The organism is Bradyrhizobium icense (assembly GCF_001693385.1).
Taxonomy (GTDB): domain Bacteria; phylum Pseudomonadota; class Alphaproteobacteria; order Rhizobiales; family Xanthobacteraceae; genus Bradyrhizobium; species Bradyrhizobium icense.
On record NZ_CP016428.1, the window covers coordinates 7,998,190 to 8,055,577 of the forward strand.

Annotated in this window: 48 protein-coding genes, 1 tRNA gene and 1 pseudogene (2 of these 50 running past the window's edge); 25 read left to right on the forward strand and 25 right to left on the reverse strand. The window is 63.0% G+C overall.

Annotation, left to right across the window (positions count from 1 at the left end; all coding sequences use genetic code 11):
- Positions 1–1,852, forward strand: the 3' portion of a protein-coding gene (locus LMTR13_RS37035; RefSeq protein WP_065732047.1) for an efflux RND transporter permease subunit. Its footprint begins 1,313 nt before the window's first position; 1,852 of the gene's 3,165 nt are visible here — the last part of the coding sequence; its start codon lies off the left edge, out of view; the stop codon is at positions 1,850–1,852.
- A gap of 310 nt (positions 1,853–2,162) precedes the next feature.
- Here LMTR13_RS37035 and LMTR13_RS37040 read toward each other — a convergent pair whose 3' ends face one another.
- Genes LMTR13_RS37040 through LMTR13_RS37050 form a run of 3 tightly spaced genes read right to left on the reverse strand, consistent with a single transcriptional unit; the run spans position 2,163 to position 7,012 of the window.
- Entirely contained in the window at positions 2,163–2,777 is a 615-nt protein-coding gene (locus LMTR13_RS37040) for a TetR/AcrR family transcriptional regulator (RefSeq protein ID WP_065732048.1), read from the reverse strand.
- A gap of 15 nt (positions 2,778–2,792) precedes the next feature.
- Entirely contained in the window at positions 2,793–5,903 is a 3,111-nt protein-coding gene (locus LMTR13_RS37045) for an efflux RND transporter permease subunit (protein ID WP_065732049.1), read from the reverse strand.
- Entirely contained in the window at positions 5,903–7,012 is a 1,110-nt protein-coding gene (locus tag LMTR13_RS37050; protein WP_065733289.1) for an efflux RND transporter periplasmic adaptor subunit, read from the reverse strand. The genes LMTR13_RS37045 and LMTR13_RS37050 overlap by 1 nt, the downstream gene beginning before the upstream one ends.
- 216 nt (positions 7,013–7,228) lie before the next feature.
- On the opposite strand from LMTR13_RS37050, the gene LMTR13_RS37055 reads away from it, so the two are divergent.
- From LMTR13_RS37055 to LMTR13_RS37075, 5 genes and pseudogenes are all read left to right on the forward strand, one after another.
- Positions 7,229–7,807 carry a TetR/AcrR family transcriptional regulator gene (locus LMTR13_RS37055; RefSeq protein WP_065732050.1) on the forward strand — a complete coding sequence of 193 codons (579 nt, stop codon included), beginning with the start codon at positions 7,229–7,231 and terminating at the stop codon, positions 7,805–7,807.
- Between the two features lie 33 nt (positions 7,808–7,840).
- A pseudogene (locus tag LMTR13_RS37060) lies at positions 7,841–8,700 on the forward strand (alpha/beta fold hydrolase).
- A 217-nt stretch (positions 8,701–8,917) separates the two neighbouring features.
- The gene (locus LMTR13_RS37065; RefSeq protein ID WP_065732051.1) at positions 8,918–9,595 is read left to right on the forward strand and encodes a nitroreductase; all 678 of its coding nucleotides are present in this window, start codon (positions 8,918–8,920) and stop codon (positions 9,593–9,595) included.
- A 189-nt stretch (positions 9,596–9,784) separates the two neighbouring features.
- Positions 9,785–10,867, forward strand: a complete 1,083-nt coding sequence (locus LMTR13_RS37070; RefSeq protein ID WP_236843244.1) for a L,D-transpeptidase family protein — start codon at positions 9,785–9,787, stop codon at positions 10,865–10,867.
- 555 nt (positions 10,868–11,422) lie between these two features.
- On the forward strand, positions 11,423–12,673 hold the full coding sequence (locus LMTR13_RS37075) for an ABC transporter substrate-binding protein (RefSeq protein WP_236843245.1): 1,251 nt from the start codon (positions 11,423–11,425) through the stop codon (positions 12,671–12,673).
- Positions 12,674–12,714: 41 nt separating this feature from the next.
- Here the strand turns inward: LMTR13_RS37075 and LMTR13_RS37080 are convergent, their stop codons facing one another.
- From LMTR13_RS37080 to LMTR13_RS37100, 5 genes are all read right to left on the reverse strand, one after another.
- Positions 12,715–13,692, reverse strand: coding sequence for a branched-chain amino acid ABC transporter permease (locus LMTR13_RS37080; protein ID WP_197520976.1), 978 nt, complete (start codon positions 13,690–13,692; stop codon positions 12,715–12,717).
- Positions 13,689–14,564: a branched-chain amino acid ABC transporter permease gene (locus tag LMTR13_RS37085; protein WP_065732054.1), complete on the reverse strand. Its 876-nt coding sequence runs from the start codon at positions 14,562–14,564 to the stop codon at positions 13,689–13,691. Before LMTR13_RS37085 ends, LMTR13_RS37080 begins: the two co-directional genes overlap by 4 nt.
- 9 nt (positions 14,565–14,573) lie before the next feature.
- On the reverse strand, positions 14,574–15,278 hold the full coding sequence (locus LMTR13_RS37090) for an ABC transporter ATP-binding protein (protein ID WP_065732055.1): 705 nt from the start codon (positions 15,276–15,278) through the stop codon (positions 14,574–14,576).
- Positions 15,275–16,051 (reverse strand): ABC transporter ATP-binding protein, encoded by a 777-nt coding sequence (locus tag LMTR13_RS37095; protein WP_065733291.1) that lies wholly within the window; start codon positions 16,049–16,051, stop codon positions 15,275–15,277. Before LMTR13_RS37095 ends, LMTR13_RS37090 begins: the two co-directional genes overlap by 4 nt.
- 443 nt (positions 16,052–16,494) lie before the next feature.
- Positions 16,495–16,584 (reverse strand) — tRNA-Ser (locus tag LMTR13_RS37100).
- Between the two features lie 196 nt (positions 16,585–16,780).
- On the opposite strand from LMTR13_RS37100, the gene LMTR13_RS37105 reads away from it, so the two are divergent.
- Entirely contained in the window at positions 16,781–17,131 is a 351-nt protein-coding gene (locus LMTR13_RS37105) for a hypothetical protein (protein ID WP_065733292.1), read from the forward strand.
- A 77-nt stretch (positions 17,132–17,208) separates the two neighbouring features.
- Here LMTR13_RS37105 and LMTR13_RS37110 read toward each other — a convergent pair whose 3' ends face one another.
- From LMTR13_RS37110 to LMTR13_RS37120, 3 genes are all read right to left on the reverse strand, one after another.
- Positions 17,209–18,666: a trehalose-6-phosphate synthase gene (locus tag LMTR13_RS37110; RefSeq protein WP_065732056.1), complete on the reverse strand. Its 1,458-nt coding sequence runs from the start codon at positions 18,664–18,666 to the stop codon at positions 17,209–17,211.
- Between the two features lie 197 nt (positions 18,667–18,863).
- The gene (gene otsB, locus LMTR13_RS37115) at positions 18,864–19,700 is read right to left on the reverse strand and encodes a trehalose-phosphatase (protein WP_065733293.1); all 837 of its coding nucleotides are present in this window, start codon (positions 19,698–19,700) and stop codon (positions 18,864–18,866) included.
- Positions 19,701–19,715: 15 nt separating this feature from the next.
- Positions 19,716–21,215, reverse strand: a complete 1,500-nt coding sequence (locus LMTR13_RS37120; protein WP_083219383.1) for an MFS transporter — start codon at positions 21,213–21,215, stop codon at positions 19,716–19,718.
- Positions 21,216–21,778: 563 nt separating this feature from the next.
- On the opposite strand from LMTR13_RS37120, the gene LMTR13_RS37125 reads away from it, so the two are divergent.
- Positions 21,779–22,129 carry a DUF3175 domain-containing protein gene (locus LMTR13_RS37125; protein ID WP_065733295.1) on the forward strand — a complete coding sequence of 117 codons (351 nt, stop codon included), beginning with the start codon at positions 21,779–21,781 and terminating at the stop codon, positions 22,127–22,129.
- A gap of 141 nt (positions 22,130–22,270) precedes the next feature.
- Here LMTR13_RS37125 and LMTR13_RS37130 read toward each other — a convergent pair whose 3' ends face one another.
- Entirely contained in the window at positions 22,271–24,241 is a 1,971-nt protein-coding gene (locus LMTR13_RS37130) for a methyl-accepting chemotaxis protein (RefSeq protein ID WP_083219538.1), read from the reverse strand.
- Between the two features lie 497 nt (positions 24,242–24,738).
- Between LMTR13_RS37130 and LMTR13_RS37135 the strand changes: the two genes are divergently transcribed.
- The 4 genes from LMTR13_RS37135 to LMTR13_RS37150 all read left to right on the forward strand — a co-directional run bounded on the left by LMTR13_RS37135 (position 24,739) and on the right by LMTR13_RS37150 (position 29,747).
- The gene (locus tag LMTR13_RS37135; RefSeq protein ID WP_065732057.1) at positions 24,739–25,227 is read left to right on the forward strand and encodes a (2Fe-2S)-binding protein; all 489 of its coding nucleotides are present in this window, start codon (positions 24,739–24,741) and stop codon (positions 25,225–25,227) included.
- A gap of 83 nt (positions 25,228–25,310) precedes the next feature.
- The gene (locus tag LMTR13_RS37140; RefSeq protein ID WP_065732058.1) at positions 25,311–27,650 is read left to right on the forward strand and encodes a xanthine dehydrogenase family protein molybdopterin-binding subunit; all 2,340 of its coding nucleotides are present in this window, start codon (positions 25,311–25,313) and stop codon (positions 27,648–27,650) included.
- 17 nt (positions 27,651–27,667) lie between these two features.
- The gene (locus tag LMTR13_RS37145) at positions 27,668–28,468 is read left to right on the forward strand and encodes an FAD binding domain-containing protein (protein WP_065732059.1); all 801 of its coding nucleotides are present in this window, start codon (positions 27,668–27,670) and stop codon (positions 28,466–28,468) included.
- A 172-nt stretch (positions 28,469–28,640) separates the two neighbouring features.
- Positions 28,641–29,747: a CaiB/BaiF CoA transferase family protein gene (locus tag LMTR13_RS37150; RefSeq protein WP_065732060.1), complete on the forward strand. Its 1,107-nt coding sequence runs from the start codon at positions 28,641–28,643 to the stop codon at positions 29,745–29,747.
- Between the two features lie 124 nt (positions 29,748–29,871).
- Here the strand turns inward: LMTR13_RS37150 and hppD are convergent, their stop codons facing one another.
- Positions 29,872–30,990 carry a 4-hydroxyphenylpyruvate dioxygenase gene (gene hppD / locus LMTR13_RS37155; RefSeq protein WP_065733297.1) on the reverse strand — a complete coding sequence of 373 codons (1,119 nt, stop codon included), beginning with the start codon at positions 30,988–30,990 and terminating at the stop codon, positions 29,872–29,874.
- Between the two features lie 123 nt (positions 30,991–31,113).
- On the opposite strand from hppD, the gene LMTR13_RS37160 reads away from it, so the two are divergent.
- Both LMTR13_RS37160 and LMTR13_RS37165 read left to right on the forward strand, forming a co-directional pair.
- Positions 31,114–31,581 (forward strand): Lrp/AsnC family transcriptional regulator, encoded by a 468-nt coding sequence (locus tag LMTR13_RS37160; RefSeq protein WP_065733298.1) that lies wholly within the window; start codon positions 31,114–31,116, stop codon positions 31,579–31,581.
- Between the two features lie 83 nt (positions 31,582–31,664).
- A complete protein-coding gene (locus LMTR13_RS37165; protein WP_065732061.1) occupies positions 31,665–31,976 on the forward strand; it encodes a DUF1272 domain-containing protein in 312 nt (103 codons plus the stop codon).
- 10 nt (positions 31,977–31,986) lie between these two features.
- Here LMTR13_RS37165 and fahA read toward each other — a convergent pair whose 3' ends face one another.
- From fahA to LMTR13_RS37190, 5 genes are all read right to left on the reverse strand, one after another.
- The gene (fahA, locus tag LMTR13_RS37170) at positions 31,987–33,258 is read right to left on the reverse strand and encodes a fumarylacetoacetase (protein WP_065732062.1); all 1,272 of its coding nucleotides are present in this window, start codon (positions 33,256–33,258) and stop codon (positions 31,987–31,989) included.
- Positions 33,259–33,468: 210 nt separating this feature from the next.
- Complete coding sequence (gene hmgA, locus LMTR13_RS37175; RefSeq protein ID WP_065732063.1) at positions 33,469–34,815, reverse strand: homogentisate 1,2-dioxygenase; 1,347 nt, start codon at positions 34,813–34,815, stop codon at positions 33,469–33,471.
- 3 nt (positions 34,816–34,818) lie between these two features.
- Complete coding sequence (locus tag LMTR13_RS37180; RefSeq protein WP_065732064.1) at positions 34,819–35,775, reverse strand: MBL fold metallo-hydrolase; 957 nt, start codon at positions 35,773–35,775, stop codon at positions 34,819–34,821.
- Positions 35,776–35,808: 33 nt separating this feature from the next.
- Positions 35,809–36,039, reverse strand: coding sequence for a DUF2783 domain-containing protein (locus LMTR13_RS40120; RefSeq protein ID WP_083219384.1), 231 nt, complete (start codon positions 36,037–36,039; stop codon positions 35,809–35,811).
- A gap of 9 nt (positions 36,040–36,048) precedes the next feature.
- Positions 36,049–37,662, reverse strand: coding sequence for an FAD-dependent oxidoreductase (locus tag LMTR13_RS37190; RefSeq protein WP_065732066.1), 1,614 nt, complete (start codon positions 37,660–37,662; stop codon positions 36,049–36,051).
- 135 nt (positions 37,663–37,797) lie between these two features.
- Between LMTR13_RS37190 and LMTR13_RS37195 the strand changes: the two genes are divergently transcribed.
- The gene (locus tag LMTR13_RS37195; RefSeq protein WP_083219539.1) at positions 37,798–38,313 is read left to right on the forward strand and encodes a MarR family winged helix-turn-helix transcriptional regulator; all 516 of its coding nucleotides are present in this window, start codon (positions 37,798–37,800) and stop codon (positions 38,311–38,313) included.
- Between the two features lie 23 nt (positions 38,314–38,336).
- On the opposite strand, the gene styB is transcribed toward LMTR13_RS37195, so the two are convergent.
- The 3 genes from styB to styA are packed head-to-tail and all read right to left on the reverse strand — an operon-like array spanning position 38,337 to position 40,384.
- Positions 38,337–38,822, reverse strand: coding sequence for a styrene monooxygenase NADH-dependent flavin reductase subunit StyB (gene styB, locus LMTR13_RS37200; protein ID WP_065732068.1), 486 nt, complete (start codon positions 38,820–38,822; stop codon positions 38,337–38,339).
- Position 38,823: 1 nt separating this feature from the next.
- The gene (locus LMTR13_RS37205; protein ID WP_065732069.1) at positions 38,824–39,123 is read right to left on the reverse strand and encodes an EthD family reductase; all 300 of its coding nucleotides are present in this window, start codon (positions 39,121–39,123) and stop codon (positions 38,824–38,826) included.
- Positions 39,124–39,133: 10 nt separating this feature from the next.
- Positions 39,134–40,384, reverse strand: a complete 1,251-nt coding sequence (gene styA / locus LMTR13_RS37210; RefSeq protein WP_065733299.1) for a styrene monooxygenase subunit StyA — start codon at positions 40,382–40,384, stop codon at positions 39,134–39,136.
- A 118-nt stretch (positions 40,385–40,502) separates the two neighbouring features.
- Here styA and LMTR13_RS37215 point away from each other — a divergent pair, with 118 nt between their 5' ends.
- A complete protein-coding gene (locus tag LMTR13_RS37215; RefSeq protein WP_065732070.1) occupies positions 40,503–41,453 on the forward strand; it encodes a LysR family transcriptional regulator in 951 nt (316 codons plus the stop codon).
- A 58-nt stretch (positions 41,454–41,511) separates the two neighbouring features.
- Here the strand turns inward: LMTR13_RS37215 and LMTR13_RS37220 are convergent, their stop codons facing one another.
- Genes LMTR13_RS37220 through LMTR13_RS37230 form a run of 3 tightly spaced genes read right to left on the reverse strand, consistent with a single transcriptional unit; the run spans position 41,512 to position 43,583 of the window.
- Positions 41,512–41,856, reverse strand: a complete 345-nt coding sequence (locus LMTR13_RS37220) for a RidA family protein (protein ID WP_065732071.1) — start codon at positions 41,854–41,856, stop codon at positions 41,512–41,514.
- Between the two features lie 2 nt (positions 41,857–41,858).
- Positions 41,859–42,764: an NAD(P)-dependent oxidoreductase gene (locus LMTR13_RS37225; protein WP_156795931.1), complete on the reverse strand. Its 906-nt coding sequence runs from the start codon at positions 42,762–42,764 to the stop codon at positions 41,859–41,861.
- Positions 42,765–42,776: 12 nt separating this feature from the next.
- Positions 42,777–43,583 (reverse strand): N-acyl homoserine lactonase family protein, encoded by an 807-nt coding sequence (locus LMTR13_RS37230; protein ID WP_065732072.1) that lies wholly within the window; start codon positions 43,581–43,583, stop codon positions 42,777–42,779.
- A gap of 589 nt (positions 43,584–44,172) precedes the next feature.
- Between LMTR13_RS37230 and LMTR13_RS37235 the strand changes: the two genes are divergently transcribed.
- From LMTR13_RS37235 to LMTR13_RS37260, 6 genes are all read left to right on the forward strand, one after another.
- Entirely contained in the window at positions 44,173–45,651 is a 1,479-nt protein-coding gene (locus tag LMTR13_RS37235) for a caspase family protein (RefSeq protein ID WP_065732073.1), read from the forward strand.
- Positions 45,652–45,798: 147 nt separating this feature from the next.
- Positions 45,799–46,473, forward strand: a complete 675-nt coding sequence (locus tag LMTR13_RS37240) for an OmpA family protein (RefSeq protein ID WP_065732074.1) — start codon at positions 45,799–45,801, stop codon at positions 46,471–46,473.
- Positions 46,474–46,620: 147 nt separating this feature from the next.
- Positions 46,621–47,544, forward strand: coding sequence for an efflux RND transporter periplasmic adaptor subunit (locus tag LMTR13_RS37245; protein WP_065732075.1), 924 nt, complete (start codon positions 46,621–46,623; stop codon positions 47,542–47,544).
- Positions 47,544–50,693 (forward strand): efflux RND transporter permease subunit, encoded by a 3,150-nt coding sequence (locus tag LMTR13_RS37250; RefSeq protein ID WP_065732076.1) that lies wholly within the window; start codon positions 47,544–47,546, stop codon positions 50,691–50,693. Before LMTR13_RS37245 ends, LMTR13_RS37250 begins: the two co-directional genes overlap by 1 nt.
- A gap of 67 nt (positions 50,694–50,760) precedes the next feature.
- Complete coding sequence (locus LMTR13_RS37255; protein ID WP_065732077.1) at positions 50,761–51,048, forward strand: ribbon-helix-helix protein, CopG family; 288 nt, start codon at positions 50,761–50,763, stop codon at positions 51,046–51,048.
- Positions 51,045–51,329 carry a type II toxin-antitoxin system RelE/ParE family toxin gene (locus LMTR13_RS37260; protein ID WP_065732078.1) on the forward strand — a complete coding sequence of 95 codons (285 nt, stop codon included), beginning with the start codon at positions 51,045–51,047 and terminating at the stop codon, positions 51,327–51,329. Before LMTR13_RS37255 ends, LMTR13_RS37260 begins: the two co-directional genes overlap by 4 nt.
- A 13-nt stretch (positions 51,330–51,342) precedes the next feature.
- Here LMTR13_RS37260 and LMTR13_RS37265 read toward each other — a convergent pair whose 3' ends face one another.
- Complete coding sequence (locus LMTR13_RS37265; RefSeq protein WP_065732079.1) at positions 51,343–52,017, reverse strand: Crp/Fnr family transcriptional regulator; 675 nt, start codon at positions 52,015–52,017, stop codon at positions 51,343–51,345.
- A 217-nt stretch (positions 52,018–52,234) separates the two neighbouring features.
- Between LMTR13_RS37265 and LMTR13_RS37270 the strand changes: the two genes are divergently transcribed.
- From LMTR13_RS37270 to LMTR13_RS37280, 3 genes are all read left to right on the forward strand, one after another.
- Positions 52,235–54,298: an AsmA family protein gene (locus LMTR13_RS37270; protein WP_065732080.1), complete on the forward strand. Its 2,064-nt coding sequence runs from the start codon at positions 52,235–52,237 to the stop codon at positions 54,296–54,298.
- Positions 54,299–54,525: 227 nt separating this feature from the next.
- A complete protein-coding gene (locus tag LMTR13_RS37275) occupies positions 54,526–56,973 on the forward strand; it encodes an adenylate/guanylate cyclase domain-containing protein (protein WP_065732081.1) in 2,448 nt (815 codons plus the stop codon).
- Between the two features lie 320 nt (positions 56,974–57,293).
- Positions 57,294–57,388: the start of an efflux RND transporter periplasmic adaptor subunit gene (locus LMTR13_RS37280; RefSeq protein ID WP_065733301.1), read on the forward strand. It continues 808 nt past the right edge of the window; 95 of the gene's 903 nt are visible here — the first part of the coding sequence; its start codon is at positions 57,294–57,296; its stop codon lies off the right edge, out of view.

Consider the following 57,388-nt stretch of genomic DNA (forward strand, 5'->3'; position numbering starts at 1 on the left):
AGTCGAAGTGGATAAGGCTATTCTCTTCTCGGTGGCGATCACCATCGCGGCTTTCATTCCGCTGTTTGCCATGCAGGGCGTGGAGGGACAAATCTTCTCGCCGATGGCGCGTACCTACGCTTATGCGCTACTCGGTGCGGTGATCGCCACTTTCACTGTAACGCCGGTAATGGCCTCGATCTTGCTGCCCGCGAAGGTGCAGGAAGTCGAGACCTTTCTCGTTCGCTGGATGCGCAACGGCTATGAGAAGCTGCTGCCGCTGGCGGTCAGGAACGGGAAGCGCTCGATGACTATTGCCGTGGTCTTCCTGGCGCTGACGCTGTTTGCCGGGACGCGTCTTGGTACGGAATTTCTGCCCAAGCTCGAGGAAGGCAATATGTGGATCCGGGCGTCGATGCCGCCGACGATTGCGCTCGAGGCAGGCATGGATACCGTTGCAAGAATCCGCAACGTGATCCGCAGCTATCCTCCTGTCGCGACAGTTGTGTCGGAGCAGGGCCGCGGCGAGGAGGGCACTGATCCGGACGGTGCATTCCTGGCTGAGTTCTTCGTCCCCTTGAAGCCTTTCAATCAGTGGCCAAGCGGGCTGACAAAGGAGAAGCTGGTCAATGAGCTTAGTGCTCGCCTCAATCGCGAGTTCGTTGGCGTCGACTTCAACTTCTCCCAGTACATCCAGGACAACATCGAGGAAGCCGTCTCCGGCGTCAAAGGGGAGAACTCAATCAAGATATTCGGCCGCGATCTCGCCGAGCTGGAGCGGTTGTCGAAATCGGTTAAGGAGGAGATCGGGAGGGTGCAGGGCGTGCGCGATCCCGGCGCATTCAATCTCCTGGGCCAGCCCAACCTGATGATCAAGATCAACCGCGAGACCGCCGCCCGCTACGGCTTCTCGGTCGGCGACATCAACACCGTGGTGCAGGCGGCGATCGGCGGGCAAGAAATGTCGCGCGTCTATGAAGGCGAAATGAATTTCGGTCTCACCGTGCGGCTTGCGCCAGAGTTCCGTACCCACGTTGATGCCATCCGCGCCATTCCGGTTGCGCTGCCGAGCGCCGACAACAAATCGCTACCCGCCTACGTGCCCCTCGGCGATCTCGGCGAAATTCGACTAGAGCCGGGGGCAGCCTACATCTATCGTGAAAACAGCCAGCGCTTCATCCCGCTGAAGTATAGCGTTCGTGAGCGCGATCTCGGCTCGACGGTGGCCGAAGCACAGGAGCGCGTCGGAAAAAACGTGCCTGTGCCGCAGGGCTATTCCCTGGAGTGGTCAGGTGAGTTCGGAGCGCTGCAGGAGGCAAAACAACGCCTGCTGATTATCGTGCCGCTCAGTCTCGTGCTGATCCTGATGCTGCTCTACAGCCTGTTCAATTCGGTTCGGGACAGCTTGCTGGCGTTATCGGGGATTCCGTTTGCTGTCGCAGGCGGCATCTGGGGACTTTACATTGCAGGCCTGAACTTCAGTGTATCCGCCGCCGTCGGCTTCATTTCGCTGTTCGGCGTCGCCGCGATGGATGGCATCCTCCTTGTCTCCTACGTCCGCAAAAATCTCGAAGAACAGGGCATGAGCAGTGACCAGTCGATCATTTCTGCTGGCGAGACGCGGATGCGGCAGGTCTTCATGACTGGCCTTTCAGCCTGCATAGGACTGGTGCCTGCAGCTTTCTCAACGGGTATCGGCTCCCAAGTGCAGCAGCCACTTGCATGTGTAATCGTCGGCGGCATGCTACTTTCCCCGTTCTGCAGCTTGCTGGTTATTCCCGTGCTCTGCCGGCTGTTTCTGCCTGCCACTCCGTCATCCATACTCGCGACAGACACGTGTGCAGTCGAGGCAGCGTCAACAGAAAACTCGTAGGAAGTTACTATCGCTTGCAGGACAAGGTTCTTGCGACTTTCGGCGCCGGTCCGCCTCCTCCACCGATTTTGCTGTCGATTCGAACAATCGGCCACAGAGGAGAACAATGTAGTGATCCCGATTGATGTGCGAGCTGTTTTTCATCTCAGCAGGTGGGCACCTACGGTCCTCGCTACCAGTAATTGGCTCATCCGTTCGCTCGCTGGGCATCAAGCTTCTGTATAGGATGGCGTAAGAATTAGTGAGAAAGAGTAGCCGCGGTCCGCTACGCCGGCGGGCGAACGCATCAGGCCTGAATACAGCAGACTGCTTAGCCAGACTTGCCGAGAGCTTTCAGGATGAAGCGAATCTGCTCACGCAGGCCCGCTTCGGTGTCTTCGCCGTGTTGAAGGCAGTGCTCGATCAGAATCGGATGGAAGAACGGCGTGAAGGCGGATTTGACCGCTCGCGCGGCTTTCGCGACATCCTCGACTTCGAACTCGGCCGCTTCGATGCCCTGGCGTATGATCGCCTCGAAGATCGCCACCATCCGTTCGACGTGCGCCTTGATGATCGTCCAGTTCTCCTGCATGGCGACGACAATCAGGTCGTGCATGTGCTTTTCCTCGACCAGCTTCGTCTTGTTGTGGCGGTGAACGGCGGTCAGGAGCCGGTCGAGTTTCTGCATGGCCGGCGCGTTCGTGCGTGCGATCGCGGAAGCAATGTCAGCAACCTCATTCAAAACCCGCCCGCAGATCGACTCGTTGATCGCATCCCTGGAGGGAAAGAAACGGTAGACGTTCGCCGGGCTCATGCCCAGTTCGGAGGCGATGTCGGCCACCGACGTCTTATGGTAACCGATGCGGCGAAAGTGCTCCTCAGCCACCTCCAGGATGCGCGCGCGCGCCTCATCGGGATCAGTTCCCGCTCGGACCGGACGATTCATGGATACAACAGAGCCCTACTCGGCAGCCATTGCTGGTCGCAATTCCGGCTCCTCCGTCGAATCCTCATGCATCTCATCTGCAGTCGGCTTGATCCGAAACCACGCGGCATAAAGCGCAGGCAGGAACAGCAGGATCAGCACCGTGCCGACCGCCGTGCCGCCGATCAGCGTATAAGCCATCGATCCCCAGAAGACGGAATGTGTGAGAGGGATGAAGGCCAGCACGGCGGCAAGTGCGGTCAGGATCACGGGCCTCGTGCGTTGCACCGTGGCCTCGATAACGGCGTGATAGTCGTCAAGGCCGGCAGCACGGTTCTCCTTGATTTGTTCGGTCAGGATCAGCGTGTTGCGCATCAGGATGCCGGCCAGTCCTATCAGGCCCAGAATGGCATTGAATCCGAAGGGCTGGTTGAAGGCGAGCAACACGGGCACGACGCCGACAAGACCAAGCGGTGCTGTCAGCATGACCATGGCCATCGTTGAGAAGGATCGCACCTGCAGCATGATGACGATCAGCATGGCCGCGATCATGGCGGGAAAGATCGTCGCCAACGCGTCATTGGCCTTGGTTGCCTCCTCGATCGATCCGCCCAGTTCGATGCGATAGCCGGCCGGAAGGGATGCGATCAGCGGCTGAAGGGCCGTCTTGATCTCCTTGGAGACCTCTGGAGGCTGGGTCGCCTCATTGATATCAGAGCGAATCGTGACGACGGGTGTGCGATCGCGGCGCTTCAAGATCGGCTCTTCAAGTCGGACTTCCGAATGGCCGACCTGGTCGAGCGGAATCGAGCGACCGTCCCGGCTCATCAATGAAAAATCCGCCAGACGCGCCGGATCCAGCCGCTCGCTGCCGGCGCTGCGAGCCACGATGGGGACATTGCGGATGTCCTCGCGGACCTGCGTTACCGTGATGCCAGTGAGCAGGAACTGGAGTTGCCGGCCCACCTCCGCTGGCGAGAGGCCGATAAGGTTCAGTCGATCCTGATCCGGGATGAAGCGGAGCACGGGCGTGCGATTACCCCAATCACGGTTCGCTTGCCGCACGTCCGGAACGCCACGCATGATGTCGAGGGCCTTCTCCGAAATGCTGTACAGTTGCGCAGGATCAGGCCCCATGACCCGGAACTCGACCGGGAACGGCGTGTAGGGTCCGAACACAAGCTGAGTGACGCGCACATTGGCCTCGGGTGCAAGCCCCTGTGACACCGCTTCTCGGAGCCGATGCTTCAAAGCCTCGCGCGCCTCCGCATCCGGTGTAAGTACGACAATCTTGGCGAAGGCCGGATCGGGCAACTCCGGCGCCATCGCGAAGAAGAAGCGCGGCGCACCCTGACCGACATAGCTCGTGACGATCTTGGCCTCCGACTGACGGTCCAGCCAGTGTTCGAGCTTCTCGACGGTGGCAGTCGTCGTCTCGATGCTGGTACCTTCCGGTAGACGAACCTCCACCAGCACTTCGGGGCGGTCGGACGTCGGGAAGAACTGCTGCTTGACGGCACCCATCCCCACGACGGAAAGCGCGAAAGCTATGGCGACGATGCCGCTGGTTACGAACTTGTGGCGCACGGCGAAGGTGATGAGCGCTCGCAGGCGCCGATAGTTCGGTGTGCCGTAAATCGCGTGGTGACCGCCTTCGATCGGTTTGATCGCAGGCAGCATCTTGACGCCAAGATAGGGCGTGAAGACCACGGCGACGATCCAGGAGACGATGAGGGCGAACCCCACGACCCAGAAGATGTTGCCGGCGTATTCGCCGGCCGTCGAGCGCGCGAAGCCCACCGGCAGAAACCCGGCGACCGTCACGAGTGTACCCGACAGCATCGGCGCTGCAGTGTGGCTCCACGCATAGGCCGCCGCCTTGATGCGGTCCATGCCCTCTTCCATTTTCACTACCATCACCTCGATGGCGATGATGGCGTCGTCCACGAGAAGACCAAGCGCCAGAATCAGGGCGCCGAGCGTGATGCGGTCGAAGAACCGGCCGGTTTCCAGCATGATGAGGAACACGACGGCAAGCGTCAGAGGGACGGCAGCCGCCACGACGATGCCGACGCGCCAGCCGAGGCTGAGCAGGCTGACCAGCAGCACAACGCCGAGCGCCATCGCGAACTTCATCATGAATTCGTCAACCGCCGAGGTGATGTTGACGGCCTGGTCGCTGACCTTGGCCAGAGTCATCCCGAGTGGCAGCGTCCGAGCGATAGCTGCGGACCTCTCCTCCAGCGCCTTGCCGAGCGCGAGGCCATCCCAGCCCTCCTGCATAACCGCAGCGAGCATGACAGCAGGCTCACCCTGATGTCGGATAAGGTAGGTGGGAGGATCCTCGTAACCGCGGCGGACGTCGGCGATATCGGAGAGCTTCAGCGTTCGCCCCGCAGCGACGATCGGCGTGTCGGCGATCGCCTGGACGCTGTCATAAGCGCCATCGACCCGGATAAAGACCTGCGGCCCCTTGGTGTCGATCGAGCCTGCCGGTGTGACCGTGTTCTGCCGCTGCAAGGCGGCCACAATATCCTGTGCCGATACGCCGAGAGTTGTCAGTTTGGCATAGGAAAACTCGATGAATATCTGTTCGGGACGTTCGCCGAGGATGTTGATCTTCTTGACGCCGGGCACGTGCAGGAGGTCCTGGCGAATGGTCTCGGCTTGCCTCGCGAGTTCGCGCATCGGCATCCCCTTCGCCTTGAGGGCATAAAGGGCGAAGCTGACGTCCGAATATTCGTCGTTGACGAAGGGGCCGAGCACACCAGACGGCAGCTTGCGCGCTTCATCCCCAAGCTTCTTGCGGGCCTGGTAGAACTCCTCCTGCACGCTAGACGGCGGTGTGCTGTCCTTCAGCGTAACCGTCATGTACGCATAGCCCGGCCGGGTGGACGTCTCCACCCGGTCGTACCAGGTCAGCTCCTGAATCCGCTTCTCCAACGGCTCGGCGACCTGATCCTGCATCTCGCGCGCCGTCGCTCCCGGCCATACCGTTGTGACCGTCAGGGTCTTGATGGTGAAGGACGGATCCTCCGCCCGCCCAAGCATGAGGAAGGCGTAGGCGCCTGCGGCCGCCAGCAGGATGATGAAGAACAGGGTGACGGCCCGTTCGCGTACGGCGATCGCGGAAAGATTGAGGCTCATCAGTTGCTCCTGCTCTCAGAGGCAGTCCTGACGCGCGCGCCCTCGTGCAGGAGGTGAGCGCCGAGAGAAACAATCTGGTCATCAGACCTTGATCCGGAGATCACGGCCGTTTCGCTGGTCACACGCAGAAGCTTGATCGGCCGAAAGCGTACGGTCGAGGTGGCGCTGTCGAACACCCAAACGCCTGTCATTCTGCCGTCATCGAGCACGGCTCCCAGCGGCACCTGGACTTCCGGCTGGCTCTCCTGGCTTGCAAGCCGAATGGTGACCGTCGCGCCAAGCGGTGCCGCCGCGGCCTCGCCGTCGAGCACATAGCGGGCCTCGTAGGTGCGGGTCTGGGCATCGGCGGAATCCGACAACTGCCGGAGATGTGCGGCGTGGCGGCGCCCATCGCTCCCATATAGGCTCGCCTCGGCGAGCGAGCCGATCGCTGGCCGGATCGTTTCGGGAAGCGCCACCACAGCTTCGCGGGGACCGGACTGTGCAAGCCGAACGACCGTCTGGCCGGCGGAGACCACTTGTCCCGGCTCGCCAAGCGTTTGGATGACCGTTCCGTCCGCATCCGCCACCAGGACGGAATAGGTCGCCTGGTTCTCGGCGACGCTAGCTTCGGCTTCGGCCGCGGCGAGTTGCGCGTTGGCTGTGTCCGACGCGGCTTTCGCCTGCTCGTAGCGCTGTCGGGAAGTCCATCCGTCGTTGACGAGGTTGGCGTATCGCCGCTCATCCGCATCCGTCTGAACGACAGTTGCGCGCGCTGCGGCAACGGCGTTGCGCTTCGCCGTAAGCGCAAGGCGGAGGTCGGTTTCGTCGATCCGCATCAGCGGCTGCCCGGCTTTGACCTGCTCACCGACATTCACGCGCCGTTCGACGATCTTACCGGCGACGCGAAAGCCAAGATTGCTTTCCACCCTCGCGCCTATGGTGCCCGTGAAACCGCGTTCGGATCCGCTCACCCGCGCGGCCGTCACCAGACTGACCATCGGCGGTTCCTGCCTCGGGTCGCGCGCCGCGGAAGCTTCTTGAGCGGGAATGGCAAGAATAGCGAAGACGGCTGCTCCGGACGCCGCGATCAGGACACCTGCCAAGGCCACAAGTCTGCTCTTTCTCATCGCCATCTCCATGCCATTTAGATTTCGTTCGAACTCTATAATCTTGTTAGAGGTCGATCGCAATCTAAATTGTGAAGCTGACGGGAATGTGATCCCCCAAAACTGGGCTTTTTGACCCTTCCTATGACGCCAACTCCAGCTAGGCCACTTGATAGATTGCGTCCGAACTCTATCTGAGATATAGATTGCAAGCAAAATCCAAATGGAGGTCCCAAGATGCGGGTGAGTCGCATTCAAGCCGCGGAGAACCGCCAAACCGTCATCAATGTGGCGAGTCGCCTCTTCAGGGAGCGCGGCTTTGATGGCATCGGGCTCAAGGATCTGATGGAGGGGGCCGGCCTGACCCAGGGCGGCTTCTACAAGCAGTTCGCGTCAAAAGAGGATTTGGTGGCAGAGGCGTCCAGGCGGGCATTGGAGAGTGCCTCCCGCCGATGGTCGGACGCGGCCGCGGAGAATCCTGATGATCCGCTTGGCGCGGTGATCGCGTTCTACCTCAGTGCCGACCATCGCGAAGAAAAGATGGACGGCTGCCCGATCGTGGCGCTCGGCGCGGATGCCGCCAGACAGGGCCCGGACGTGAAAGCGGCCTTCGAAGCGGGGATCAAGGCGCATCTCGAAGTCCTCGGCCGCTTTATTGCCGAGACGGACGGCGAGGAGCCCAAGGGCAAGGCCATGGCCATTCTCTCGACGATGGTCGGCGCGGTGACGCTATCGCGCGTCGTCAACGACCCCGATCTGGCTCAGGCCCTTTTGGATGCGGCGGTCGAACAGGTTCGCGACGCTGCTGCCGCTTGAACGATCGCCTCCTCAAAGCGCAGGAGAAATCGAATGCTTAGCGTGACAAAAGCCAAACCAAGTTTGCTCAAAATATCGGATACGCTTAGCCTACGTTTTCAAGAGATCGGCAGCGGGCCTCCGCTGCTCCTGATACATACGATCCGGACGCAGCTCGAATATTTCCGCAGTCTGGTGCCCCTCCTCGCCAGATCGCACACGGTGTACGCCATTGACCTCCCGGGCCACGGACACTCACCGATCGATCCAAGCGCGAGCTTCGACGAACCCTACTTCAGGCAGGCAGTCATTCGCTTCATCGAGGAGCTAGACCCTCGGCGGTGACGCTTGTTGGCGAGTCGATCGGCGGGACACTGGCCCTTACAGTGGCGGCGGCGCTTCCGCAGCGGGTGAAGCAGGTCTATGCGATCAACCCTTACGACTACGAGACCCGCTACGGGGACGGCATTCGACGCGGCAACTGGTTCGCGAATTTCATCATCGGAAGTTTGCAGATCCCGGTACTCGGCGCGATGAATGCATCGCTCGAGAACAAGATGGTTCTCGGCAAGATCATGGGCGGCGGATATCACGACCCGCGCAAACTGCCGGCCGATCTGCTTGCTGAGTTCGATGAAGTAGCCCGCCGCCCGGGATACAAGCGGATCGCGCGCAAGGTGCTGGCAGGCTGGCGATCCTGGAGCAAGGCGCGCGATTACTATCGGCAGATCTCGGCGCCTGTAACGCTCATTTATGGCGATAGCGATTGGTCTCGGCCAAATGAACGCGAACGCACACGGTCGCTGGTTCCTGTCTCGCAGATGGTGACGCTCAAAAATACCGGCCACTTCTCAGCCGTTGAGAATCCGTCGGAGCTGGCTCGCGTGATACTGGCGACAGAATGGCCGCAATGAAGCTCCCACCAAAAATATCGAAAACAACCCCATGCAAAGTAGCCGACGGCCGACGCAACCGACGGTTTGGACCGAAACCTTGACAGGTCGGGCAAATCGGCGGCACAATTTCATCATCCCAAAATCCGCTAAAACGACCACGGGCGCGCAATGAATGCTGTCCGCTGTGACGTCAGGCGAAAGCTGGTTCAGAACTTATCCGGGGAAGCCCACACAGATGCAGTTTGATGACGTTATCCTCGGTCGCCGGAGTATCCGCGGTTACAAACCTGATCCAGTACCCAAGGCGCTGATTGCGGAAATCATTGGGTTAGCGATGCGCGCTCCGTCGTCGATGAACACCCAGCCCTGGAATTTCTACGTCATATCAGGCGAACCGCTGGATCGGATCCGCGCCGGCAACACCGAGCGGATGGTGGCAGGCATACCGCAGTCGCGCGAGTTCCGCACAGGTCAGCCCTTTGCAGGCAAGCATCGCGACAGGCAGGTCGGTGTCGCCAAGCAATTATTCTCCGCGATGGGAATCGAGCGCGACAACAAGGACAAGCGCCAGGACTGGGTACTGCGCGGCTTCCGTCAGTTCGACGCGCCCGTCTGCGTGATCATCACCTATGACCGCGTGCTTGACGGCAGCGACGATACGCCCTTCGACTGCGGCGCTGTGGCGACCGCGCTCGTCAATGCCGCCTGGTCTCGCGGGCTCGGCGCCGTGATCAACAGCCAGGGCATCATGCAATCCCCCGTGGTGCGCGAGCACGCAGGCATAGCCGACGATCAGGTCATCATGAAAAGCATCGCGCTGGGCTGGCCGGATGAGACGTTTCCGGCGAATGCGGTGGTGTCGGAGCGGAAGTCCGTCGAGGAAGCCACGGTGTTCGTCGGGTTCGAGAAGTAGCGGCGCGCGGACGGAACGGCGGGAGGTACAGCAGTGATCCGCGCCATGGTCCGACGTGCACTGGAGCGTTTTCCAGCGAAAGCCTGCCCCGGACTTGATCCGGGGTGGGTACCGGTTCGCGTCAAGAAAACGCGTCAAAACAAGAATCGAGAGCCCCGTTCCGATTTAATCGGAACGGGTAAGGCTCTCGTGCTGGCGGCGGCTTTTGCCGCGGCCTTGACCCCGGTCACGTGCCTTGGCGAAAGCAGCAAGCCGTTGCCGGCCAAGGCGACAAAGGAATTGCCCCCCGAGCTGCTCTCGCTGCTCGAACAGAAGAAGATGCCAAAACATTCGCCGATTGTTATGCGCCTGTTCAAGGAGGAGGCGGAGCTCGAAGTCTGGAAACAGGACACTGCGGGCCGCTTCCAGATCCTCAAGACCTATCCGATCTGCCGGTGGTCGGGCGATCTCGGTCCGAAATTGCGCGAGGGCGACCGGCAGGCTCCAGAGGGGTTTTATACAGTTACACCTGAGTTGATGAATCCCAACTCCAACTTCTATCTGTCGATCAACCTCGGCTACCCCAACAGCTTCGACAAGGCGAACAAGCGCAACGGCAGCTTCCTCATGATCCACGGCGACTGCTGGTCGAGCGGTTGCTATGCCATGACCGACGAACAGATCAGCGAGATCTACTCGCTGGCGCGTGACTCACTCAGCGGCCGGCCGTCGTTCCAGGTCCAGGCCTATCCGTTCCGCCTGACGCCTTCGAATCTGGCGCGGCATCGAAATAGTCCGAACCTCGCCTTCTGGAAAATGCTCAAGATCGGCAACGATCATTTCGAGACGACGCAACGCGAACCCAGGGTGGATGTGTGCAACCGCCGCTATGTATTCGATGCGCAACCGCCTGCGAATTCGCCGCACCCTCTTGTGTTCAACCCTGCCGAAAAATGTCCTCCCTTCGTCGTCAATCCGGAAATCGCGCGGCGGGCGCTGGGGAAGAGGCGCGCCGACGAGCTCGAATACGCGCGATTGCTTGAAGACAATTTGCCGGCTGCCCCGATCTACAGCGGACTGGACGGCGGAATGAACAAGGCGTTCCTCGCACAGTTTCCGGGCAGAGTGACGCTTGCGAAAGTAATGCCGTACGCATCCTACCTGCCGCAATTGCCCCCGATCCCCTGGACCGACAACGATGGCTCGTTGACCAGCAAATGGTTTGGGGCCTCGTTCTCCAAAACGGTTGTGTGTGATGCGGTTGGCGCCGGCTTCCCGTCGGGCCGGTGCTGAACTTTGGTCGCTACCAGTACAAGTGCCAATTCAGGTCAAATAGCGCCGCGCACCGTGAGCACCCCTCGCTGACGGCAGCCGTCCTGTTTCGCGTTTTCAGGGATCGGCGTTCGCCGCCGTGGCCGGGAGATGGCCAACCATCAATCTTCATGATCCCGACGCCCGCCTGCGTCGGCGGGATGCGTCGATCAATTGCGCGTGACGAGTTTCGCCGTTTCCCTGGCTGCGGCACCACAAGGGATGCAAAGGGTTGTAAGGTTGGGATTGGGCTTGTTTTCGCCTTATGTCGAAGTGCCGGACGAATGCGACGGTTGCGGCGGATGTACCTCCCGTGAAGGGGGAGAGCCCGCCTCCGATTTGATCGGGTGGCTCGCGACGCGAGCCAGGTAGGGTCTGTCACGACGCAGGTCGTCCAACACTGCCGAACGCTTTCCCTGGCCGGGCCGGATGCTTCCGGCTTGGGCCGCCTGTATCCGAACGCGGGAGCGGCCGCGTTCGGCGGGGAGAAATCCCATGCACCGCGTTTCGCCGGAGGCAGAATATAGGAGGAGTCAGATGAAAGGCTCTACGAGAAGGCGGCAGATGTTGCGGATTGCGGCGGCCTGCGTGCTTGCCGTTGGAGTATGGGGCTCCGGGCCTGCCTCGAGCCAGACGCAGACCGAGCCCGTCAGGATCGGCGCCCTGATGTCGATGACCGGCGCGCTGGCGGAATACGGAGAGAGCATCCTGAAGGGGGTCCAGTTGGCGGCCGAAGAGATCAACGCCGGCGGCGGCGTGCTCGACGGGCGCAGGATCGAGGTCGTGGTCGGCGACGACCAGACCACCCCGCAGCCGGGCGTCGACGCGGCGCAGCGGCTAATTTCCGTGAATCGCGTATCGGCCATCATCGGAGCGCTGGCGAGCGGCGTCACCATCCCGGTGGCGACGAGCGTAACAAGCGTGAACAAGATTCCGCAGATATCGCCCGCCTCGACAGCACCGGCGATCACGACGCTCAAGGACGACGGCTTCCTGTTCCGGACCACGCCGCACGACGCGCTCCAGGGCGTCGTATTGGGCGACGTCGCCAAGGAACAGGGCTTCTCGAACGTGGCCGTCATCTACGTGAATAATGACTATGGCAAGGGTCTCGCGGAAGCCTTCGCCAAGCGTTTCGAAGCGATCGGCGGCAAGGTGTCCGCGTCCATTGCCTACGAGGAAAAGCAGGCATCCTATCGCGGCGAAGTGCAACGCGCCGGCCGCGGCAAGCCGGACGCGCTGATGCTGATCGCCTACCCGGGCGACGGCGTGCCGATCGTGCGCCAGGCGCTTGAGGAGGGGCTGTTCACGAAGTTCGTGTTCAGCGACGGCATGAAATCGACCGAGCTGATTACGGCCATCGGCGCGCAGCATCTCGAGGGAATGGTGGGAACGGCGCCGGAGGCGGTCGCCGATTCTGATGCTGCGGTTCGCTTCCGCAAGGCCTTCGAGGCAAAGCACGGCGCATTGCCGCCAAGGCCGTACATCGATACCGGCTACGATGCGATGTATCTCCTTGCGTTGGCCATCGAGAATGCGAAGAGCACCGATGGAACCGCTATCCGTGACGCGCTCCACGCGATCGCCAATCCGCCGGGCGAGCAGGTGCTGCCCGGTGAATGGAAGAAGGCCAGGGAGCTTCTCGCCGCCGGCAACGACGTCGACTACGCCGGCGCCGCGGGAAGCCAGAACTTCGACAAAAGCGGCGACGTGCCCGGCACCTTCGGCATCTGGCAGATCAAGGGCGGGAAGATCGAGACGCTGCGTATCGTCGAGCCGGCGGCGTAACCTCGCTCGCCCCATCGCCATGCGGGCAGGGCGGGAAGGCGTCAGCGCTTTCCCGCCTGCGCTTCCTGCGCCGGCTTGCGCGTGAGCGCGCGGTTCACGAACCGCTCCTCCGGGAGCAGGCCCTGCGGACGCGTCAGCAGGACAAGTTGCAGCAGCAGGCCGACCAGCAGCAGGCGCAGTGCGCCGGCGCGTGCCACCATTTCGGCCGGCAGCAGACTGGTCAGATACTCCGTACCCGACCACACGAACCAGATCGCGAAGGCGCCAAGCAAGGCGCCGCGGTTGTTGCCGCTGCCGCCGATGATCAGCATCACCCAGACCAGGAACGTCGCGAACATGGGGTCGAACGCCTCCGGGCTGATGAACCCGATGAAGTGAGCATAGACGGCGCCGGCGAGGCCCATGATCATGGAGCCCACCGTGAAGGCCTGGAGACGGAAGACCATCGCATTCTTGCCCGCCGCCACGGCCGACACCTCGCCTTCCCGGATCGCGCGTACGGCGCGCCCCCAGGGCGATTGGCGCGCGCGCTCGAATGCGGCATAGGCGATCGCCACGATCGCGAGCACCAGCGCGAGGAAAGCGAGCTCGCGTGCACCGCGTGAAAGCTCCGCGAACGGGTGAACGATTCCCCCGATTCCGCGCACGCCGTTGGTGAGCCACTCCTCATTCTTCAATGCGAGCCGCACGATCTCGGCAATGCCGATGCTGGCGATCGCGAGGTAGTCCTCACGCAGGCGCAGGGTGATGAGCCCGACCAGAAGCGCAAGAACGCCGGCGGTGATCATTGCGCCGACCCAGCCGAGAGCAAGCGGCAGCGCAAAGCCGCCGAGATGCTCGTTGCTCTCCGGCCGGGTCAGGATCGCGCTTGCATAGGCGCCGACCGAGAAGAAGGCCGCGATGCCGATGTTGAACAGGCCGGCGAAGCCCCATTGCACGTTCAGTCCCAGCGCCAGCAGGGCATAGATGCCAACCAGCGTGAGGAAAAACACCGCGTAGGCGAGAAGCGGGTCCATCATCGACGCTCCGCGAACAGCGTGCCGCCGGCGATGCCGGTCGGACGGATGATCAATGCGACGACCATCAGGGCAAAGGCGACGGCCGGCTTGTAGGACGGACTGAGCACCATCGTCGACAGCTCCGAGGCGATGCCGACCAGCATGCCGCCTGCGATCGCGCCATAGGGGCGGCCGATGCCGCCGACGATCGCGGCGGCGAAGATCGCGAGCAGGAGGTGCCAGCCCATCGTCGGCTGAAGGCGCGTGTCCATGCCGAGGAAGATGCCGGCAGAGACGGCGAGAGTCGCCGAGATGACCCAGGTCCAGATGATCACCCGGTCGATGTCGATGCCGCTGATCCGCGCGAGGTCGGGATCGTCCGCCATGGCGCGCATGGACTTTCCGGTCTTGGTCCGCTGAAGGAACAGATGCAAGAGCATGACGAGCAGGACCGTGCCGGCGACGATGTAGAGGTGGTCCGGCCGGATGCGCAGATCGCCGAAGCGGATGGGCGGGGTGATTCCGGTTTGATAGACGGCGGTGGCCGGGCCCCAGATCAGCTGCACCAGGCTGCGCAGCACGAGCGCGACCCCGACGGATGAGATCAGCAGTATCACCGGCGCCGTCCGCCTGAGGCGGCGATAGAGGACAGTGTCGATCAGAACCGCAATCAGCACGCCGCCGAGAATGGCGAACGGAAGCGCGTACCAGACCGGAACGCCGAATCCGACCACGAAGGCGAGCGCCAGATAGGCGCCGACCGTCATCAGGTCGCCATGTGCGAAATGCGCGAAGCGAAGGATCGAGAACACGAACGATACGCCGATGGCGCCGAGAGTGATGATTCCCCCGAGCACGACGCCGTAGATCAGAAGCTGGATCAGCTCGGTCACGGTCGATGCCTACGCTCCCAGGAACAGCTCTGCGACTTCGCGATTGTTGACAAGCGCTGCACCGGGTCCCTCGAACCGATTGCGGCCGAGTGCAAGCACGTATCCGCGATCGGAAACCGCGAGCGCTTTGCGTGCGTTCTGCTCGACGATCAGCACGGAGACCCCTTGGGCGTTGATCTCCCTGATCTTCGAGAAAATGAGTTCGGTGAACTGCGGCGACAGCCCGGCCGTCGGCTCGTCGAGAAGCAACAGGCGCGGCTCGAGCATGAGCGCGCGGCCGATCGCCACCATCTGCCGCTGACCGCCCGAGAGCTGCGCGGCTGACTGGCGGCGCCGTTCCTTCAGCGGCGGGAACATCTCGTAGATGCGGTGCAGTCGCTCGGAAACGCCACTGTCGAGCAGGAACGCGCCCATCTCGAGATTCTCCTCGACGCTGAGCGTCGGAAAGACGTTTCGTTCCTGCGGCACGAAGGCGAGCCCGCGCCGCACGATTTCATTCGCGCGCAAGGCGGCGATTTCCTCGCTGGCGAAACGGATCGATCCCGAGCGGATGTTCACGAGGCCGAACACGGCCTTCATCAAGGTCGACTTTCCGGCGCCGTTCGGCCCGACGACAGCGACGATCTCGCCGTCTCCGACGTCCAGATCGACGCCGTTCAGGACATCGGCGCCGCCGTATCCTCCATGGAGCGACCGGACTTCGAGCATGCTCATGGCGCGTCCGCCCGCGATACGGTCCGGCTCAGATAGGCCTCCAGCACGGCAGGATCGGTCCGGATCTCGTCCATACTGCCTTGCGCCAGCACCCGCCCCTCCGCGAGAACGATGATCGGATCGCACAGGCGGGCAACCAGATCCATGTCGTGCTCGATGATGCAGAACGTATAACCGAGCTCGCGATTGAGCCGGGCGATGTTGTTGCAAAGCTTGGCGAGCAACACCGGGTTGACGCCTGCACCGGGTTCGTCAAGCAGAGCCACGCGCGGATCGACCATCATGGTCCGACCGAGCTCCAGGAGCTTCTTCTGCCCGCCGGACAGATTGCCGGCATACTCGTTGCGCAGGTGCGGGAGCTCCAGGATCGCGAGAACCTCCTCCGCCTTGCGGCAGTTTTCGCTCTCTTCGCGCACCACCCGACCGGGCCGGAGCCAGGTCGCGAGCAGGCTCTCGCCGGCCTGCGCCGGCGGGACGAGCATGAGGTTGTCGATCACGGTCATGCGGTCGAACACCCGGGGAATCTGGAACGTACGCACCAGGCCCTTGTGAAACAGCCGGTTCGGCGACAGCCCGGTAACGGGCTCGCCTTCCAGCAGTATCTCTCCTGCCTCCGGCACGGAGAAACCGGCGATGATGTTGAAGAGCGTGGTTTTGCCGGCGCCGTTCGGCCCTATGAGGCCGGTAATCGAACCCCTGACGACGTCCAGGGAGCAATCGTCGACCGCGACCAGGCCGCCGAAACTCTTGGTCACGCGCCGAACCGCAATCATCGAGGACTCACCAGTCACGGCCAGCTCCTCGCTGCGGCATGGCACCGATCCGCTCTTATCCGTGCGAAGCCATGCCTCGCAACGATTGGTCGTTCCGCGCAAGGCTACGCCGGGGAGACCTTGATACCAAAGCGCTTTTCGTCGCGGGCGATCGGAATACCTTTACCGGCAATTCATCGATCTGCGTCCCGCCGGCCGGCCCGAGGACATGAGCGTGCTGGCCAAGCCTGCCGCCGGCCGCGAGGTCTATGCCGAGGACCTGCGACGTGCCCTGCATCGCCGCGCCTGCCAAGGACGACGCGGCGAAGCTGCGCCGCGATGGCCGCGGTCGGACCGAGGGCTCCGACCCGCTTGCCGTGGTACAGAGGTTCGCTCGCGAATGGCCGCAAGCATTGGCAACTGCAGCGTGGCCTACGCGTGTGAGAGAAGCTTTGTGAAGGAGCTGGCGGAGAGAGTGGGATTCGAACCCACGGTACGGTTTCCCGCACACACGCTTTCCAAGCGTGCGCCTTAAGCCACTCGGCCATCTCTCCGGAGGCCCTCTCTTGAAGGGGCAGCACTGATTTTGCAAGGGACGCCGGGCGCGGTGGCTAAAATTTCCCCAATTACTTGAATTTATTCAGCAATTTGGCACGTTCAGCGTCGGATCATCGGTGCTTTCCGGACGCTTGAACCGGAATCCGGCCACGATCGACGACCATGGTGGCAACGCAATCGGTGGAGGACGGCATGATCATCGCGCGGGCGCTTCTGTTCGCTGGCCTGATATCGGCATTTGCGGGCGCCGCGGCGGGTCCGGCGATGGCGCAGGCCTGTACGCGTCAGGGCGTGGATGTAAGCTGCGACGACGGCCGGCGCGGCATTTTCGCGGGCGACGCGATCGTGTGGGCCGACGGCTCGCGGTCGAGGCTGGCCTCGCCGCATCCGAGCGTCATCATCGGCAACAAATCGTCCGTCGTCATCGGCCCCGGCGTGTTCGCCGGTACAGGCAAGGGCGGCGGCATGGTGCCGATGGAGAATCCGAGCGCGCCGAACAAGGCGCGCTGCCCGGTGCTGGATGGCGTGTCGTATTGTTATTGACGTGCGGTCGCTTTAGGGCTGCCTAGCACCCCTACATCGAACCCTCATGGCGAGGAGTAGCGCGGTTGATCTGGGCCCTAATGATATCGCGCGCTGTTGTTGGCGGAGCGAAGCGGCCATAGCGCAGGCTCCGTCATGACAGGCTCCAGTTCGCAGCGATCGAGCTGGCTTTCGCGCAGCGCGTCGGTGAAGTCGGCGAACCATTGCTGGATGGTGTGACCGCGCAGCTTCGCCATCATCGCCTCCCAGCGCATCCGCCGTTCGGTGAGCGGCATCGACAGCGCAATCGCGATGGTGCGCGCCATGCCGTCGATGTCGTGCGGATTGACCAACAACGCAGTGTCGAGTTCGTTGGCGGCGCCGGCGAATTTCGACAGCACGAGCACGCCGGGGTCGACCGGATTTTGCGCGGCCACGTATTCCTTGGCGACGAGATTCATGCCGTCCTGCAGCGGCGTCACCACGCCGACCTGCGCGGTGCGATAAAGGCCGGCGAGCACGGCCTGGCCGTAGCCCTTGTTGAGATAACGGATCGGCGTCCAGTCCACTTCACCGTGAACGCCGTTGACGTCGCTGACCAGCCTTGCGACCTCGCTCTGCAGATTGCCGTAGGCTTCGATCGCGCCGCGCGACGGCGTTGCGATCTGCAGCAGCGACACCGTGCGCGCCAGCGACGGGTGCAAGGTCCACATCCGGTCGAACGCCTTGATGCGGTTGATCAGGCCCTTGGAATAATCCAGCCGGTCGACGCCGATCGCGAGCTTCTCGCCGTTCAGGCTGCGCCGCAGCCGCGAGACATCCGGATGGGTCGACGCCTTCGTCGCCAACTGCGCGAATTGCTGGGGATCGATACCGATCGGAAATACCGCGGCGCGCGTGCGGCCATAGCGCGAAATGATGACGCCGTCATGCACGACGAGGCCAAGATCGGACTGCGCGTAGGACAGGAAGTTCTCGCAGTCTTCCTCGGTCTGGAAGCCGATCAGGTCGTAGGCCAGCATCGCCTCGATCAGATCGCGATGATGCGGCACGCCTGATATCACCGAACGGGCCGGCCACGGTGTGTGGAGAAAGAAGCCGATCGGCTCGGCGACGCCGAGATCGCGCAGTTCGGCGCCGAGCGACAGGAAATGGTAGTCCTGGATCCAGAACGCCGAATCTGCCTTTCGGAATCGCAGCAGTGCGCGCGCCATGAAGGCGTTCACTTCGCGATAGCTGAGATAGTCCTCCTGCGATGCGCGGATCAGATCGGCGCGCGAATGCAGCGCCGGCCACAACGCGGAATTTGCAAAACCTTCGTAGTAGCCGCCGTAATGCGCGGCCGGCAAGTCCAGCATCGCCAGCGCGCCGGCGCCGAGCGCTTCGATCTCGGCAAATGGTTCCTTCTGGTTCCCGTCGCGGACCCTTCCGCTGGAGCCAACCCAAATAGCGCCCGACTTCTCGACGATCGGCAACAACGCAGCCGCGAGTCCCCCCGTCATGGGTTCGTTGGGTTTTCCGCGCGAAACGCGGTTAGAAACGACGACGAGGTTCACAGGTCCCCTCCCGTTGATACGCCCGCATTAACAGCCATTCATCAATATGGTTCCTGATCACCCTTTCAACGAATTGAAACCAAATTCGGGCTGCGGCGCGCAGGAACTCACCGGAACTCACGAAAAATAAAATTTGGTCGCGAACCGCGGCATCAAGCGCGAGAATCTATGTTCGAATCTCGTCGACATGAGAAACATTATGGCAGCGATGCGTCCCTTTCGTCATCAAGCAGGTGTGTAAGGAATTCCCTGACGTCGCTTGGCGCATCGAAGTGCCCGGCCACGCCCGTGGCGCGACGGCCGACCGAGAAAGCAAGGCCATCGAGATCAGGCATGATTGCAAAGACGCTCTCGTCGGTGACGTCGTCGCCGATGAAGAACGGACGGCGCCCCTTGAACGGCTCGCGCGTCATCAATTCGCGCACGCCGCTCGCCTTGGTGAAGCCGGAGTGCTTGATTTCGCAGACGCATTTGCCGGGCAGCACCTCGATCGGCGCATTGGGAAGATCGGCCCTGATCAGCGACACCGCGGCATAGATCGCCTTCTCGGCATGCGGCGCGAGGCGATAGTGCAGCGCCAGCGAATAGCCCTTGTCCTCCAGCAATATTCCCGGACTCAGCTTTGCGATCGCCGCCAGCCGGCGCTTCAACTCCTTGTCCATCGGCGGGGCGTGGGCGGCCACCGCCTCGCTGTCAGGTTCGATCCGCATTTCGGCGCCATGGCCGCCGACCGCCGGGAATTGATCGGGCGCGAATATCAGGTCGATATCGTTGAGCGAACGCCCGCTGACCAGCGCCAGCGCGCCATTGGTCCGGACCAGCAGACGGTTCAAGGTCTTCGCCAGCCCCGGCGGCACCCAGACTTCGCGCGGCGTCGGCATCAGATCGAGCAGCGTACCGTCGATATCGAGCAGAATGGCTGATTCGCTCAAATGCGGCACCAGCGAGCGTGGCACCGGTACGGTTTCCGGCGCGGCATCGTCTTCGCGAGCAATATCGTCTTCCAATGACATTTCGGCCAGATCCTGATTCATGTCGTCCATTTCATCCTACTCCACACATGCGAGCGGCCGTGCGACAGATTCGAGCGATTTTCGCTCGGCCGCAATGGCATACCGCCACGCGACGGCGGCGGCCACGATCATCAATGCCGACCCGAACAGGTAGCCGGCGAAAACGCTGTTGCGCGATCCGGTATCGACCAGCGCACCGAACAGCGCCGGTCCAGCCACGCCGCCGATGCCCGTTCCGATCGCGTAGAACAGCGCAATTGCGAGCGCGCGCACCTCCAGCGGAAACGTCTCGCTGACGGTCAGATACGCCGCACTCGCCGCCGGCGAGGCAAAGAAGAAGATCACCATCCAGGCGATGGTCTGGGTCTGCGCACTCAAGGCGCCAATCGAGAACAAATAGCCCGACAGCGCGAGCAACAGGCCGGAGATACTGTAAGTCGCCGCGATCATAGTGCGACGGCCCAGCGTGTCGAAAAGCCGGCCGAGCAGCAGCGGCCCGAGGAAATTGCCTGCCGCAAAGGGCAGAATGTACCAGCCGACATCGTGTGACGGGATGCCGAAGAAGTCGGTCAGCACCAGCGCGAACGTGAAGAAGATGGCGTTGTAGAAGAACGCCTGCGAGGCCATCAGCACAAGTCCAACCAGTGAACGCTGCCGGTAGGTCGTGAACAACGTTCTCGCCACTTCGCCCAGCGGCGTGTGGCTGCGCATCCTCAGCCTGATCTTCGGGAACACCTCATCGGCCGGATGATCCGGGTGTCTCGTCGACGACCTTTCAATGCCGTCGACGATCGCGTGCGCCTCTTCGGGACGGCCATGGATCATCAGCCAACGCGGGCTTTCCGGAATCCACATCCGCATCACGAAAATGACCAGGCCGAGAGCGGCGCCGATGAAGTAGGCCATCCGCCAGCCGAGATCAGGCGCGAGCACGTTGGGATCGAGCAGCACGATGGCGGCGACCGCGCCGATCGCAGCCCCAATCCAGAAGCTGCCGTTGATCACGAGATCGGTCCAGCCGCGGTAGCGCGCCGGCACCAGTTCCTGGATCGTCGAATTGATCGCGGTATATTCGCCGCCGATGCCCGCCCCGGTCAGGAAGCGAAACAGCGCGTAACTCGCGACGTTCCACGACAGCGCCGTCGCCGCGGTTGCAGAGAGATAGACCGCCAGCGTGATGAAGAACAGTTTCTTGCGCCCTATCCGGTCCGTCAGCCAGCCGAAGCCGAGGGCGCCCAGCACAGCGCCGGCGAGATAGGCGCTGTTGGCGAGACCAACGTCGAAATTCGAAAACTGCAGCGTCGGGCTTTCCTTCAGCGCGCCCGACAAGGCGCCCGCCAGCGTGACCTCCAGCCCGTCCAGAATCCAGGTGATGCCGAGCGCAGCCACGACGCGGGTATGAAAGCCGCCCCAGCGCAGACAATCGAGCCGCGTTGGTATGCTGGTCTCGATGACGCGGTCGTTATTCTGGCTCAGCGGTGCAATGGGCGTACTTTCAGCCACTGCCACACCTTGCCGTATCGCTTTCGCATCCATCGGATTTAGCCAATGAAAAAACACCCCGGAACGCCCCAGCCCCAGGGTTTTCACGCTCAATTGCGGCAAACATACTGCCCGCCACCGAGATAACGCCCCTCAAGGGGTGAGGTTCCGGGGACTTTCGCATCACGAAATTGCATAGCTGCTGCCGGGTGCTGTGCATTCCAGGGCATTGATGAGCAGCGGCCCATCCCCGTCATTGCTGCGAAGCGCAGCGAAGCAATCCATCTTTCCGCGCATGGGGTGACAATGGATTGCTTCGGATTGCTTCGCTGCGCTCGCAATTGGAGAGATAGCGGCGCACACTCGACTGTCATCCCCGCGAAGGGCGGGGATCCAGTACGCCGCGGCTTATCGATTCTATCACTGGTGTCTCTAGATACTGGATCGCCCGGTCAAGCCGGGCGACGACAAGTGAGTATGCATTTGCGATCTCGCGACATGAATTGCCCGAGCTCAATGCCAACGACAAGACGTCGATCAAGTCCATGATCACGGCAATCGAAGGGAACCGAACAACCGGGCGACCGTTTTCGGCAAAACAGCAAATGGAGCCGATCATGGTCGAACGACGGAAGACCACACCACGAAAAACCGCAGCCCGGAAAACCAGCCGCAGGACGACCGCGAAGAAATCATCGCCGAAGCGGTGGTCGCAACGCGTGACACGGGAGAGCGATGCGCTCGATCTGAAACGCGGCGTCTTCAAGCAGACCAGCGCGAAGAAGATCGCAGCGTCGCTGAAGCGCTCCGCCGAGCATAGCTCGCGCCGCAAGTCAGGCGCATATCGATCGGCGCTGTCGATGCTGACCTTCTATATCAACCGCGCCGGCAAGACCTTGCCGCAAACACAGCGCGCGCGGCTGGAGCGCGCGAAGGTGGAGCTGAAGCACCAGTTCGGAAGGGAATGATTCTTCGTCGTCCCTGCGAACGCAAGGGACCCATACGCCGCGTCCATCGCAAAGGGCGTGCGGCCAGTTACGCGCCAAACAAAGTTCAGCAGTGGTTATGGCCCCTGCTTCCGCAGGGGCGACGGCGAGAGGGATTGCCGACTACGCCGCCCGGATATTCGCCATGAAGCGATCGAGCTCCTCGCGAAGCCGCGTGCTTTCGCTGGATAGCGTGCGCGCCGAATTCAGCACTTCCTCCGAGGCCGATCCGGTCTCGGTCGCGCCGCGGTTGACGTGCATGACGTTGGCGGCGGCCTCCTGCGTGCCTTGCGCGACGTTCTGGACGCTGCGCGCGATTTCCTGCGTTGCCGAGCTCTGCTGCTCGACGGCGCTCGCGATCGTCGCAGCGATGTCGGAGATCCGGCCGATGGTGCCGCCGATCTCCTTAATCGCGGCGACCGATTCCTGCGTCGCGCCCTGCATGCCCGAAATGTGATTGGAGATCTCGTCGGTCGCCTTCGCGGTCTGGCTGGCGAGCGATTTGACTTCGGATGCAACCACGGCAAAGCCGCGGCCGGCATCGCCGGCACGCGCCGCCTCGATGGTGGCGTTCAGCGCCAGGAGGTTGGTCTGCTCGGCGATTGCCGTGATCAGCTTAACCACGTCGCCGATCTCCTGCGCGGCCCGCGACAGCTTGCCGATCCGCCCGTCGGTCTGCTCAGCCTGACGCACGGCGGCTTCCGCAATCTGGCTGGATTCCTTGACGCGCCGCCCGATCTCGTCGACGGAGGCCGACAATTCCTCGGTCGCGGATGCCACCGACTGCATATTGGTCGAGGCTTCTTCCGAGGCGCCGGCGACCTGGCTGGAGAGACTCTGGGTGGTTTCCGCCGTCCGCGTCAGCTTGCCTGCTGCGGATTCGAGCTGCACGGCCGAGGACGACACGTTGGAGACGATGGCGCCGACGGCTGCTTCGAATTCGTCGGCGAAGCGAATGAGTTCGGCGCGGCGCGCGGCGCTCGCCGCCTTGCTCTGCGCCTCCTGGGTGGCGGCGTCGCGCTCGGCGCGGGCGATGGCCTGCACCTTGAACTCCTCGACCGCGCTCGCCATCTCGCCGAGTTCGTCCTTGCGGCCGAGGCCGGGCAGCACGATTTCGAAATTACCGGCAGCGAGTTCGCGCATGGCATTGCACATCGCGGTCATCGGCCGCGAAATACCTTTGCCGAGGAAGAAGGCCCAGACACAGCCGAGCAGAAAGCCACCGGCGGCAAGGATCAGGATCAGCCGTTCGGTCTCGCCGATCGTTGCATCCGATTCGGCCTCTAACCGCTTCTGATCGGCGAGCAAGTCGGACTTCATCGCCGCCGAGCCCTTGTTGATGGCGGCGGCCGATTCCGTCATTTCCAGCGTCAGCTCGTCGATCTCCTTGGAATTGTCGACCAGCTTGGCGAGCGCCTTCTGGTATTCTTCCAGCAGACCTGAGATATCCTGGACTCCCTGGCGAATCTTGTCGTTGTTCACCGGGATCGCCTTCAACGAGTTGCCGAGAAATTTCAACCGCGCGAGTGCGCTGGATGCGACCGTTTTGTCCGAGTTGATGACGAACGTGTTGGCTAGCCCGACCACGGCCTGAAACTCATCGGCCACTTTTTTTGCGCTGAAGGTGACCGCCTGAAGCTCGGATTCGTCGGCGTCGCTGGGGAGATCGTCGAGCTTGTAATAGAGCGACTGGCCGCTGCGCATCAGTTGGTTCTGCGCGATCCGCGCGCTCTCGTCCTTGACCTTGAGGATGTCGGCGAAGATCTTGGTGAAGGCGCGGAACTCCCGCTCCAGTTTCGCAACCTGTTCGAGCCGCGTCGGATTGGTGGTCCCCTTCATCGAGGCGATGATTGCGTCCTTCAGGCCGGCTTCGGCGGCCAGCGCCGCCTTGCCATCCTCTTCCTTTCCGGTCGCCACGAAATAGCGGGCGAGCGAGCGGTAGGAGATCAGCTCGCGGTCGATGTCGCGCGACAGGTCCGCCTCCAGAACGCTGCGCCGGTAGGACTCCACGCCGGCGGAAACCCGCTCGAATCCGAGATAGGCAAACCCCATGCTGGCGGCCGAAATCGCCAGCACGACGGCAAAGCCGAGCATGATCTTGGCGCGGAACCGCAGAGTCGGGAGCCTGAAAGACGAGCCGCTACGCTTCAGAAATCGCACGTCACACCCCGTTTTCGTTCTGAAAAACAGGCATCGGAGGCCCAGCCCCCGATCCGGTGCGCAAAGTTAAGGCAGAATGGATAAGGGCGGGTAAATCCCGGGCAAAACTTGCAAGGGTGCGGGTGACCGTCTCTTACCCTCCCCTGGAGGGGGAGGGTCGGCGCTCACGAAGTGAGCGGCGGGGTGGGGTGACGGTCTCTCCACATCCAACAGTGCCCGGGTGGAGAGATCACCCCACCTCGTTTCGCATTTCGCTTCGCTCATGCGAGCCGACCCTCCCCCTCCAGGGGAGGGTGACAAGATTCGCATCGCGAGTCTCTGCGCTTGCGCCAATGTCATCACAATGACAGGGCCGACCAAAATCCTAGTTGCAAGTTCCCTCGCCGCTGTTTCTAATTGGAATAATTATAAAACATCGGGAGGTACCACGCGTGTCTACAGTCAAGCTGACGGTAAACGGCAAGGCCGTCTCGGCCGAGGTCGAAGACCGGACCCTTCTCGTCCATCTCCTTCGCGACCATTTGAACCTGACCGGCACGCATGTCGGTTGTGACACCAGCCAGTGCGGCGCCTGCGTCGTCCATATCGATGGCCGGGCGGTAAAATCCTGCACCGTGCTGGCCGGCCAGGCCGCCGGCTCGAACGTCACCACCATCGAGGGCATCGCCAAGGGGGACGAGCTGCACCCGATGCAGGCGGCATTCCGCGACAATCACGGGCTGCAGTGCGGTTACTGCACTCCGGGCATGATCATGTCGGCGATCGACATTGTGCACCGCCATAGCGGCGGCCAACTCGACGAGGCGACCGTCCGGCACGAGCTGGAAGGCAACATCTGCCGCTGCACCGGCTACCACAACATCGTCAAGGCGGTGCTCGATGCGGCCGGGCGCATGAAGGTGGCGCAGGCGGCAGAATAGAGCCGCGCACGGCCAATTCAGAATTCAAGACCGCGTTTCGGAAGAAACAGCGGAAACAACAATTCCGGTCGGGAGGACACACAATGGGCGTTGAAGGCATTGGCGCAAGCGTCGTGCGCAAGGAAGACCGCCGTTTCATCACAGGCAAGGGCCGCTACGTCGACGATATCAAGCTGGTGGGCATGACCCACGCACACTTCATCCGCAGCCCGCATGCGCATGCGAAGATCAAGAGCATCGATACCTCGGAGGCGATGAAGATGCCGGGCGTGGTCGGCGTGCTGACCGGCCAGCAGATTGTCGACGACAAGATCGGCAATCTGATCTGCGGCTGGGCGATTACCTCCAAGGACGGCACGGGCATGAAGATGGGGGCATGGCCGGCCATGGCGCCGGAGACCGTGCGCTTCGTCGGCCAGGCGGTTGCGGTGGTGATCGCCGAGACCAAGAACCAGGCCCGCGACGCGGCTGAAGCCGTGGTCGTCAATTATGAGGAATTGCCCGCCGTTCCGGACATCCGCGCCGCGATCGCGCCGGGCGCGCCGCAATTGCACCCGGAGGCGCCGGGCAACGTGATCTACGACTGGACCATCGGCGACGAGGGGGCAACCGATGCAGCCTTCAAATCGGCGGCCAATGTGGTCTCGCTCGACATCACCAACAACCGCCTGGTGCCGAACGCGATGGAGCCGCGCGCGGCGATCGCCGAGTATAACGAGCCGGAAGAGCACTTTACGCTCTACACGACATCGCAAAATCCGCACGTCGCCCGCCTCGTGCTGTCGGCGTTCTACAACATTGCGCAGGAGCACAAGCTGCGGGTGGTGGCGCCGGACGTCGGCGGCGGTTTCGGCTCGAAAATCTTCATCTACCCCGAGGAGATGGTGGCGCTGTGGGCCTCCAAGAAGGTCGGCCGTCCGGTGAAATGGACCGGCGACCGCACCGAAGCCTTCCTGACCGATGCCCATGGCCGCGATCATCTGACCAAGGCGGAGATGGCGCTCGACAAGGACAACAAGATCACCGGCCTGCGGGTCAAAACCTACGCCAATCTCGGCGGCTACATGTCGCTGTTCTCCTCCTCGGTGCCGACCTATCTTTATGCGACGTTGCTGTCGGGCCAGTACAACATTCCCAACATCTTCGCCGAAGTGATCAGCGTCTATACCAACACCGTGCCGGTCGACGCCTATCGCGGCGCAGGACGCCCCGAAGCAAGCTTTGTGGTGGAACGGTTGATGGAAACGGCGGCGCGGCAGTTGAAGGTCGATCCGGCCGAGTTGCGGAAGAAGAATTTCATCACGCAATTCCCGCACCAGACGCCCGTCATCATGGCCTATGACATCGGCGACTTCCACGCCTCGCTCGATGCCGCGATGAAGGCGATCGATTATGCCGGCTTCCCGGCGCGCAAGGCGAAAGCCAGTTCCGAGGGCAAGCTGCGCGGCATCGGCGTTTCCTGCTACATCGAGGCCTGCGGCATCGCCCCGTCAAAGGCGGTCGGCAGCCTCGGTGCCGGCGTCGGTCTGTGGGAATCCGCCGAAGTGCGCGTCAACCCGGTCGGCACCATCGAGATCCTCACGGGATCGCACAGCCACGGCCAGGGCCACGAGACAACGTTCTGCCAGCTCATCGCCGAACGCCTCGGTGTTCCCATCAGCCAGGTCCAGATCGTTCATGGCGATACTGATAAAGTGCAGTTCGGCATGGGCACGTATGGCTCGCGCTCGGCGGCAGTCGGCCTCACCGCAATCCTGAAGGCGATGGAGAAGGTCGAAGCCAAGGCCAAGAAGATCGCGGCCCATCAGCTCGAGGCATCCGAAAACGACATCGTCATCGAGAACGGCGAGTTCAAGGTCGCCGGCACCGACAAGTCGTTGGCGCTGCCGATGGTCGCGCTCGCCGCCTACACCGCACACAATCTGCCTGACGGCATGGAGCCCGGCCTGAAGGAGGGCGCGTTCTACGACCCGACCAACTTCACCTTCCCGGCCGGCGCCTATATCTGCGAAATGGAAGTCGATGCCGGCACCGGAAGAAGCACCTTCGTCAACTTCGTGGCGGCGGATGATTTCGGCCGGCTGATCAACCCGATGATCGTCGAGGGCCAGGTCCATGGCGGACTTGCCCAGGGCATCGGCCAAGCGCTGCTGGAGGGCGTGGTATACGACGCTTCCGGCCAGCTCGTGACCGCGTCGTTCATGGACTACACCATGCCGCGCGCGGACGACCTGCCCTCCTTCAAGCTGTCGCACACGACGACGCTATGTCCGGGCAATCCGCTCGGCGTCAAGGGCTGCGGCGAAGCCGGCGCGATCGGCGCATCGGCCGCCGTCATCAACGCCATCACCGATGCGATCGGCAACAACAAACTGGAAATGCCGGCGACGCCCGATCGCGTCTGGCATGCGATCCACGGCTAACGAGGGAGGACTTAATCATGTACCAGACCACTTATCATCGCCCCTCCTCGGTCGACGAAGCTGCGGCCGCGTTCGCCAAAGGTTCGGACTCGAAATATCTGGCGGGCGGCCACACGCTGATTCCCGTGATGAAGCAGCGGCTTGCCTCGCCGTCCGACGTGATAGATCTCGGCAAGATCAAGGAACTGATCGGCATCGAGCCGACCGGTGACGGAATAATGGTCAAGGCGGCGACGACCCATTACGACGTGGCCTCGAGCGAAACGGTGCAAAAAGCGCTTCCCGCGCTGGCCTATCTTGCCTCGCTGATCGGCGATCCGGCCGTGCGGCATCGCGGCACCATCGGCGGTTCGCTCGCCAATAACGATCCCGCGGCCGACTATCCGGCGGCAGTGCTGGCGCTCGGCGCCACCGTGAAAACCAACAAGCGTTCAATATCGGCGGATGATTTCTTCAAGGGCCTGTTCTCCACGGCGCTCGATGACGGCGAAATCATCACCGCCGTGTCGTTCCCGGTTCAGGCCAAAGCGGGCTACGCCAAGTTCAACCATCCAGCGTCGCGCTTCGCCCTGACCGGGGTGTTCGTCGCCAAGACGCCGGCGGGTGACGTCCGCGTCGCAGCCACCGGCGCTTCGCAAAACGGCGTAATGCGGGTGCCGGCGATCGAGACGGCGCTGAAGGCCAACTGGTCGGCCGCCGCGCTCGATAACGTCAAGATTTCCGCCGACGGCCTGATGAACGACATTCACGGCACCTCGGACTATCGCGCCAACCTGATCAAGGTGATGGCGCAGCGCGCGGTGACCGCCGCGGGCTGACCAGCACCTGAAGACAACTTCGCTCACAAGCGGCGCGCAGCGATGCGCGCCGCTCTGTTTTTGACCAGATTTTCAGCAAAAGAAGCTTGCCACGCTCTCGCTTCGGCGGGACAATTTAGCTAATCAACTAATTAAGACGTCCCCTTCGACGTTTCTTTGGGAGAGAAAACAAGTGCTCGACAAACCAGCCACCCAATCGGCCACCCGCACCTCCGGCCCGCTCACAGGCTTCCGCATCGTCGAATTCGCCGGCATCGGCCCGGGCCCCTTCGCCTGCATGATGCTGGCCGACATGGGCGCGGAAGTCGTCACCCTCGACCGCGTCGGCGCGAAGAAGGATTTGAAGTCGGTGGCCGGGCGCGGCCGGAAAGTCGTCGAGCTCGATCTCAAGGACAAGGCCGCGGTCGCGCAGGTGCTTGATCTCCTCGCGAATGCCGACGCGCTGATCGAAGGCTTTCGCCCCGGCGTGATGGAGCGGCTGGGCCTCGGGCCCGATGTGGTGATGGCGCGCAACCCGCGCCTGGTGTTCGGCCGCATGACCGGCTGGGGCCAGGAAGGCCCGCTGGCGCACGCCGCCGGCCACGACATCAACTACATCTCGGTGACCGGCGCGCTTGCCGCGATCGGCACCAAAGAGAAGCCGGTGCCACCGCTCAACCTGGTCGGTGATTTCGGCGGCGGTGCTCTCTATCTCGTGGTCGGCGTGCTCGCGGCACTATTGGAAGCATCAAGATCCGGCAAGGGGCAGGTCGTCGATGCCGCCATGTGCGACGGCGCGGCCTCGCTGATGTCGATGTTCTTCGACATGACCGCGATCGGCCGCTGGGTGGAAGGGCGCGAGCAGAATTTCCTCGATGGCGGCGCGCATTTCTACGGCATCTATGAATGCGCCTGCGGCAACTTCATTTCGATCGGCTCGATCGAACCGCAGTTCTATGCGCTGCTGCGCCAGCATGCCGGCTTGAGCGACGCCGATTTCGACGCGCAGATGGATCGCAAGGCATGGCCGGCGCTGAAGGAGAAGCTGACCAAGGTCTTCAAGAGCAAGACGCGCGAGGACTGGTGCAAGATCATGGAAGGCACCGACATCTGCTTCGCGCCGATCCTGACCATGGGCGAAGCGCCAAAGCATCCGCACATGGCCGCGCGAAAGATTTTCGTCGAACGCCACGGCGTGACCCAGCCGGCACCGGCGCCGCGGTTCTCGCGCACGCCGTCGGCGATCCGGGATGCGGAGAAGGCGGATATTGCCGAGCTGACGAGCGCGTGGAAGCGGTAGAAATCGTGCCCCGGACGCAGTGCAGCGCGAAGCGGTGCACTGCAGAGCCGGGGCCCATGGCGGCTGGTCCCGGCTCTGCACAGCAGCGTGAAGAACGCTGCAGCGCGTCCGGGACATGAGAGCGTCAGGCCGCGGTATCCACCTTCAACACACCTCTGCGAATCTGATCTTCCTCGATCGATTCGAACAGCGCCTTGAAATTGCCCTCGCCAAAGCCGTCATCGCCCTTGCGCTGGATGAATTCGAAGAAGATCGGCCCGATCGCGTTCGCGGAAAAGATCTGCAGCAGCACCTTGGTGTGGCCGCCGTCGACGACGCCCTCACCGTCAATGAGAATGCCGTCGCGTCGCAGCCGCGCGACATCCTCGCCATGCTGCGGCAGGCGGGCGTCGATCTTCTCGAAATAGGTGTCCGGAGGCGAGGGCATGAACGGCAGGCCGGACGCACACAGCATCTCGACGGTGCGGTAGATGTCCCGCGCGCCGCAGGCGATGTGCTGGATGCCCTCGCCGCGATAGATGTTGAGATATTCCTCGATCTGGCCGGAATCGCCGGCATCCTCGTTGATCGGGATCCGGATCTTGCCGTCCGGGCTGGTCAACGCACGCGAGAACAGGCCGGACGCGCGGCCTTCGATGTCGAAGAAACGGATCTGGCGGAAGTTGAACAGTTTTTCGTAGAAGCCGGTCCAGACATCCATGCGGCCGCGATGGACGTTATGGGTGAGGTGATCGATGTAATAGAGCCCGGCGCCGGCGGGATGCGGATCGCGCGCACCCAGCCATTCGAACTCGATGTCATAGGTCGAACCCTGGGCGCCGTAACGGTCGACGAAATAAAGCAGACTGCCGCCGATGCCCTTGATGGCGGGAACGTCGAGCGTCTTCTGCGCCGATGAGACGTCGGCAGCCTCCGCGCCGAGCGACAGCGCACGCTCGTAGGCCTGCTTCGCGTCGACCACGCGAAACGCCATCGACGGCGCGCAGGGGCCGTGCATGGCAACGAAGCCGTGGCCGTGGGTGCCGGGCTCTTCGTTGACAACGTAATTGATGTCGCCTTGGCGATAGACCGTGATCTTCTTGGTCTTGTGACGGGCGACCGCCGTATAGCCCATCAGACGGAACAGCGCGTGCAGCTCTTCCGGCTTCGGATGGGCGTATTCGACGAATTCGAAACCGTCGGTGCCCATCGGGTTGTCGGCGCTGATGGTGGCGGCAGGCGCGTCGTGCGGAAACGGACCCATGGCGAAATCTCCGGAAAATTGATCTGGATCAATATCGGTCGGGTCGGGCGCAAAGTGCATGCAAATAGGGGCGCATTGAGCTACTGTGGCGCACAGTTTGTGCATGAAAGCGACAATCTTCGCATGATATCCGTAGACGCCTTCGACCTCAAAATGCTAGCCGCGCTGCAGGACGACGGCCGGCTGACCAACCAGCAGCTCGCCGACATGGTTGGCCTGTCGGCCTCGCAATGCTCGCGGCGGCGGATGCGGCTCGAGGAGGAAAAGGTGATCGCCGGTTACCACGCCGACCTCGCCGGCGAGGCGCTCGGCTTCAACCTGATCGCCTTCGTCCACATCACGCTGGCGACGCATTCGCCCGACAACGCCAAGAAGTTCCGCGCGCTGGTCAACCGCGTCGACGACATCCAGGAAGCCTATTCGCTCACAGGCGATGCCGACTACGTGCTGAAGGTCGTGCTGCGGGACCTGAAGGACCTCTCCGACCTCGTCAACAACGTGCTGATGCCGCACCAGAGCGTCGCGCATGTGCGCTCGTCGATCGTGCTGGACCGGCTGAAGGAGAGCGCGCGACTGCCATTGAAAACCTAGATGGCGCAATTCGAGGGAAATTCGTCATTCGCGTTTTCCGGCCGATTTGCGATGATCCGTCGGAATCACAGCATGAGACGACCATGGCGCTGCAACTCCGCCCGAACTGCGAATATTGCGACAAGGACCTGCCGCCGAACGCGATGGACGCGCGAATCTGTTCCTATGAATGCACGTTCTGCGCGGATTGCGTGGAAACCAAGCTGCATAACGTCTGCCCGAACTGCGGCGGCGGCTTTGCGCCGCGACCGATCCGCCCTGCGACGGAACGTCGGCCTGGCGTATGCGTGATGAAGCATCCGCCATCGGACAAGCGGGTGCATTTGAAGTACAGCCTCGAGGATATTGCCGCGCACTCCACGCGGCTGCGGGACATACCGCCGCAAGAGCGCTGAATCATCCACGTCACTCCGAGGGCGTGATCGTCCCTTCGACCTCGCCGAAGCCGACGCGGTAGCCGGCGCCCTGGCACCAGCCGCGCATCACCAGCGAATCGCCATCCTCCAGGAACGAGCGCTTGACGCCCTCGACCAATTCGACCGGCTCGGTACCGTTCCAACTGATCTCCAACAGGCTGCCGCGCTGGTCCTTCTCCGGGCCGGAGATGGTGCCGCTCCCTAAGAGATCGCCGACATTCATGGCGCAGCCGCAAGCCGCGTGGTGCACGAGCTGCTGCACCGAGGACCAGTACATGTACTTGAAATTGGTGCGGCTGATATTTTTCGGCGCGCTCATCTGCGCCGCACGCAAATCCACCTCCAGCGCCATGTCGTAATTGTTCGGCTGCGTCTGCTGCAGATAGAGCAGCGGCTTGGGGTCCTGCACCGGGCCGTGCAGTCGGAACGGCTCCAGCGCCTCGCGCGTCACCACCCACGGGCTGATCGAGGTCGCGAACACTTTTGCCTGGAACGGGCCGAGCGGGACATATTCCCATTGCTGGACGTCGCGCGCGCTCCAGTCGTTCAGGATCACGAAGCCGAAGATCATCTCTTCAGCCTGCTTTTCGGTGAGCATTTCGCCCATGACAGATGGCTGGCCGACCACCACGCCCATTTCGAGTTCGAAATCGAGCCGCTTGCATGGGCCAAAGCTCGGCACGTCGGCCGTCGGCGGCTTCAACTGCCCGCGCGGCCGGCGTACCGGCGTGCCGCTGACGACGACGGTCGAGGCGCGGCCGTTATAGCCGATCGGCATGTGCAGCCAGTTCGGCTGCAGCGCATTGTCCTTGCCGCGGAACATCACGCCGACATTGGTGGCGTGCTCCTTGGACGAATAGAAGTCGGTGTAGCCGGAGACGGCGAACGGTATGTGCAGCTTGACGTCGGTCATCGGCACCAGCGCGCGCTTGCGCAAGGCTTCGTTGTCGCGCAGCTCGGGATGATCGTGCCGCAAAAGCTCGCTGATCCGCGCCCGCGTGCTCGACCAGACCTTTGGCCCCAGCGCCATGAACGGATTGAGCTGCGGCGCGGCGAACACCGCCGGCTCGACCACATCGAACCGGCAGTCCTGCGCGAGCTGCCAGAGGTCGAGCACGTAATCGCCGATCGCGACGCCGACGCGCGGAGCGAGGCCGTCCTTGGCGGAGAACACGCCGTAGGGGAGATTCTGAATCGGGAAATGGGAATCGGGCGCGACGTCGATGAAGGAACGGAGTTTGGGATCGTTGGGGTGGGGCATGGTTTTCTCGATGGAGATTGAATATCGGTGGCAGCTTCTTTCACCCTCCCCTGGAGGGGGAGGGTCGGCTCGCATGGAGCGCCAGCGAAATGCGAGACGGGGTGGGGTGATCTCTCCACACGGGCACTGTTCGATGCGGAAAGACCGTCACCCCACCCCGCCGCTCATTTCATGAGCGGCGACCCTCCCCCTCCAGGGGAGGGTGAGAGGCTACGGCTTGTTCGGATCGAACCGCTTTTCCAGGCCCTTCCAGCAATCGGCGTAATCATCCTGCAGGGCCGCGGTGGTCGCGGCATGCTTGGTAACCCGCTGCGGGAAACGCGTCTCGAACATGAAGGCCATGGTGCCGGTCAGCTTTACCGGCTTCAGTTCGCCATTGCTGGCGTGATCGAAGGCGTCGCGGTCGGGACCGTGCGGCAGCATGCAGTTGTGCAAGCTGATGCCGCCTGGAACAAAACCCTGCGGCTTGGCGTCATAGACGCCGTAGATCAGCCCCATGAACTCACTCATGATGTTCATGTGATACCAGGGCGGGCGGAAGGTGTTTTCAGCGACCGCCCAGCGCTCCGGGAAAATCACGAAGTCGATATTCGCGGTACCCGCCGTTTCCGACGGGGAGGTCAGCACCGTGAAGATCGAGGGATCGGGATGATCGAAACCGATGGCGCCGACCGGCGAGAAGGTGCGCAGATCGTATTTGTAGGGCGCGTAATTGCCGTGCCACGCCACCACGTCGATCGGCGAATGCGGCAGGGTAGTCTTGAACAGCGAGCCGCCCCACTTCACGTAGAGTTCGGTCGGCGTGTCCTGGTCCTCGTAGCTGGCAACCGGCGTCAGAAAGTCGCGCGAATTGGCGAGGCAATTGGCGCCGATCGGTCCGCGCTCCGGCAGCGTGAAGGCGCCGCCGTAGTTCTCGCAGAGATAGCCGCGTGCGGGACCTGACGGAATTTCGACCCGGAATTTCACGCCGCGCGGGATCACCGCGATCTCGCCCGGTTCGATGTCGATGCGGCCGAACTCGGTGACGAGGCGCAGATTGCCCTGCTGCGCCACGAACATCATCTCGCCATCTGCATTGTAGAAGTGCTGATCAACCATCGATTTGGTGATGAGATAGACATGCGCGGCCATGCCTCCTTGCGTATTGGCGTCGCCCGCCGTCGTCATGGTCTGCACGCCCTGCAGGAAGGTCATGTCCTCCTTCGGGATCGGCGCCGGATCCCATCGGAGCTGCGCGATCGGCAGTTCGTATTCGTGGCACGGCGCGGTGCGCCACAGCCCGGCATCAACTTTCGCAAAGCGGCCCGAATGCTTCACAGATGGGCGGATGCGATAGAGCCAGGAGCGCTCGTTACTGCCACGCGGCGCGGTGAAGGGCGAGCCGGAGAGCTGTTCGGCGTAGAGTCCGTAAGCGCAGCGCTGCGGCGAATTGCGGCCCATCGGCAGCGCACCGGGCAAGGCCTCGGTCTCAAAGCTGTTGCCGAAGCCGGACATATAGCCCGGCGTCAGTTGCGCGCTGCTGCGAACGATCTGATCAGGCGAGGTATTGATATTCATGGTCTATCCTCCTCCTTGCAGGGCGGCCCACATTTCCTGGTCGCGCTTGTCGGTCCAGATCACGGGATCGTCGATTCCCGACGCCTCGTCGAATGCACGCGAGACGTTGAACGGCAGGCAGTGCTCGTAGATCGCAAAGCTTGAAAACTTCGGATCCATCACCTCGCGCGTCGCGGCGAAGGTCTCTTTCAGCGTCCGGCCCTTGGCGACCGAGCTTTCCGCCGCGCCATAAAGCGTGGTGACGAAATCGCGCGTCATCGCGATCGCATCGCGCCCGGTCGAAAGTCCCTTCAGCGCGTCGCCGCGGCCCGGCGCAATCGCCTTCGGGTTGAAGGCGCGGATTTCATTCAGCGTCATCGGCCATTCGCGCAAATGCGCATCGCCGCAATAGCAGGCGGAGTGATATTCGATGAGATCGCCGGAGAACATCACCTCGGCATCCGGCACCCAGGCCACGATATCGCCCGACGTATGCCCCGCACCGAGCTGCATCAGCCGCACCTCGCGTTTGCCGAGGTAGATCGACATCTCGCCTTCGAACGTCAGCGTCGGCCAGGTCAGACCGGGAATGCTCTCTGCATCCTGGAACAGGCGGGGAAAGCGGCCGTATTCGGAGTCCCAATCCTGCTGGCCGCGCTCCTCGATCAACCGATAGGTTTCGGCCGAGGCCACGATGCCCTGCGCCTTGTAGGCGGAGGCGCCGAGCACGCGCACGGCATGATAGTGCGACAGCACGACATACTTGATCGGCTTGTCGGTGACGGTGCGCACCCGCTCGATCACCTTGTTGGCCATCGCCGGCGTCGACTGCGCATCGAACACCAGGCAGCCATCGTCACCGACGATGATCGCGGAATTCGGATCGCCCTCGGCGGTGAACGCGTAAAGATCGGTGCCGATTTCGGAGAAGGTGATCTTCTTCTCCGCCAGATCGGTTGTGGAGGCGAAACCTTTAGCCATCAATTCGATTCCTGACTTCGTGCGAGAGGTGAATTATTGCTGCTGTTGCTGCTGTTGCTGCTGGCTCGCATCGAGCATTCGCCGGGCGGCGAGCGCGATGGCCTCCTTCAGCACACCGAGGTCACCGATGTGATTGGCGAGAATGAGAACCAGCGCCGCGTCCAGATCGGCGCTCTGTTCGTCGTTCAGCCCACGATGCGCCTCAACGATGGCACGGAACGCGTCGTCAGGCTTGGCAAAGTTCGAACCGGTCGATAGCGCCATGACGAACCCTCAGTTGTGCCCTGTGGCGCGCGACAGCGCGGCGTCGAGCGCCTCGCGGGTCGGCTGCCGGAAGCGCGCTGCGACGTAGCCGTCGGGACGCAGCAGATAGGCCGTGCCGGGCTCGGCGTCGTAACGTGTAGCGGCAAGACCTGCAGAATCGGCCAGGCCGTCTTTGCCGCCAATCCGGATCGTGCCGATTTCCTCGGGCAGCTCCGGCGCAGCACCGTTGCTAAACTCCAGCAGCGTGAACCCCGTTCCCGCCCCAATGAAAGCATCGGTGAGATACATCGGTTCGCCGCCAGCACCCGCTACGGGCGCATCCGGCATCGAGGCGCCGGGACGCGGCCCGCCGCGCCAGGAATCGCCATCGGCGGTCGAGAGCGGCGTTTCGTAGATCGAAGGAGTCGAGAGACGACCCGCATTCACCATGCGCTTGCCGAACTCGGTTTCCCTGGCGAGCGACAGCACCGCCTTGCGCAGCCGCGCCTCCTGATGGGAGTTGGGCGCCATGAAGTCGGTCGAGCGGGTGGACTCGCGGATGTTCTCGTCGGCGGCCACACTGCGCTCGATGTGGTAGCTCTCGAGCAGCGCCTCGGGCGAGGTTCCCCGCAGCACACGATCGAGCTTCCACGCCAGGTTCTCGGCGTCCTCGAGCCCCGAATTGGCGCCGCGGGCGCCGAATGGCGACACCTGATGCGCGGCATCGCCGGCAAAGATCACTCGGCCATGGATGAACTTGTTCATCCGGCGGCACTGAAACTTGTACAGCGAGATCCATTCGAAATCGAACTTGTCGTGCCCGAGCATGCGCGCGATGCGCGGCCGCACATTCTCCGGCAGCTTTTCCACCGCCGGATCGGCAAAACGATTGAGCTGGAGGTCGATCCGCCAGATATCGTCGGGCTGCTTGTGCAGAAGCGCGGAGCGTCCGGCGTGGAATGGCGGGTCGAACCAGAACCAGCGCTCGGTCGGAAACGCCGCGGTCATCTTGACGTCGGCGATCAGGAACTGGTCCTCGAACACCTGGCCCGCAAACTCCGCTCCCACCATCTGGCGTAGCGAGGATCGGGCGCCATCGCAGGCGATCACGTATTGCGCAGCCAACCGATAGGGACCTTCCGGCGTCTGGATCGACAGCACCACGTGGTCGTTGTGCGGCTCGAGCCCCGTCACCTTGTTGCGCCAGCGCAGGTCGATGGCAGGCAGCTCCTCGACGCGATCGACCAGATAGGCCTCGGCATAGAATTGCTGCAGGTTGATGAAGGCCGGCCGCTTGTGGCCCTCCTCCGGCAGCAGGTTGAACTGGTAGAGCTGGGATTCGCCGTGAAAAATCTTGCCGACGCTCCACACCACGCCCTTGTCGACCATGCGCTGGCCGATGCCGAGCCGGTCCCAGAATTCGAGCGAACGTTTGGAAAAGCAGATCGCCCGCGAGCCCTCGCCGATCCGGTCGGCGTCGTCGAGCAGCACGACGGATTGCCCGCGCTGCGCCAGGTCGATCGCCAGCGACAGTCCCACCGGGCCCGCGCCGACCACGACGGCCGCATGTTCGGCAACGTTCGCGCCCGCCCGATCCTGATCGGGATGGCGACGATAGCCGAATTGGGTTTTAGTCAGCGCCATGCGGGCTCAACCCCGTGACTAGCCAAGGACCTGCGGTCCTGCTAATTAGTCTCACCTGCAACTATCTTAACCCCCGGCCCGGGTCCGGCGCAACTCAAATCGAGGCGATCCTTGCCAAAAGCGATGTCAGGCGAAATGGCTACCGGTCCGTGGGAAGAGAGCGCGCCGAAAAGAGCCGCACGGCTGGATCTCTTCAAGTTCGTGCCGTTCCGACTCAACCGGCTGGCGGCGGAAGTCAGTTCCGCGCTCTCGGCCGAATATGCGGTGCGCTACGGGCTCGACATTCCGGAATGGCGCGTGCTGGCGACGCTTGGCTTCCGCCACGATGCCTGCAGCGCGCAATACATCGCGCACTGCACCCGGACCCACAAATCCACCATCAGCCGCGCGGTCACCTCGCTGATGAAGCGCGAGATCATCGAGCGCGTCGAGAACGAGGAAGACCGCCGCGAATTCCGCCTGCAACTGACGCGCAAGGGCGTGGCGCTCTACGAGGAACTGATCCCACGGCTGCTGCGCAGGGAACAGGAGATTCTCTCCTGCCTGTCCGCGCAGGAGCGCAAGGATTTCGCGCGGCTGCTCGGCAAGATCGAAGACAGCCTCGACCTGGTGCAGACCAGCGAAGAGGCGGACGCGAAGCAAGCGTACTGACCGGTTGAGCGCGTTGCGCCGTATCAGCGGTCGATCGGCGTGCCCGGCCCGAGATGATAGCGGCTTGAGAAGAACACCAGCGGAGCATTGTCGCAGTGATCGCAGCTTGACACTTCGGCGATGAACAGCGTGTGGTCGTTGACGTCGATGGATTGCGTGACTTCACAGGCAAAGAAGGCCACGCAACCAGGCAATCTCGGCAGACCATGGACGAGCTCGTAACTGGGCTTCGTGCCGGCGCTCGGACGGCCGGAGAAATGCTTCGATAATCCCCGGCCGTCTTCGGGCAGCACGTTGACGCAATAGCGGCGGCTTTCAGCGATCGCCCGGTGCATCCTTCCCGGCATGATCGAGACCAGCACGGTGGGCGGCGACAGGCTGACGGTGATAAAGCTGTTTACCGTCATGCCGCAGACATTCCGATGCTGGTCCAGCGTGGTCAGCACGGTGACGCCGGTGACGAAGCGCGATGCCGCCTCGCGAAACGCAGCGGGATTGGCGTGCTGCATCCTACGCTCCGGTGGCGTAATGAAAGATCGTCGCGCCATCGGGCGAGTAATTGGACACGTCGGCCGCGACCTTCCGGCCGATGTCGGACTGCAGCGCGGCGAGCATCGTGGCTGCATTGTCGAACCAAGCCTGAAAAATGCAGAATGGCGCAGTGTCAGGACCGAGCGCCTCCGGATAGGCGAAGGCGCAGGATTTCAGGCCCGGGAGCTGCTTCGCCAGCGGAACGTGCTTTGTCTCGTAGTAGGCCTTGAACCGGGCGGCATCGCTCGGCGCCGGATAGGTGACGGTCAGGCAGTGCATCGTTTCATCCTCACGCTGTTGCCCGTACGGGCTCAGCGGGCGCCGTGTGCCTGGTGATAAAGGCCTTGATCCGTTCCGGCGTCGAAACGCGATCCCACTGTGCGTCCGGATAATTGAAGTTCTCGGTGAACGCGTCGGCGAGCGCCTGATTCTGGCTCATCGTGCCGATGAGCATGCCGAGCGCTTCTGATGGCGGCTGCAGCATCATGTTGGTCCAGCGAGCCGCGGCCAGCACCCGGTCCTGCCGCTTGAGGTCTACCTTTTCGCAGAAGCGCGCGTCGAGCACCTCGGCGTTCACGATCTCCTCACCGAGCACGAAGGCTGCATAGGAAGCGACATTGGCGCCCTGGCCCATCAGCGGATCTACCACGGAATGGACATCGCCGAGCGCGATCGCGCATTTGCCGCCGTCGAATTCAACGACGGTGTTGCGCACCGTCGGCACAATGCCACCCTGCAGGAGATCCTGCGGCTGCGCGAGGTCGAACCGCGCGGTGTCGATCCGGTCGTAGGTGCTGGGATGGTGCTTCTCCAGCTTGTTGAGGATGACCTGCAGGAAATGCTTCGGGTTGTCGTCGTAGCTGAGCGTCGCCAACTCCTCCATGTCGCCGCCGGGCACGTTCTCCATCAACAGCGCATTGGCGACGCCGTTGAAAGTAACAGTCGGGATCACGATCATTTCGCCGTGCCCCGGAGAGACCGACAACGTCACGTTCATCGGATCGGGCTGCCGCACGCCGGTATAGAGACCCACGCAGAGGCGTCGTTGCGGCTGCGAGTACGGGCTGTGTTCCGGGCGGTAAGTGAAGAGCTGACCGAGCGGACCTTTGCCGGTTGCGACGACCAAAAGGTCGAAGCGATCGACCAGCGGGCGAATGTCGCGCTCCTCGATCCGCCGGTACTCGATCTTGCCGCCGCGGCGCGAAAAGTCGTCCATCAACATAGGCAGATAGATCCGGTAGTCGACGGCGCGGCTTGGTCTGGTGAAGTCGCCGCGGAAGCTCAATGGCTGCGGGAAATTGAAGAAGTGATCGTGATAGTAATACTGCAGCTTCGGATCGCTCCAGTGATTGACACCGAGAAAATCCTCGCGCGCGACCGTCACGTGATGATGGGCGACGGTATTGAGCAGCCGGATGTTGCGGTACTCCTCCGGAGCGCGGTCGGTGATCAGCGTGGCGTCCACGCCGTGCTTCTGCAGATAGAGGGCAAGATGCAACCCGGCGATCCCGGCCCCGACGATCCCGATGTGATGTGTCACGTCTTTCCTCCGTTGCGATCCGGCTTTGCGATTTTTGATTTTCACGGAGCGTAGCGTCCGGCTTGCCCGCGGGCTACGGAATGAATAGGATATGATTTATTCCGTGCTGGAATGAAAGATGGACCGCATCGACTGCCTGCGCGCCTTCGTGCGCGCTCTTGAGGGCGGCAGCTTCTCGGCCGCCGCAAAGGAGCTCGGCATTGGCCAGCCGGCCGTCAGCAAGCGGATCACCGCTCTCGAGAGCGAGTTTGGGACGCAGCTGTTTACGCGCACCACGCGTAGGCTGCGGCCGACGCCGGAAGCGCGCCGCATCTACGATCTGGCCCGTCAGATGCTGGAAAATTTTGACATGGCGCGGGCGAGCCTCAACGAGGCTTCGCCGCGGCCGACCGGTACGCTGCGGGTGAGCGTGCCATCCTCGTTCGGCCGGCGCTACATGATGCCCGTCATCGCCGAGTATGTCAGGGACTATCCCGAGATCCGTGTCGACGTCAGATTCAGCGAACGGTTCGTCAATCTGGTGGAAGAAGGGGTCGAACTCGCAATCAGGATCGGGAACTTGCAGGCGAGCACACTCGTCGCGCGGCGGCTCGGCACGGTGCAGCGTCATCTGGTCGCTACCCCAACCTATCTTCACGGCCGTCCCAAGCCGAGGACACCCGAGGATCTGAACGCGCATCAGTGCATTGTCTATTCGCGTCTCGCCGCTGCCCATGAATGGACTTTCGAATCCGAGCACGGTCGCCACGTCGTTTCGATCGACGGGCCGTTGCTGGTCGACGATGCGGATGCGATGGAGGAGGCGGTGCGGCATCATCTCGGGATCGCCATCCTGCCGGACTGGAATGCCGCCGACGGCATCCGCAGCGGGCAGCTCGAATATGTTCTTCCCGATTATTCGATTCCGGCGCTGCCGCTCCACGCAGTGTACCCGGAGGTGAACTGGATGTCGCCGCGCGCGCGAAGCTTTCTCGACCTCCTGGTCAAGCGGGCCGACCAGTTCAGCCCACAGCAGCGACGGCCGCCTTCCGGCGCAAAGATTTCCCGGGCGAGCCGACCTTCGAAATAGCCGACGCTACGCGCGATCGATATGCTTCGCGATGAGGAGGAAATATTGTCCTCCGAGCTCACTTCACCGCCGTCACCACAATCTCCACGATGTGGGGCGGTTCGAGCTCGACGCCGATGCAGGCGCGCATGGGTGGGTTTTTGGTATCGACCCATTCGTCCCAGGCGCGGTTCATCTCGGCCTTGCGTTTCATGTCGGCGATATAGACGATTGCCGAAAGGATCTTGCTCTTGTCCGTGCCGCACAGCGCGAGGCTTTCGTCGATGCGGGCGAGCGCCTTTACGCTCTGCTCATACATCGACGGACTGACCGGGTCGGGAGCAACCGCCACGGTGAAAACAAGATCGTCGTGCGCGACCGCACGGCTGCGCGTGGGTGTAAGCCCGGCAAAGCGAGTGATCATGGTTATCTCCGGTTGGCTTTAGGCTTCCCGCGAGCGTCAATATGCTTCGCGATAACTGGGAAATAATTGTCTCCCGATCCGGCATCGATCGCTTCCTGCAGAATCGTGCCGACCAGTTCCGCGCCGCGGATGCTCAATCCGGCATCGGCAGCGAGCTCCAGCGCATAGGACAGATCCTTCAGCGCATATTCGGTCGAGAATGCGCGCTCTGGAAAATTTCCTGTGACGATAGCCTTCATGCCGTGATTGCGAAGCGCAAAACTATCTGCCGAGCCTTTTGAAAGCGTTTCGAGCAGTAGCTTCGGATCGACGCCATTGTGCCTGGCGATCGCGACGGCTTCGGCGAGCGCATTGACGGTTTCGAACAGCACCATGTTGTTGAGAATCTTCGTGACCTGCCCGGCTCCGACGTCGCCACAATGGGTGACGTCGGTCGCAAAGTAGCGGATCAATGGCTCGATCTCGGCGTAAAGCGCCGGCGCTGCGCCAACCATCACGCTGAGCGTGCCGTCCTGCGCCGCCTGCCGCGTCCGCGCAATCGGCGCGTCCGCCCAGGCCGCGCCCTTGGCCTGCAACTGCCTGGCAAAGTCGCGGGTCTGGCTGACCGAGGACGTTCCGAGATCGACGACGACCTGCCCGCTGCGGATATTCTTCAGGATGCCGTCGCCCTCGAACACCGCACGCACATGTTTGGCGCTCGGCAGGCAGAGGAACAGCAAGTCGCTTTGCCTGAGCACATCGGCGACGGAGGTCGCTACCTCAGCGCCCTCGGCCTGCAGCCGCGCCAGCGGCTCCGGCGACAGATCGAACGCAAGCACGCGCTTGCCGCTTTTCTTCACGAGATTGCGGCAGATCGGCTCGCCCATCACGCCGAGGCCGATGAAGCCGATCGTGTTGTACGCTGGCATCATAACCGTCCGCTATTTCGCGAAAGAACGCGACGGCGCCAAATGCAGCGCGAACGCATCGACCTTGTCGCTGGCGCGCGGATAGATCTCGCTCACGATCGGATCGTGGCCGGGAATGAAACGGTCGGGATGGCCGGCCAGCCGCTCGACTATTTCCCAGCCCTGCGCCATGTCGCCGACATTGTAGACGATCGGAAACGGGCTGCGCTTGTGCAGATTGGCATAGTAATGCGAAGCGTCCGACGCCAGCACGACCGGGCCGCGCGCAGTTTCGACGCGCACCACCTGCAACCCATCGGAATGGCCGCCGACGCGATGCACCGTTACGCCAGGTGCGACCTCGCCCTCGCCGGAATGAAAGGTGACGCGCTCGCCATAGACATGCCGCACCATGGTCGTGACGTGCTCGACCGAAAATGGATGCCGCAGCATGCCGTTGCACATGCAGCGCCCGGTCGCGTAGCTCATCTCGCGGTCCTGCAGATGAAACCGCGCGTTCGGGAAGCGATCGAGATTGCCGGCATGGTCATAGTGCAGATGGGTGACGATCACGTCGCGGATCGTGTCGGCGGCAACGCCGAAATCCGCCAGAGCGTCGACCGGATTGAGCGTGAGCTTGCGCGAACGCGCTTTCGCTTCTTCGGCATTGAAGCCGGTATCGACCAGGATATCGCGGCCGCCCCCTCGGATCAGCCAGACGAAGTAATCCAGATCCTGCGCCGTGGTTTCGTGCGGATCGGGGATCAGAAAATTCAAATGGGGGGTGCGGGGCGACATCGTCGCATAGCGCAGGGCGTAGATCTCGTAGACGTTTCCCATCGGTGTCACTTTTCTTTTGTGCTGAACTTGGCCGATGGCAGCAGCAAGCCATTGTCATCCGCAAAGGTCAAACGCGATGCGCGAATGACGACCGCGTAGCATTGCGGAGCATTATGTGAGAGGAGTCACATTAGCTGTCGTTCCCCCGACTTGTCCGCCGAAGCTCAACGAGAGAGGCGGAAAGCGGGTGACCCAGTATTCCAGAGCAGCAGCGATAGACCCGAGAGGCCGCGGGCGCACTGGATACCCCGCCGGAGCCCGTCATCGGGCTCGCCAAGGGCGAGACCCGGTGGCGGGGTATGACGGTCATATTGGGGCGCGCAGCCGGGTATGGCGATAGAGAGAGATAGGATTGTCAGCCTGATCGGGAACCGATTGCACCGGCCAGATCGCGCGCCGCTCGCGCCGCACGACGGACGCAATACTCCCCTCATCCACGCGGCGCGGTCGCGGTTAATTGTCGCAATTAGTGACGAGATCGCAAGCAGTTGACGGGATGTACGGGTGGTTTGATAATGCCGAGTGCGTAGAGTAAGGTCGCCGCGGCGCAAGCTGGTATCGGCGCTATTTTGGCTGGATTGCCGTCAATATGAAAACCCGCCTTGTACTGCTTCTGTCCCTGATTCTTGCGGTGGCGTCGGCAGCTCCGTCGTTCGCAGCCGGCGAGCGTTATGCGCTGGTCATCGGCAACGCGAAATATCCGGACGCCGAGGCGCCGCTGAAGGAGCCCATCAACGATGCGCGCGACATCGCCGAAGAGCTCAAGCGCGACGGCTTCAATGTCGATATCGGCGAGAACCTGACCGGCGAGCAGATGCGCCGCGCCTTCGAGCGGCTGTATGGCAAGATCAAGCCGGGATCGGTCGCGCTGTTATTCTTCTCGGGTTTTGGCGTGCAGTCGAGCCGCCAGAGCTACATGATCCCCGTCGACGCGCAGATCTGGACCGAGGCCGACGTTCGCCGCGACGGTTTCAGCCTCGAGACGGTGCTGGGGGAGATCAACAGCCGCGGCGCCGGCGTCAAGATCGCGCTGATCGACGCTTCCAGACGCAATCCGTTCGAGCGCCGGTTCCGCAGCTTTTCCGCCGGCCTTGCCCCGGTGATCGCACCGAACGGCACGCTGGTAATGTATTCGGCGGCGCTCTCGTCGGTGGTTTCCGACAATGGCGGCGACCGCAGCCTGTTCGTGAAAGAGCTGCTGAAGGAAATCCGCACCCCCGATTTGATGGCGGAAGAAACACTGAACCGGACCCGCGTCGGCGTCACCCGCGCCTCGCGCCAGGAGCAGGTGCCGTGGATCTCGTCGTCACTGGCCGAGGATTTCTCCTTTATTCCCAGCGGCGGTCCGCGGCCGGCGAGCCCGCCGCCAGCTCCGGTGGCCGCAGCGCCAACTACTCCCGCGCCTGCCCCTGCTCCTCCCCCTGCTCCGGCACCTGCCGCGCCCCAGGTGGCTGCGCCTGCTCCGCCACCCCCTCCTCCGGCGCCGCCGAAGCCGGTTGAAGCCGCGATTCCGCCGCCTCCGCCGCCGGCCAAGCCAACCGAGAGCCCCAGCCCGACCGCGGTTGCGCTGGCCGACGACCCGACTATCAAGAACCTGACCACCAGACTCAGCGACAATCCGGACGATGCCGCCGCGCTGTACAGGCGCGGACAGGTCTATGCGAGCAAGGGCGCCTACGAGCTCGCCATCAAGGACTTCAACAATTCACTGCGGCTGAACCCAAAGGATGTGGAAGCCCACAACAACCGCTGCTGGGCCCGCGCGGTGATCGGCGACCTGCAGGCGGCGCTGAAGGATTGCAACGAGGCGCTGCGGCTGCGACCGAATTTCGTCGACGCGCTCGACAGCCGTGGCCTCGTCAACCTGAAAAGCGGCCAGAACAAGAATGCAATTGCTGATTTCGACGCCGCGCTCAAGATCAACCCGAGATTGACATCGTCGCTGTACGGCCGCGGTCTTGCCAAGAAGCGCAACGGCTCGATTTCGGAAGGCGATCTCGATATTAACAATGCGAAGGCGATGGATCCCAATATCGTTAAGGAATTCGCCGATTACGGGGTGCAGTGACGATTTTTTAGCTAGAAGGCTGGCGGCGCCTCGAACCCTGCGGCGGGCGCTCAGACTAAAGAAAAGCAGCCAGCCGTGACCCAAGGCCCGGCAGCTCATTTGGATGACGTTGGAACCGCGTGGGAAGCCCGCAGGAGGGGACTGGCAATGGCAAATTTCTCAGCAACGAAGACCCTTACCGCAATCGTCTCGGTTGCGGCGCTCGGCGCCGCAATCGGGTTAGGTGCGGAAACTGCCCTCGCGCAGGAGAAGAACGTTACCGAGGATCAGATCGTCCGCGCGCTGGCGCCGGAGAAGAAGCCGCTCACCCGCGGCCTTTCGGTCGGCCCGCACCAAACCGTCGATCCGACCGCGGCCGCGGCCGAAAGCAAATTCGTCCAGAAGTTCCGCGGCCGCTCCACGCGTTCACTCTCGACCGCCGAGCGCGAAGAGATCGCCGCCATCGTCAAGGACAAGCCGAAGATCGATCTGGAGATCAATTTCGACTACAACTCGGCCGACATCAGTGCGAAGTCGCTGCCGTCGGTTCAGGCGCTCGGCCGCGCGCTCACCAACAATGACCTGAAGGGTTCGACCTTCGTGGTCGCGGGTCACACCGACGCGGCCGGCGGCGAAGCCTACAACCAGGATCTGTCCGAGCGCCGGGCCGACGCGATCAAGCGCTATCTCGTCGACAAATACGGCATCAACGGCACCGACCTCGTCACCGTCGGATACGGCAAGAGCAAGCTCAAGGATCCGAGCCAGCCGCTGGCGGAAGTGAACCGCCGCGTTCAGGTCGTGAATATGGAAAACAAGGCCACGGCGTCGAACGCCAAGTAAGGGCGTGGCGCCGAGCAATAGTTTCCGGCTACAATACGTCCCGCAGCACCCGTGCGGGACGTATTCGTTTTGGGCTCCATGGCTGGTCTTCGGCCGGCCACACACGCACCCTGTTTGATTTGACTTCCAGTCTGGATTGATCCGGCGATGAAATTCTCCGAATACCTTAAACCTGCGCTCGGAGTGGCCTTCGTTGCCGTTCTGGTCGTCGGTTATTACTTGTTCGAACACCGTCCGCGCGCGGAAGAAAAGGAAACGCCGGGCCAGGCACTGGTGATCGTGACCAAATCCACCAATGCCTGTTTCTCCGACATGGTGCGCGTCACCGGCTTTATCGTGCCGCGCCGCGAGGCCCAGGTCGGCGTCGACCAGGAAGGCTCAAGGGTCACCGATCTCTTCGTTAAGGAAGGCGATACAGTTACCGAAAATCAGGAGCTGGCGCGCCTCACCCCGCCGCCGCAAATGCCGGGCGCGCCGGCCGGCAGGCCCGGCCCCGTCTCGCTTCGCGCGCCGGCGGCCGGCCTCGTCACCGAAGTCAGGACCGCAGTCGGCGCACCGGCCTCGCCGCAGGCCGGCCCGATGTTCCGCATTTCCGTCAACAATGAAATCGAGCTCGAAGCCGAAGTGCCGAGCGTTCACCTGCTCAAACTCAATCCCGGCGCGACGGTGCGCATCAGCCGTGACGATGCGCCCGACGTCGTCGGCAAGGTCCGGCAGATCTCGCCGCAGATCGACCGCGCCACCCAGCTCGGCAAGGTCCGGATTACGCTGAACAACAACCCCTCGCTCAAGGTCGGCATGTTTGCCCGCGCCAATATCGACGCCAAGCGCTCCTGCGGTGTCGCTGTCCCGCGCACCGCCATCGACCGCCTGACCCTGCAGGTGGTGAAGGGCAACATCATCGAGACGCGAAAGGTGCGGGTCGGCCTGACCTCCGAAACCTCAACCGAAATTCTTGAAGGCCTCGACGTCGGCGAAATCGTCGTTGCCGATGCCGGAACCTCCCTTCACGATGGCGACCAGGTCAAGACCATGTTCGTCGACGAACTCGAGCGCACGCGGGCACGCTAATGGCTTTGAATGTCTCGGCATGGTCGATCCGGAACCCGCTTCCCTCGATCGTCTTCTCCATCATTCTCCTGGTGCTCGGCTGGGTCAGCTTCACCAAGCTCGCGGTGACGCGACTACCCAGCGCCGACATCCCCGTGATTTCGGTCGCTGTCGCGCAGTTTGGCGCCGCTCCGGCGGAGCTAGAAGCGCAGGTCACCAAGACCATCGAGGACGGCGTATCCGGCGTCGAGGGCGTGCGGCATATTTCGTCTTCGATCACCGACGGCCTGTCGGTGACGACGATCCAGTTCGCGCTCGAGACCGACACCGATCGCGCGCTGAACGACGTCAAGGACGCCGTCACGCGTGTACGCGCCAACCTGCCGCAGAACGTCAACGAGCCGCTGATCCAGCGCGTCGACGTGATCGGCCTGCCGATCGTCACCTATGCGGCGATCTCGCCCGGCAAGACGCCGGAGCAGCTTTCCTATTTCGTCGACGACGTCGTCAAGCGCGCGCTGCAGGGCGTCCGCGGCGTTGCGCAGGTCGAGCGCATCGGCGGTGTCGAGCGCGAAATTCTCGTTTCGCTCGATCCCGATCGGCTGCAGGCCGCGGGGCTTACCGCCGTCAATGTCAGCCAGATCCTGCGCGGCACCAATGTCGACCTCGCCGGCGGCCGCGCCGAAATCGGCAAGAACGACCAGGCGATCCGCACGCTCGCCGGCGCCAAGACGCTGAACGAGCTCGCCGGCACCATGATCCCGCTGTTCGGCGGCGGCGAAGTGCGGCTCGACGATCTCGGGACCGTCACCGACACTATTGCCGATCGCCGGACCTTTGCCCGCTTCAACGGCGAGCCGGTAGTGGCGCTCGGCATCAAGCGCTCCAAGGGCGCCAGCGACGTGGTGGTGGCTGAGGCCGTGCAGAAGCGCATCGATGCGCTGAAGGTCGCCCATCCCGACGTCGACCTGAAGCTGATCGACACCTCGGTCAACTTCACCAAGGGCAACTACGATGCGGCGATCTCGACCCTGTTCGAAGGCGCGATCCTCGCGGTGATCGTCGTGCTGCTGTTCCTGCGCGATATCCGCGCCACCATCATCGCGGCGATCTCGCTGCCGCTGTCGATCTTCCCTGCGTTCTGGGCGATGGACCTGCTCGGCTTCTCGCTGAATCTCGTCTCCTTCCTCGCCATCACGCTGTCGACGGGTATTCTGGTCGACGACGCCATCGTCGAGATCGAGAACATCGTGCGCCACATGCGCATGGGCAAGTCGCCCTATCGCGCCGCGCTGGAGGCCGCCGACGAAATCGGCCTCGCCGTGATTGCGATCTCGCTGACCATCATCGCGATCTTTGCGCCCGCCAGCTTCATGTCCGGTATCGCCGGGCAGTTCTTCAAGCAGTTCGGCATCACCGTGTCGGTGCAGGTGTTCTTCTCGCTGCTCGCTGCGCGTTTGGTCACGCCGGTGCTCGCCGCCTATTTCCTGAAGGATCACCCGCACGAAGAGCCGCCGCCCGGGCGCATCCTGCGGGCCTACACCAAACTCGTAACCTGGTCGGTGAAGCACTATTTCATCACGGTATTGATCGGCTTCGGCGTCTTCGCGGCCTCGATCTGGAGCATCACGCTGCTGCCGCAGGGCTTCCTGCCGGCGCAGGACACCGCGCGCTCGCTACTGGCGATGGAATTGCCGCCCGGCTCGCAGCTCGCCTACACCGAAAAGGTGACGGAAGAAATCGTCGCCCGCCTGCGCAAGCGGCCCGAAGTGAAGAGCATCTTCGTCGATGGCGGCCGCGTACCGCCGGGGACGCAGGAAGTCCGCCGCGCCGCGCTGATCATCAACTATACGCCGAAGGGCGATCGCAAGATTACGCAGCGGCAGCTCGAACTCGAGATTGGCCGGGAACTGGAAAACGTTCCCGATATCCGCTTCTGGTTCCTCGACGAAAACGGCCTGCGCGCGATTTCTCTGGTCGTGACCGGCACCGACAGTAACATCGTCAACAACGTCGCCAGCGAGTTGGCGACGCAGATGAAGCGGATCCCGATCATCGCCAACGTGATCTCGGAGACCGCGCTCGACCGTCCCGAGCTTCGCATCCGGCCGCGCGCCGAACTGGCGGCACGTCTTGGCGTTTCGACAGAGAGCCTGTCGCAGACGATTCGTGTCGCCACCATTGGCGACGTCGGTCCGGCATTGGCAAAGTTCGACGCCGGCGACCGTCAGGTGCCGATCCGCGTCCAGCTCGAGGACAGTGCGCGCAGCGACCTGCAGATGCTGCAGCAGTTGCGGGTGCCGCTCGGCCAGCGCGGCGAACGCGGCGGCGTACCGCTGTCTGTCGTCGCCGACATCCAGCTCGATCAGGGCCCGACCAGCATCAACCGCTATGACCGCGAACGACAGGCGACCGTCGCCGCCGACCTCGTCGGCACCGCGGCGCTCGGCGACGCCACCAAGTTGATCTACGACCTTCCGGTCATGAAGAGCCTGCCGAAGGGCGTCAAGGTAAGTCCGTCGGGCGACGCCGAAAGCCTCAACGAGTTGTCGGAAGGCTTTGCCACCGCCATCACCGCCGGCCTGATGATGGTCTATGCGGTGCTGGTGCTCTTGTTCGGTACCTTCCTGCAGCCGATCACCATCCTGTTCTCGCTGCCGCTCTCGATCGGCGGCGCGATCGCCGCCTTGCTGCTGACCGGCAAGCAGCTCACCACGCCGGTGTGGATTGGCATCCTGATGCTGATGGGCATTGTCACCAAGAACGCCATCATGCTGGTCGAATTCGCGAGTGCGGCGATCCGCGAGGGCAGGAAGCGCGAAGACGCGATGATCGACGCCGGTATGAAGCGCGCGCGGCCGATCGTGATGACCACGATCGCGATGGCCGCGGGCATGATGCCGTCAGCGCTGGCGTTCGGCGCCGGCGGCGAATTCCGCTCGCCGATGGCACTCGCCGTGATCGGCGGTCTGATCTTCTCCACCATCCTGTCGCTGGTGTTCGTGCCGGCGATGTTCATGGTGATGGACGATGTCGGACTTCTGTTCTGGCGCCTGGGCAAGAAGCTGATCGTCTCCAGCGCCGAGACGGAGGCCGGTGGCGACGGATCGGATCATCATGGCGAGCCGCCGGCCAAGGCGCCGCCAGCGATGTCGCCTGCGGCGAAGTAGGTAACTTGTCTGGGAAGGCCTGCTTGAGAGGCCTCGACACACGATCGATAGATGCTAGATTCACGATATGAACCTGGTCAACCGCACGCTTGAGATCGACTCGGAGACTGACGAACGCCTTCGCGAAATGGCGAGGGAGCGCGGACAGGACGTTGCTGCGGTACTGGCTGAAGCTGTTGCCTTGCTTGATTCCGTGGTAGACCTCGCCGGCCCCGATATTGGCGAGGATCGCCGCCGCTATGACGATTTTCGACAGACACGCCTCGCCGTGCCGCTCGACGACGTCAAGGCTTGGGTCGCGAGTTGGGGGTCCGAGGATGAGCTACCGCGTCCGCAACCGCGAAAGATCGGATGATCCTTCTTTCGCGCGATGCCGTAGAGGACGTCGAGCGACTCAGAATCTTTCTTGATCGTGCAAATCCTGAGGCAGCAAGGCGTGCACTCGCGCTGATTTGGACCGGAATTGAGAGATTGCAGGACTTCCCGGCGCTAGGGATGCCAACTGAGGACCCAGACATTCGTCAGATCGTGCTTCGCTTCGGTGCCTCGGGTTACATTGTGCGCTACGCCATTCTTCCCGAGACAGGCAATGTTCTCGTCACGAGAGTTTGGCATGGTCGCGAAGCACGAGTGTGACCCCTCGCGCCCCCTACTCGTTCCTCGCTACCGCCGTCAGCTTGGTCATGTTCTGCAGCAATATCCGTCCGCGCTGCAGATCCAGGATGCCGTCCTTGCGCCAGAGCTGCAGTTGACGGTTGACGCTTTCGCGGGCTGCGCCGACGAAGACGCCGAGTTGCTCTTGCGAGATGTGCACCTCGGAGCCGAAATCGTCCGAGAGCGCGCAGAGCCGGCGCGCCAGGCGGACCGGCAGCGGCTGCAGCACGGATTCCTCCATCCGCTCGCTCTGCCAGCGGATGCGCTGACACAGCAGCATGATGATCTTGATCGCGACCTTGGGCTCGCGTTCCAGGAAGGCGAGGAAATCCTCGCGCCGCAGCACGAACAATTCCGACGGCTCGCCGGCAGTGGCGTCCGCGGTGCGGCTCTGGCCGTCGAGGACTGCGACCTCGCCGAAGAGATCGCCGGGGCCCATGAAATTCAGCGTCAGCCGGCTGCCGTCGGAGGCGCCGGTTTCGATCCGGATCTGGCCGCGGCGGACGCCATACAGGGCGGCGCCGGGATCGCCCTTCTGGAACAACATTTCACCGACGCCGAGCTGCTGGGTGTGGCAAAGACCGGAGATGCGCTGCAATTCGTCGGCGCCCAAATCCGCAAACATCGGGTTCATTTTCAAAATGACCGCAAATTCGGCCTGTTTACTCATTGTATTGCCTTCCAGATCGGCTCTACCGCCCCCGAACGCCGTTAGCAGGATTCCCCCGCCGGCAAGTGTGTCATAAGTCACATAACTTTGCAGTACCCTCGGATTATTTTTGGCTGCATTGGGCGCTATCCCTTTCCGGGATAAGCTCGCCCGACCGGTTGCGACGGCGTGTCGGGCCACCGAAATAAGAGCCGTTTGCGCGGTCTGGAATGTCGATATGAGAGCACTGAAAATTGCCGGCGCCGCCATTGCCGCCGTGATCGTCGTCATCGCCCTGCTGCTGGTGATCGGCATCCCCTCGGGCTTCCTGAAGGCCGAGATCCAGGAGCGGATCGAGCGCGAGACCGGCTACAAGCTCGCCATCAATGGTGGCGCCAAGATCGGCCTGTGGCCATCGCTCAACATCCGGCTGAACGACGTCACGCTGCAGGATCCCCGGGATCGCGACATCAACCACCGCTTCACCGCCTCGAGCATCGAGGCGGAGGTGACGCTGGCGAGCCTGTGGGCCGGTCGGCCGCAGATCACCGACCTCGTCATCATCCGCCCGGTTGTGAACCTGCCGCTGCGGCGCGAGCGCGTGAGGGAGGCCAATCCTCCCTCGAAACCCACCGCTGGCAAGGCGGTGGATGCCTTTTCGATCGAGCATGTCACTGTTACCGGCGGCACCATCGTGTTCTCCAATCTGCGCGACCGGGTCGAGAACAGGATCGAGACCGTCAACGCCGACATCACCATCGATGCCGACCGCAAGGTCACGCTGACAGGCAATGCGCGCAGCGGCGGCCATCCGCTGAAAGTCGAGGCGAAGGCGGCGCTGCCCGCAGCCCCGATCGAACGGCAGAATATTCCGGCCGAGATCAAGATCGACGCGCCGGGCCTGTTGCACGCCCAGCTCACGGCCAAGGCCGAAGCCCGGCTCAACGGCTCGGTCGTGATGATCAACGGCGTCACCGGCGCGCTCGGCGACGGCGCGTTCAACGGCTGGGCCTCGGTCGATCTGTCGAGCAAGCCGCTGGTGAAGCTCGACCTCGATTTCCAGAAGCTCACGGTCGCGATGTCGCGCAGCACCGATTCTTCCTCAGGCCAGCCCTGGAGCAACGCAACGATCGACATCAACGGCCTCAATTATTTCGACCTGCAGGCGCGCATTTCCGCGGCCGAACTCAAGATCGGCGACGCGCGCTTCAGCCCCGCTGCGATCGACACCACGCTCGCAAGCGGTGTTTTGAAGGCGCAGGTCTCCAACCTCGGCGCCTATGACGGCAACGTCAATGGCGACCTGACCGTCGACGTATCCACCGCCAATCCCATTTATGCGATGCGGGCCGATCTCACCGGCGTGCGCGCGCTGCCGCTGCTGGATGGCCTAGCCGACTTCGACAGGCTCGACGGCAGGATGCAGGCGAAGATCAGCGCGCGCTCCTCCGGCACCAGCCAGCGCGCGATCATGTCGAACATGGCAGGCACCGCCTTCGTCGTATTCCAGGACGGCGCCATCAAGGGGCTCAATGTCGCGCAGATGATCCGCTCGCTGACGGCGAGCACCTTGTCCGGGTGGCAGGAGAGCGACGAGAAGGCGACCGACCTTTCGCAGTTGTCGGCGTCGTTCAAGATCGACAAGGGCCAGGCGCAGACCACCGATCTCAATCTGGTCGGTCCGCTGGTGAAGATGACCGGCGTCGGCACCATCGATCTCGGCACCAAGCAGATCGGCTTCCGCGTCGAGCCAAAGCTCGTGATGACCACCGAAGGCCAGGGCCGCGCCGGCGATCCGGTCGGGTTCGGCATTCCCGTGATGATCGAGGGCCCGTGGGGGAGCCCACGGATCTATCCGGAGATGCAGGGCATCCTCGACAATCCCGAGGCCGCCTATGCCAGGCTGAGGGAGATGGGCAAGGGTCTGTTCGGCCCGAACGGCGGCGGGCTGGGTGCCGCAATCGGCAACCTGCTCGGCGGCGGACAACAAGGTGCGGCCGGCGGACAAGGCGCTGCGCCCGGCACCGGCCAGGCCGGCGGCAAGCCGAACGATCCGCTCGGCGGCCAGCTTGGCGAGACCATCGGCAATCTTATTCAGGGCCTGGGTGGATTGGGCCAGAACCAGAACCAGGGCGGCGCGCGTCCGGGCGGTCAACGGAGCCTGACGCCGACCTCGCCCGCCGAGGCGCCGGCCCAGGCCGCGCCGGCCGAGCCGGCAACTCCCGCACCACCGAGCGATACGACCACGCAGCAGGACAGCCAGCCGATGAACGAAGTGTTGCGGGAGTTGTTCAACCGGTGAGTCCCAAGCGCCGGTTGCCCTCCATGGCCGGGCTTGTCCCGGGCATGACGACAATCCCGCCGTTTCCTGCCTAAATTCGGGGCTAACCATGCCGGCCGACACACCGCCGGCCCCCTCGATTCGTGTTAAACAGGGCCTCATCCGGGGCCGCAATTGCGGCGGCCCCCCGCAGCAAGCGACGAACGGATGCGCATGCTTTTTTCAGGCGGTGGCGCACGAGGGTCCGGATGAGCGAGGGCAACGATAGAGCAAGGTTTCTGCGCGAGGGGCTGTTCGCCAAATATGTCGTCGCGCTGGTCGGGCTCGTCGTGTTCGTGCTGGCCGTCAACGGCGCGATGGAAATCTGGATCACCTATCGCGGCATCAAGAGTTCGCTCCACGACGGCATGTCCGACAAGGCGGAGGCGACGGCCAAGCGGATCGCGCAGTCGATCTCCGAGCTGGAGCGGCAGATCTCCTGGGTGACGCGCGCCTCCACCAAGACGATCGATGATCGCCGCGCCGACTACGCCCAATTGCTGCGGCAGGTGCCGCAGGTCAGCCAGCTCTCGCTGCTTGGCAGCAACGGCCGCGAGCAGCTCCGCCTGACGCGGCAGACCGTCACGCTCGGCAGCAACGCCGATTTCTCCCGCGATGTCCGCTTCACCGAAACCGTCTCGCGCGGCACCAGCTTTGCGCCGGCCTATTTGCGCGATCAGCAGCCGTTCATGTCGATCGCGCTGTCGCATGCCGACGGCAGCATCACGGTGGCCGAAGTCGACCTCGATTTCCTCTCCGAATTCCTGCTCGACGCCCAGGTCGGCAGGGTGGCCTATGCCTATGTGGTCGATTCCAAGGGCGAGGTGCTGGCGACGTCCTCGAAGGGGCCCGAGGTCGGCAAGAATCTGTCGGCGCTGCCGCAGGTCTTGGCCGTCAGCAAGCCCGGCGGCATCGCGCCGGCGTCGGGCACCGACGCCAATGGCGATGCCGTGCTGACGACGTCGAGCCTGGTGCCGAAACTCGGCTGGCGCGTGTTCTTCGAACAGCCGACGGCGCAGGCGCTGACGCCGATCCGCGACCAACTGGTGCGGATCGCGCTTCTGATCGCGCTCGGCCTCGTCGTCGCAATCATCGCCGGCACCATCATGGCGCGGCGCCTGCTGGTGCCGATCACGGCGCTGCAGGCCGGCGCGCGGCGGCTCGGCGCCGGCGATTTCGGCCACCGCATCGAGGTGAAGACGTCCGACGAACTGGAGGAGCTCGCCAACCAGTTCAATGGCATGGCCGGGCAGCTCGCCGAGACCTATTCGAACCTCGAAGCCAAGGTCAACGAGCGGACGCGGGACCTGGCGCAATCGATCAACGAGCTCAAGGTGCTCGAGGAGGTCGGCCGCGCGGTCGCCTCCTCGCTCGATCTCAACGCGGTGCTGCCGACGGTCGCCGCGCGCGCGCTCGAAATCACCCACGCCGATGCCGTGCTGATCTACGGCTACGACGCCGGCAATCACCAGTTCTCACTCACCGAAGCGATCGGCATCGACAAGGCGGCCGAGGGCCGCCATCGCGCCATCGACGCCGACCATTCGCCGCTCGGCGAGGCCGCGACCGGCGGCGAGCCGATCGCCATTCCCCAGCTCAGCGCGATGCGCGAACATCCCTTGCGCGACGTCGCGATCGAGGCCGGCTTCCACTCGGTGCTGGTGGTGCCGCTGGTCGACCAGACCGGCATTTTGGGATCGCTGGTGGTGCTGCGGCGGAACGAGGGCGAATTCTCCGCCAACCTGATCGGCCTGATGAAGACCTTTGCGCACCAGGCGGTGCTGGCGATGCGCAATGCGCGGCTGTTTACCGAAGTGGATCACAAGAGCCGCGAGCTGCTCGCCGCCAACGACATCGTGCGCGAACAGGCGAGCAAACTGCAGGAGCAGACCGACCAGCTTCGCGACTGGAACAGATCGCTGGAGCAGCGGGTGGAGACGCAGCTCGGCGAGATCGAGCGCATCCGGCGGCTGGAGCGTTTCCTGGCGCCGCAGGTGGCGCAACTGATCGCCTCCTCCGACGGCCATGAGGGCCTGCTCGACAGCCACCGCCGCGAGGTGACGGTGGTGTTCTGCGATTTGCGCGGCTTTACCGCGTTCACCGAGACCACCGAGCCGGAAGAGGCGATGAACGTGCTGCGCGAGTATCACGCAGCCCTCGGCGAACTGATCTTCAAGTACGAGGGCACGCTCGACCGCTATGCCGGCGACGGCGTGATGATCCTGTTCAACGCGCCGATCCAGTTCGAGGACCACACCGCGCGCGCAGTGCGGATGGCGGTGGAGATGCGCGACACCATCGGCGCCCTGACCGATAAGTGGCGCAACCGCGGCCACAATCTCGGCTTCGGCATCGGTATCGCGCTCGGCTACGCCACGCTCGGCCAGATCGGCTTCGAGCAGCGCCTGGAATACGCCGCGATCGGCAGCGTGACCAATCTCGCCTCCCGCCTCTGCGACGAAGCCAAGGCCAACCAGATCGTGGTGAGCCGCCGCGTCTACGGCATGGTCGAACCATGGGTCGAGGGCCGGCCGATCGATGATTTGAATTTGAAGGGATTCAATCATCCGATCCTGGCCGCGGAGATCACGAGTTGGCGCGAGTCGGTCGATAACGTCGTCGATGCCGCCGCGGCGCGACGGAAGAAGATGCAGTAGCCGCCGTCCCCTCCCCGCCGTTCCTGCGGACTTGATACGACTTCTGAAAATCAGAAATGATTTGCCCCGACAAATGGATTTATCGCGTCGCTGCCCCCACATCGTCATTGCGAGCGGAGCGAAGCAATCCATAGCTCAGCACGCGGAGCCACGCGAAAGTTTAATCGGATGCCCCACGGCCGTGAACCGTCTGTCGGGAATCTGTGACTAATACCGTGGTGGAGTCCGCCTCCCTCATCATTGAAACACGCCTCGTTCCCGCTTGGCGCGCCAACCGCCCTTCTGGTATTTGTGACTTTGTAAACTAGGAACGAATGTCGATGACCACCCTTCGCGCGCGCGATCTTGCACCTGTTCTGAGTACGCTGCTCGTAGCGGGCCTGTTTTCCCTGTCCTCCCCCCTCCTCGCCGCCGA

Excerpts from the sequence above, each read along its gene's own strand:
- LMTR13_RS37040 (WP_065732048.1), bottom strand. The coding sequence starts at position 2,777 with ATGAATCGTCCGGTCCGAGCGGGAACTGATCCCGATGAGGCGCGCGCG.
- LMTR13_RS37045 (WP_065732049.1), bottom strand. The coding sequence starts at position 5,903 with ATGAGCCTCAATCTTTCCGCGATCGCCGTACGCGAACGGGCCGTCACC.
- LMTR13_RS37050 (WP_065733289.1), bottom strand. The coding sequence starts at position 7,012 with ATGAGAAAGAGCAGACTTGTGGCCTTGGCAGGTGTCCTGATCGCGGCG.
- LMTR13_RS37055 (WP_065732050.1), top strand. The coding sequence starts at position 7,229 with ATGCGGGTGAGTCGCATTCAAGCCGCGGAGAACCGCCAAACCGTCATC.
- LMTR13_RS37065 (WP_065732051.1), top strand. The coding sequence starts at position 8,918 with ATGCAGTTTGATGACGTTATCCTCGGTCGCCGGAGTATCCGCGGTTAC.
- LMTR13_RS37075 (WP_236843245.1), top strand. The coding sequence starts at position 11,423 with ATGAAAGGCTCTACGAGAAGGCGGCAGATGTTGCGGATTGCGGCGGCC.
- LMTR13_RS37080 (WP_197520976.1), bottom strand. The coding sequence starts at position 13,692 with ATGATGGACCCGCTTCTCGCCTACGCGGTGTTTTTCCTCACGCTGGTT.
- LMTR13_RS37090 (WP_065732055.1), bottom strand. The coding sequence starts at position 15,278 with ATGAGCATGCTCGAAGTCCGGTCGCTCCATGGAGGATACGGCGGCGCC.
- LMTR13_RS37095 (WP_065733291.1), bottom strand. The coding sequence starts at position 16,051 with ATGATTGCGGTTCGGCGCGTGACCAAGAGTTTCGGCGGCCTGGTCGCG.
- LMTR13_RS37105 (WP_065733292.1), top strand. The coding sequence starts at position 16,781 with ATGATCATCGCGCGGGCGCTTCTGTTCGCTGGCCTGATATCGGCATTT.
- otsB (WP_065733293.1), bottom strand. The coding sequence starts at position 19,700 with ATGAATCAGGATCTGGCCGAAATGTCATTGGAAGACGATATTGCTCGC.
- LMTR13_RS37120 (WP_083219383.1), bottom strand. The coding sequence starts at position 21,215 with ATGGATGCGAAAGCGATACGGCAAGGTGTGGCAGTGGCTGAAAGTACG.
- LMTR13_RS37125 (WP_065733295.1), top strand. The coding sequence starts at position 21,779 with ATGGTCGAACGACGGAAGACCACACCACGAAAAACCGCAGCCCGGAAA.
- LMTR13_RS37130 (WP_083219538.1), bottom strand. The coding sequence starts at position 24,241 with ATGCTCGGCTTTGCCGTCGTGCTGGCGATTTCGGCCGCCAGCATGGGG.
- LMTR13_RS37140 (WP_065732058.1), top strand. The coding sequence starts at position 25,311 with ATGGGCGTTGAAGGCATTGGCGCAAGCGTCGTGCGCAAGGAAGACCGC.
- LMTR13_RS37145 (WP_065732059.1), top strand. The coding sequence starts at position 27,668 with ATGTACCAGACCACTTATCATCGCCCCTCCTCGGTCGACGAAGCTGCG.
- hppD (WP_065733297.1), bottom strand. The coding sequence starts at position 30,990 with ATGGGTCCGTTTCCGCACGACGCGCCTGCCGCCACCATCAGCGCCGAC.
- LMTR13_RS37160 (WP_065733298.1), top strand. The coding sequence starts at position 31,114 with ATGATATCCGTAGACGCCTTCGACCTCAAAATGCTAGCCGCGCTGCAG.
- LMTR13_RS37165 (WP_065732061.1), top strand. The coding sequence starts at position 31,665 with ATGGCGCTGCAACTCCGCCCGAACTGCGAATATTGCGACAAGGACCTG.
- fahA (WP_065732062.1), bottom strand. The coding sequence starts at position 33,258 with ATGCCCCACCCCAACGATCCCAAACTCCGTTCCTTCATCGACGTCGCG.
- hmgA (WP_065732063.1), bottom strand. The coding sequence starts at position 34,815 with ATGAATATCAATACCTCGCCTGATCAGATCGTTCGCAGCAGCGCGCAA.
- LMTR13_RS37180 (WP_065732064.1), bottom strand. The coding sequence starts at position 35,775 with ATGGCTAAAGGTTTCGCCTCCACAACCGATCTGGCGGAGAAGAAGATC.
- LMTR13_RS40120 (WP_083219384.1), bottom strand. The coding sequence starts at position 36,039 with ATGGCGCTATCGACCGGTTCGAACTTTGCCAAGCCTGACGACGCGTTC.
- LMTR13_RS37190 (WP_065732066.1), bottom strand. The coding sequence starts at position 37,662 with ATGGCGCTGACTAAAACCCAATTCGGCTATCGTCGCCATCCCGATCAG.
- LMTR13_RS37195 (WP_083219539.1), top strand. The coding sequence starts at position 37,798 with ATGGCTACCGGTCCGTGGGAAGAGAGCGCGCCGAAAAGAGCCGCACGG.
- styB (WP_065732068.1), bottom strand. The coding sequence starts at position 38,822 with ATGCAGCACGCCAATCCCGCTGCGTTTCGCGAGGCGGCATCGCGCTTC.
- LMTR13_RS37205 (WP_065732069.1), bottom strand. The coding sequence starts at position 39,123 with ATGCACTGCCTGACCGTCACCTATCCGGCGCCGAGCGATGCCGCCCGG.
- LMTR13_RS37215 (WP_065732070.1), top strand. The coding sequence starts at position 40,503 with ATGGACCGCATCGACTGCCTGCGCGCCTTCGTGCGCGCTCTTGAGGGC.
- LMTR13_RS37220 (WP_065732071.1), bottom strand. The coding sequence starts at position 41,856 with ATGATCACTCGCTTTGCCGGGCTTACACCCACGCGCAGCCGTGCGGTC.
- LMTR13_RS37225 (WP_156795931.1), bottom strand. The coding sequence starts at position 42,764 with ATGCCAGCGTACAACACGATCGGCTTCATCGGCCTCGGCGTGATGGGC.
- LMTR13_RS37230 (WP_065732072.1), bottom strand. The coding sequence starts at position 43,583 with ATGGGAAACGTCTACGAGATCTACGCCCTGCGCTATGCGACGATGTCG.
- LMTR13_RS37235 (WP_065732073.1), top strand. The coding sequence starts at position 44,173 with ATGAAAACCCGCCTTGTACTGCTTCTGTCCCTGATTCTTGCGGTGGCG.
- LMTR13_RS37240 (WP_065732074.1), top strand. The coding sequence starts at position 45,799 with ATGGCAAATTTCTCAGCAACGAAGACCCTTACCGCAATCGTCTCGGTT.
- LMTR13_RS37245 (WP_065732075.1), top strand. The coding sequence starts at position 46,621 with ATGAAATTCTCCGAATACCTTAAACCTGCGCTCGGAGTGGCCTTCGTT.
- LMTR13_RS37250 (WP_065732076.1), top strand. The coding sequence starts at position 47,544 with ATGGCTTTGAATGTCTCGGCATGGTCGATCCGGAACCCGCTTCCCTCG.
- LMTR13_RS37255 (WP_065732077.1), top strand. The coding sequence starts at position 50,761 with ATGAACCTGGTCAACCGCACGCTTGAGATCGACTCGGAGACTGACGAA.
- LMTR13_RS37260 (WP_065732078.1), top strand. The coding sequence starts at position 51,045 with ATGATCCTTCTTTCGCGCGATGCCGTAGAGGACGTCGAGCGACTCAGA.
- LMTR13_RS37265 (WP_065732079.1), bottom strand. The coding sequence starts at position 52,017 with ATGAGTAAACAGGCCGAATTTGCGGTCATTTTGAAAATGAACCCGATG.
- LMTR13_RS37270 (WP_065732080.1), top strand. The coding sequence starts at position 52,235 with ATGAGAGCACTGAAAATTGCCGGCGCCGCCATTGCCGCCGTGATCGTC.
- LMTR13_RS37275 (WP_065732081.1), top strand. The coding sequence starts at position 54,526 with ATGAGCGAGGGCAACGATAGAGCAAGGTTTCTGCGCGAGGGGCTGTTC.